This is a genomic window from Sphingomonas sp., assembly GCF_050725575.1.
Lineage (GTDB): Bacteria > Pseudomonadota > Alphaproteobacteria > Sphingomonadales > Sphingomonadaceae > Sphingomonas.
Genome location: NZ_JBOHHW010000014.1, coordinates 56,189 through 111,298 on the forward strand (window position 1 = coordinate 56,189; position 55,110 = coordinate 111,298).

The window sequence follows — 55,110 nt, forward strand, 5'->3', positions numbered from 1 at the left end:
CCGGTCAGCCTAGACGACGGGTTCGCTGAACCGGCGATGTCCGGCGGCATTATCGCGCGCCGGGCCGACGCGAACCGGCGGTGAACCGGCAGCGTCGGTGGCGTCGCTGTCGATTCCCGCGCGCGAATGGCGCTCGGGTAAGGACAAGTTACTGATTATTCTGGCGATGCAGGAACCGCGGGATGTCGAGCGGATCCTTGTCGGCTGGCTCTTCTTCCCGCGCAGCGCCGCGCGAGGCGCCGGACATGCGTTCGAACAGCGTTCCGCCCAGCTTGACGCGTGGTGCAGGCGGCGGTGCCGGCACATCCGCAACCGGCTCTTCGGCCTGCGGCGCACCAGGCGACAGCCAGCGGCGGCGTGCACCACCATCGCTCGCCGCGCCAACATCCTTGGCCGGCGCCGCATCGGCCGGAACGTCTTCGCCGAACACCGGCAGCGGCGCCGCTTCGCTCGTTTCGTCCAAAGCGGTCACTTCGGTCTCGCTGCCCAGCACCAGCTCATCGCTATCGGTTGTATCGCTATCGTCGGTTGCAAACGACTCGGCGACCGGCTCCTCGATCGGAGTTTCCGCCGCGAGAGGCGCGACGATGACGGGCTCTTCGGTCTTTTTCGGTGCCGAGAAAGTAAAGGCGCGCGATGCAGGGGCAGCGGCTTCGGCCGGGCGCGCGCTCGCTTCGATACCGGTCGCAACGACCGACACGCGGATCTTGCCTTCGAGCTCGGGATTGAACGCCGAACCCCAGATGATGTTGGCGTCTTCGTCGACCAGTTCGCGGATATGATTGGCCGCCTCATCGACCTCGAGCAAGCGCATATCGTCGCCGCCGGTGATCGATACAATGACGCCCTTGGCGCCCTTCATGCTGACGCCGTCGAGCAGCGGGTTGGCGATCGCCTTCGACGCCGCCTCGATCGCGCGATTGTCGCCCGACGCTTCGCCGGTGCCCATCATCGCCTTGCCCATTTCCTGCATCACCGAGCGCACATCGGCGAAGTCGAGGTTGATCAGGCCGGGCATGACCATCAGGTCGGTGATGCCGCGCACGCCCTGCTGCAGCACCTCGTCCGCCATCTGGAACGCTTCCTTGAAGGTGGTGTTCGCATTAGCAACCAGGAACAGGTTCTGGTTGGGAATGACGATCAGCGTATCGACATATTTCTGCAGTTCTTCGATGCCGGCTTCAGCCGCCTTGGCGCGCCGATTACCCTCGAACGCGAATGGCTTGGTAACCACACCGACAGTCAGGATGCCCATGTCGCGCGCCGCCTTGGCGATGACCGGGGCAGCACCGGTACCGGTGCCGCCGCCCATGCCGGCGGCGATGAAGCACATATGTGCGCCTTCCAGCGTCTTGACGAGCTGGTCGATCGTTTCTTCGGCCGCGGCACGGCCGATTTCCGGCCGGCTGCCCGCACCGAGACCCTGCGTGATCTTCGCGCCGAGCTGAATGCGATGTGGTGCTGTCGATTGCTTCAGCGCCTGCGAGTCGGTGTTCGCGACGAGAAAGTCGACGCCCTGCACCTCCGCACGCATCATGTTGGCAATCGCGTTGCCGCCTGCCCCGCCCACGCCGATCACGGCAATGCGCGGCGTCAGTTCGTCAACTTCGGGCGGAAGAAATTCGATGCTCATGCGCCTGTCTCCACTGCGCTTCAAAAACCCCGAAGCGCCATTTACTCTTGTCCGTTCTGCACCATCGCTTGCGGTGGTTCCAGCGCGAAAGATACCACGTGTCGTATTTCTTTAATAATTAGCCCGAGCCATCGCGATCAAGCGTCGAATCACCGCAAAACCCTTTGGCCGGTGAACCGTCGTTTGTCCGTTGGACAGTTCGCGCAGGTCGACCGGGTCGGACGCGGCATAGTAAGCCAGTCCTGCCAGAGTCGCGAATGCCGGACCGCTATGCGCCTCGGGCAAGGCGGTCAGCCCGCGTGGGCGGCCGATCCTGACCGAGCGCCCCAATGCCTGCTGCGCATAGTCGGCAATGCCCTTCAATTCCGCGCCGCCGCCAGTCAGCACGACCTGGCGCCCGACCGGTCCGGAGAATTTCAGGTCGACCAGCGCCTTCTGCACTTCGCCGATCAGATGGTCGAGACGCTGGCGGATCACCGCGATCAATTGCGCGCGGGTGATGCGGCTGCCTTCGCGCACATCGTCCTCGGCATTGAGCGGCGCAACCTCGATCATCTCGTGATTGTCGCGCGGTGACGCGTTGGCCGAACCGTAGAAGCACTTCATCCGCTCAGCCTGGGCCGGCGTCATGCCGAAGGTCGACGCGATGTCGCTGGTGATGTCCGACGCGCCGAACGGGATTGAGGTCAGCCCGACCAGCATTCCCCCGGCGTAGAGCGAGACATTGGTCACGCCCGCGCCCATTTCGACCAGCGCCACGCCAAGCTCGCGCTCATCGTCCGACAGGCAGGCCATGCCGGTCGCGACCGGCGACGCGATGATCGACTTCACCTCAAGATGCGCATTGGCGACGCAAAGGCCGAGATTGCGCACCGGCGATCCGTCGGCGGCAACGACATGGATATGCACGCCGAGCCGGTCGGCATGCAGGCCGAGCGGCTTCTTCACGCCGGTCAGCCCGTCCAGCGTGTAGAGCGCGGGCTGTGCATGGAGTACCATGCGGCCGGCCGGATCGATCGATTCCCGTCCCGCCTGCAGCAGCGCATCGATATCCGACTGCTCGACGCGGTGACCGCCCAGTTCGAACTCGATCGACGCGACGTCCGACACCAGTCCGCCGGCCGAGAAACTGACCCAGACATTCTGGATATTGACCCCGGCGATCCGTTCCGCCTGTTCGACCGCTTCGCGCACCGCCGCCTCGGTCGCGTCGGCGTCGGCGATATAGCCGCGCTTGACCCCGCGGCTTTCGCGCTGGCCGGTGCCGAGTACGATCAGCTCGCCGCCATCTCCCTTTTGCGCGATCATCGCCGACACTTTCGACGATCCGATGTCGAGTGCGGTGATCAACCCCTCCGGTGTTACTTTCGCCATGCCTGTTACCCCTGCCCCGTTACGCCAACTTGTTTCTTCGCTTCGATCACCGCCGGCTTCGGTGCCTTGCTCTTGTCACTCGGATCCGCATCACTCGGATCGGTGATCGCGCGGGCCGTTTCTTCCCCCGGCCGACGCGCGACCAGCTTGGCAGGGTCCCGCATGTCGAAGCGAAGCCAGCCCTTGTTGAGCAACGGCCGCACCCCATCCATTTCGGCGAACTTGACCAGCGCATGCGCGGCAGCGACATTGCCCTCCGGCAGCAACAGCGTCTCGCCACTCTCGAACGTCAGGTTCCAGCGGCGATTACCGACCCAGGTTGCCGCCTTAACCAGCGGCCGCAGTGCCGGCGCTGCATTAAGCAATTGCTGATACGCCGTTTCCTGCTCGTTGGCTCCCGGACCGATGACCAAAGGCAGGTCAGGCATTGCATCCGCCCTGACCGGCTCCAGCCACACGCCGTTCGCCGCGATCAGCGACAATTGCCCCTTGTCCTGCCACACCGCCGTCGGCTTGCGCTCGACGATATGCACCAGCAGCGTGTCGGGCAGACGCCGCGAGACATGCGCATCTTCGATCCAGCCATATTTCAACAGCTTGGCCCGGACATCCTCCAGGCTGACCAACGGCATGGCACGCGATTGCTGGTCGAGCGCGACGGCATAGACCGACATCCGGTCCATCCGGCTCAGCCCGGTGACCTCGATCTGTTGGACGCGGAAACCGGCCCGGCCGACCCCCTCCGCCACTGCGACACCGACTGCTCCGGGAATGCCCATCCACGCCGCAAACGTTACCAGCCCGGCGATCACCGCGCCGGTGATCGACCAGGTGGCGACCCGGTGCAGCGTCGCCTCGGAAATCGGCAGGGCCGCGATGATGCGATCGATGATCGATGTGCGCGGCTGCTTGCGCTTCTGGACCGGGCGACGCGCCGGCGCGCGCTTGAGAGTGGCGGCCATTACACGTCTCCCTCTACAAGCGCGTCATCGACAATCCTCTGTACCAGCTCCGCATAGCTCATGCCGATATGCCGTGCCTGTTCGGGCACCAGGCTGAGCGGCGTCATCCCAGGCTGCGTATTAACCTCGAGCAGGAACAGGCCATCGACACCGCGCTCATCGTCCCAGCGGAAGTCCGCCCGCGACACGCCCTTGCAACCGAGCAGCCGGTGCGATTCAAGCGCAATTGCCTTGCAGGCTTCAGTGATCTCATCGGGAATGTCAGCGGGATAGATATGCTCGGTCAGTCCCTCGGTGTATTTGGAATCATAGTCGTAAAAGCCGCTCTTCGGTTTCAATTCGGTCACACCGAGCGCCTCGCCGCCCAGCACCGCCGTGGTCAGTTCACGCCCGCGCACGAACGGTTCGGCGAGCAGTTCCTCGAATTCCTGCCACGGCCCCGCCACGCCGGGCGCGATAGGGTTGCCGTAATTGCCGCTGTCGGTGACGATCGCGACGCCCACCGACGATCCTTCATTGACCGGCTTCAGCACATAAGGCCGGGCTAGCGGGTCGCCTTCATACAGGCTGGCACTCTTGACGATGCGCCCGCCGGGCATCGGGATGCCATGCGGCACCAACGCCTGTTTGGTCAGCACCTTGTCGATCGCGATCACTGAGGTCACGAGACCCGAATGAGTATATTTCAGACCCATCAGGTCGAGCATACCCTGCACCGTGCCGTCCTCGCCGGGCGTCCCGTGCAATGCGTTGAATACGACGTCGGGTGCTGCTTCGGCCAGCTTGGCAGCGACATCGCGGCCCATATCGATCCGCGTCACGCGATGGCCGAGCGACTCCAGCGCGTCAGAGATGCCGGCGCCGGACGTCAGCGACACCTCGCGCTCGGCCGACCATCCGCCCATCAGCACTGCGACATGGAGCTTGCTCATTTCACCACCCCCACGCGCTGTATCTCCCATTCAAGTTCGATCCCGGACTCCGCCTTCACCTTCGCGCGGACTTCCTCACCCAGTGCCTCGATCTCCGCGCTGGTCGCCGAGCCGAGATTGAGCAGGAAATTGCAATGCTTCTCACTGACCTGCGCATCGCCGCGTGTCAGGCCGCGACATCCGGCAGCATCGATCAATGCCCAGGCCTTGTGACCATCCGGATTCTTGAAGGTCGACCCGCCGGTACGCGACCGCAGTGGCTGCGATGCCTCGCGTTCTGCCGCGATACGATCCATTTCCGCACCGATGACCTTGGGATCACCCGGCACACCTTCGAACAGGGCCTCGACCACCACCGCGCCATTGGGCAGGTCGGAATGGCGATAGGTATAGCCGAGCTTCGCCGCCGGCCAGACTTCAACCGAGCCGGCCCGCGTCACGATCGTCGCTTCGATCAGGATATCACTGGTATCGCGCCCATAGGCGCCAGCGTTCATCCGAACCGCGCCGCCGACCGTGCCGGGAATGCCGCGCAGGAATTCCAGTCCCGCAATACCCGAGTCGCGCGCGCCACTAGCGACCGAAATGCCCATCGCCGCGCCACCCGCCCGCACGCGGTTATCCGGCTCGACCGAAACTTTCGCCATCGCCTTGGGCAGCCGCACCACCACGCCAGGCACGCCACCATCGCGCACGATCAGGTTCGATCCGACTCCCACCGGCAAGACCGGGATGTCGGCATCCAGCCCGGCCATGAAGGCGGCAAGATCGTTTACGTCCTGGGGCCGCACCAGCCATTCCGCCGGTCCGCCGGTGCGGAACCAGATGAAATCGGCAAGACTGCCCTCATGCGTGGAAGTACCGCGCAAGGGAGGAAGGGCGTAGCAGACCGCGCTCACCGCTTCGCCTCAATCGCATCGGCCAGCCCGGCTGCCCATTTGGTGATATCGCCCGCCCCCAGGCATACGACCATGTCGCCCGGCTGGACCGCGCCCGCCAGCACCGTAGCCAGCGCATCGGCATCGGCAACCGTGGCGGCCGAGCGATGCCCGCGTCGCTTCAATCCCTCCACCAGCGCCGTCGCATCGACGCCTTCGACCGGCGCTTCGCCCGCGGCATAGACCGGCGCGACCAGCACCATGTCCGCATCGTTGAACGCCTGCTGAAACTCTTCCATCAAATCGCCAAGCCGCGAATAGCGGTGCGGCTGCACCACGGCGATGACGCGATTCTCCACCCCTTCGCGGGCGGCCGCCAGCACGGCGCGGATCTCGACCGGGTGATGGCCGTAATCGTCGATGATCGTCACGCCGCCACCCTCGACCGGCACTTCGCCGACCTTGGTGAAGCGCCGCTTCACCCCGCCGAACTTGGCGAAGCCGGTGCGGATCGTTTCGTCCGGGATCGCCATCTCCAGCGCCACGCCGATTGCGGCGAGCGCGTTCTGGACATTGTGGCGGCCGGGCATCGGCATTTCGATCCCCTCGATCGAGCGCACCGATCCGTCGCGGCTGCGCACCAGACATTCAAAGCGGTTGCCGCCGGGGATCGGCGTAATGTTGACCGCGCGCACATCGGCCTGCGCCGCAAAACCATAGGTCACGACGCGGCGGTCGCGGACGCGCGGGATGATCGCCTGCACTTCGGGATGGTCGAGGCACAGCAGGGCCGCGCCGTAAAAAGGCACATTCTCGATGAAGTCGACGAACGCATCCTTCACTGCATCGAACGAGCCATAATGGTCGAGATGTTCGGGGTCGATATTGGTGACCACCGCGATCGTGCCGTCGAGGCGCAGGAAGCTGCCGTCGCTTTCGTCGGCCTCGACCACCATCCAGTCGCTCGCGCCGAGCCGCGCGTTCGAACCATAGCTGTTGATGATCCCGCCATTGATCACGGTCGGATCGACCCCGCCGGCGTCGAGCAGCGCCGCGACCATCGACGTGGTCGTCGTCTTGCCATGCGTGCCCGCCACCGCGACGGTCGATTTCAACCGCATCAGCTCGGCAAGCATTTCCGCGCGGCGCACCACCGGGATGCGCCGTTCAAGCGCCGCATCGACCTCCGGATTGTCGCGCTTGATCGCGGTCGAGGTGACGACCACTGCGGCATCGCCGAGATTGTCGGCGCTATGACCGATATGCACGGGGATGCCCTTGTCGCGCAGGCCCTGCACGACATAGCCCTCGGCCACGTCCGATCCCTGCACGGCATAGCCGAGATTCTTCATCACCTCGGCAATGCCCGACATGCCGATGCCGCCAATGCCGACAAAATGGATTGTGCCGATATCTGTGGCGACACCCTTCATGCGAACGCCGCCTTGTCACCAAATTTCTTGGAACGCCCCTCACCAACCGGCATATCGCCGGGCGGCGCATCGAGACTCTCGACCAGATCCGCAAGATCACGCGCCGCATCGGGCCGCCCGCAGCTGCGGGCGCGACCGGCCGCATTTTGCAGCGCGGCGGGATCGAGCCCGAGCCGCTGCATCTGCTTGGCCAGTTCCTTGGGCGTGAAGCTGCGTTGATCGACCGTGCGTGCGCCGCCCGCCATGGTAATTTCGCGCGCATTGGCGGTCTGATGATCGTCGGTCGCCGAGGGCAAAGGCACGAGAATGGCGGGCCGGCCAGCGGCGGTCAGCTCGGCAATGGTTGACGCCCCGGCGCGCGCAATTACCAGATGCGCCCAGGCAAGCTGCTCGGGCATATCAGGCAAGTACGTGGCGAGATCCGCGGCAATCGACAATTCGGCATATTTGGCACGCGCCGCATCGATGTCCTCGATCCGCGCCTGATGCGTAACCTGCAGCCGGCGGCGGAAATTGATCGGCAGCAGCGACAGGCCGTCGGGCACGACCTGGCTCAGCACGCTCGCGCCCTGGCTGCCGCCGGTGACGAGTACGCGGAAGATCCCGTCCTCCTCAAGCAGCGGATAAGGCTGGCTGCGCAACGCAAGTACCGCATCGCGGACCGGGTTGCCGACCAGATGAGTCTTGCCGCGATGCGCGTCCTTCAGCCGCTCGACCTCGGCATAGGATGTGGCGATCGCACTGACCTTGCCCGCAACCAGCCGGTTGACCCGGCCGAGCACGGCATTCTGTTCATGCACGGCGGTCGGAATGCCCTGGTTGAACGCTGCGAGCAGTGCCGGGAGCGCAGGATAACCGCCAAAGCCGATCACTGCGGCGGGACGCTGATGGCGATAAAGTTCAATCGCCAGTGTCCGGCCCTTGAGCATCGCCGAAGCGGCCCTGGCCCAGCCGATCGGCCCGCCCTTCAACCGGCCGGCGGGCAGAATGTGAGTCTGGATCCCCTCGAACAGGCCGGGAAAGCGCACGCCACGTTCATCGCTGATCAGTGACACATGATGCCCGCGCCGCCCGAGTTCAGCGGCCAGCGACGCCGCCGGAACCATATGTCCGCCGGTGCCGCCTGCCGCGAGGACAAAATGCCGGGTTATACTCATTCGCCGCTCCACCGTGCGATATAGGGTGACCGCGATACGAACGGATTTCGGCGGGTAAAGGCAAGCAGCAATCCCATGCCGATCGACAAAGCGATCAGCGAGGATCCGCCATAGCTGATGAACGGCAACGTCATGCCTTTCGAAGGAGCAAGCCCGGTATTGACCGCCATGCTGATCAGCGCCTGTGCCCCGAATTGGGTCGCCAGGCCGGCGGCGGCGAACAAACGAAACTCGTCCTGCTCATCGAGCAGCTTGACGAACACTCGCACGACGATGGCGAGGAACAGGATCGCGATCACGGCGCAGGCGACCAGCCCGAACTCCTCGCCGACGACCGAGAAGATGTAATCGGTATGCCCTTCCGGCAGGCGGAACTTCATCGTCCCGCCGCCCGGGCCGGTGCCCCGCCAGCCACCCGCCGTGATCGCGTTGTGCGCGGCATTGGTCTGGAAATTGTCCGAGCCGCCTTCGGCGCCGGGGAACAGGAACGCATCGATCCGCACCCGCGCGGTATCGTAGAAGATATAGGCAGCGATCAGACCGGCGGGCACGCAACCGATCAAAGTCGCCATCACCTTGACCGGCGTGCCGGAGATCATCAGCAGCGCAAGCCACACCGCCGCGAACACCACGGTCTGGCCGAAATCGGGCTGCATCATCAGCAGCACCGCGACCAATGCGGTCAGCGCACCGGTGAGAGTCACGACCGGCAGATCGCTGTCCTGCGCGCGCAGCGACAACAGCCATGCTGTGGTGACAATGAAGAAGGGCTTCAGGAATTCCGACGGCTGGAGCAGCGACACGCCGAAATCGAGCCAGCGCGTCGCGCCGTTGCGCTCAATGCCGATGAACGGCACCAGCATCAGCAGCCCGAGGCAGACCACTGTGCCAAGCAGCGCCATGCGCCGCGCGAACGCGACCGGCAGCATCGATACGACAAACAGCACGGGTAGCGACACGCCGACCCAAGCCAGCTGCCACCAAAGATAGAAAAGCGGCGGAATATGATGCTTCTCGTCCGAATAGCGCTGCGCGGCCGACGGCGATGCCGCCCCCACCGCGACCAGGCCGATCGCAATCAGCAACAGCGTCAGCAACAGCAGGACGCGGTCGATATCCCAGAACCACAGGCCCAGCGGCGACCGGTCGCCACGCCCGCCGCGATCCTTCATCCGGCCCCAGACGCCTTTGGGCGGAGCAGTGCGCGTATCGGTCATGCCAGCGCCTCCACGGCCTTGCGGAACGCATCGCCACGATCCTCGAAATCGCGAAACTGGTCGAACGATGCGCAGGCCGGCGACAGCAGCACCGTCTCGCCCGAGACGGCATGACCCGCCGCACTGGTCACCGCAGCAGCGAGCGTGCCGCTCTGTTCGACCGGGAATGTATCGGCGAGCAGCGCCGCGAAGCGCGGCCCCGCCTCGCCAATGGTATAGGCCCGCACGACATGCCCGAAATGCGGCGCACAGGCATCGAGGTCATCCGACTTGGCCTGACCGCCAAGGATCCAGTGAATCCGCTCGAATGCAGCCAGTGCGGGCGCAGTCGAGTCCGGATTGGTCGCCTTGCTGTCGTTGACGAACGCCACACCGCCAAGCGACGCGACCAGTTCCATACGATGCGGCAGGCCCTTGAAGCTCGCCAGCCCGCGATCGATCATCGCCTCGCTCACGCCGAGCACCTGGCACGCCGCGATCGCAGCAAGCGCGTTCTGCGCATTGTGCGGTCCTTGCAGCGACGGCCAGCGCGACTGATCCATGCACACGCCCGGTGCGATCTTTGTCAGATACTCGCCCCGCGCCGACAGGTCGCGCGCAATCCCCGCCGAGGCTTCGTCGCCAATGCCGATGATCGCGGCACGATCGGCCGACTGCATCGCGAACAGCCGCGCCTTGGACGCGACATAGCCCGCAAACCCGTCATAGCGATCGAGATGGTCGGGAGTGATGTTGAGCAGGATCGCAACCTCGCAATCGAGACTGAGGGTCAGGTCGATCTGATAGCTCGACAGTTCGAGTACATAGACCCCGCCTTCGGGCAGCGGCTCTTCGCCGAGGATCGGCTTGCCGATATTGCCGCCGAGCCGCGCGGAAATGCCGGCGGTCTCGAGGATATGGTGGATCAGCGCCGTGGTGGTCGATTTGCCATTGGTGCCGGTAATGCCGACAACCTTGTGCGGCGGCAGATCGGCGCGCGCCTGGGCGAACAATTCGATGTCACCGATGATCGGCACACCTGCCACCCGCGCCTTCGCCGCGACGGGATGGCGGTTGATTGGGACGCCCGGCGATACGACCAGACCGTCGAAGCCGGCAAGGTCGATCACCTCGGGATCGGCGATCTCGACGCCGGATACGGCCGCCCGCGCCTCCGCCTTTGCGTCCCATGCCGTCACGTTCGCTCCGCTCGCGACCAGCGCGCGCACCGTCGCGATGCCGGAGCGTGCGAGCCCCAACACAGCGAAGCGTTTGCCGCGCCAGGCGGAGGTCGTGATCACCGAAGCTTCAGCGTCGACAGCCCGGCCAGCGCGAGCACCAGCGCAATGATCCAGAAGCGGATCACCACGGTGGGCTCGCTCCAGCCCAACTGCTCGAAATGATGATGGATCGGCGCCATCTTGAACACGCGTCGCCCAGTGCGCTTGTAGAAGAACACCTGGATGATAACGCTCAGCGCCTCGACCACGAACAGGCCGCCGATGATGCCGAGCACCAGTTCATGATGCGCGACAACCGCGATCGCCCCGAGTGCGCCGCCCAGAGCAAGGCTGCCGGTGTCACCCATGAACACCGCCGCGGGTGGCGCGTTGAACCATAGAAAGGCTAGTCCGCCGCCAACGATCGCGCCGCAGAAGATCGCCAGATCGCCCGCGCGCGGGACGTGCGGAATGCCGAGATAGGTGGCAAATTTGATGTTGCCGGCCAGATAGACGATGATCATGAACGCGACGGCGGCGATGATCACCGGCATGGTCGCGAGGCCATCGAGCCCGTCAGTCAAATTCACTGCATTGCCGAAGGCGACGATCGTGAACGCCGCGAAGGCGATATAGAAGTAGCCGAGATCGAGTGACACGCCGCTGAAGAACGGCACATAGAGATGCGTGCCATTCTCACCGATGATGATCCAGCTCGCGATACCGGCAATGGCGAATTCGCCGAGCAGGCGCATCCGGCTGGAGATGCCGGCGGCGCTCGCCTTCCGCACTTTGTCGTAATCGTCGAGGAAACCGATCGCACCGAAGCCGAGCGTGACGAACAGGCACGCCCAGACGAACGGGTTGGTCAGGTCCATCCACAACAGAATCGACAGCACCATCGAGGTCAGGATCATCAGCCCGCCCATCGTCGGCGTCCCGCGCTTGGCGAGATGCGTCTGCGGCCCGTCGCTGCGGATCGGCTGTCCCTTGCCCTGCCGGACACGCAGCCAGCCGATGAAGCGCGGCCCGATGACGAGACCGATCAGCAACGCCGTTGCCACCGCGCCACCGGAGCGGAACGACAGATAGCGGATAAGGTTGAGTGCCCCGGGGAAGCCCAGATACTCGGCGATGAAATAAAGCATTATGCTGTCCCGTTCGCGAGGCTGGCGACCAAGGCCGACAACCCCACTCCGTTCGATCCCTTGATGAGCACCGCGTCGCCCGGCGCCAATATTGTCATCAAGGTCGTACGGGCAGCAGCGGTGTCGGCCACATGGACGAATTGCACGCGTCCCTCAAGCGCGTTCGCGAGGGACACCATTTCCGGACCAACCAGTACGGCGTACGCCACGCCCGCTTCGTCGATCGGATCAGCCAGTGCGGCATGATAGGCGGCACTCGCCTCTCCGAGTTCGCGCATCTCGCCAAGCACCGCGATCTTGCGCTGCGCTGTCTCCGCACCCAGCACCGCCAGCGTCGCGCGCATTGACGACGGGTTGGCATTATAGCTCTCGTCGATCACCAGCGCCTCGCCCCCGGCAAGTTTTGCCATGAAGCGCGCGCCGCGCCCTTGCAGCCCGCCAAGTTCGGCCAGCGCCAGCCCGGCCAACGCCAGATCGCCGCCGACGGCCTCGACCGCCGCCAGCACGCCAAGGGCATTGGATACCCAGTGAAGACCGGGCTGCGACATGGTGAAGCTCAACTCGCGCGCGCCCAGCTGCGCGGTCACGAACGTTCCGCCCGCAGCGGTCCGCATCGTCTCGATCGCCCGCACATCGGCGCCGTCCTCGAGTCCGAAGGTCATGATCCGCTCGGCATAGGGCCGCGCCGCCGCCATCAACCGCTCGCGGTGCGGACTATCGAATGGAATGATTGCCGTGCCACCCGGCTGCAGTCCGGAGAAAATCTCGCCCTTGGCGTCGGCGATGGCGGATTCATCGGGAAAGAAGGCTGTGTGCGCCGGTGCAATCGCCGTCACGATGGCAACGTGAGGGCGCACCAGGGTGGTCAGATGCGCCAGCTCACCGGCATGGTTCATGCCCATCTCGAACACGCCGAAGCGCACATCGGCCGGCATCCGGGCGAGGCTCAGCGGCACGCCGGTATGATTGTTGTAGCTCTTGACCGAACGATGCGCAGCGCCGGGATTGCCCCGGTCGAGTGCCGCGAACAGCGCTTCCTTGGTGCTGGTTTTGCCGACCGACCCGGTCACGCCGATGATCTGCGCCTTGCTGCGCGCGCGAGATGCGGTGGCAAGCGCTTCCAGCGCGACCATCGTATCGGGGACGAGAACATGCGGGTGCGTCGTCGCTTGCGCGACGATCGCACCCGACGCTCCCCGCTCGGAGGCCTGATCGAGGAATTTATGGCCGTCGGTCGCTTCGCCCGACAACGCGATGAACAGATCGCCGGGGCCGACTTCGCGCGAATCGAAGGTGACGCCGGTCACGGTAAAGTCGATCGAAGCGACGCCACCGGTGGCAGCAGCGATCTCGGATGAGGTCCAGAGGTTCACGCCGCCATCTCCCGTGCGACGCTCACATCGTCGAACGGCAACACCATGTCGCCGACGATCTGGCCTTGCTCATGCCCCTTGCCTGCGATCAATACGATATCCTGCGGGCCGGCATCAGCGATCGCTACGCCGATCGCGTCGCGCCGCGACCCGATCTCGGTCGCGCCGGGCGCGCCCTGCATCACCATCGCGCGGATCGTCGCGGCACCTTCGGACCGCGGATTGTCATCGGTCACGATCACCTTGTCCGCCATCGCCGCAGCGATCGCACCCATCGCGGCGCGCTTGCCCTGATCACGGTCGCCGCCCGCACCGAACACCACGATCAGCCGTCCCGCCGCATGTGGCTTAAGCGCAGCGATCGCCGCTTCGAGCGCGTCCGGCGTGTGGGCGTAGTCGACATAGACCGGCGCCCCGGACCGCGCGATCACTGCGCGCTCGAGCCGGCCACGCACCGGCTGCAACCGCGACAGCGCCGCCAGCGTTGCCTTCACATCGCCACCGGTCGCGATCACCAGCCCAGCCGAGACCAGCGCATTGGCCACCTGATAAGCGCCGATCAGCGGCAGGTTGATCTTGTGGGTCTTGCCCTCCGCCTCGACCACCAACCCTTGCCCAAGCAGAGTCGGGTCGCGCGACACGAGCTTCAGCGCCTCGCCCTGCGTACCGACGCTGATGACGCGAATTCCGCGCGCTTGGGCAGCGTCGGCAACGCGCACTGAGCTCGAGTCGTCCGCCCAGATCACGGCGGCGCCACCGGCTTCCAGCACTTCAGTGAACAGCCTCAGCTTGGCGTCGAGATATGCCTCCATCGTGCCGTGATAATCGAGATGATCGCGGCTGAGATTGGTGAAGGCCGCCGCGCGCACCGGCAATCCCTCGGTGCGGTATTGCGACAAACCGTGGCTCGATGCCTCGAATGCGACATGGCTCACACCTTCTCGCGCCAGCCCTGCGACGTTGGACAGGAAGGTGACGATGTCGGGCGTGGTCAGTCCGGTCGAAACGCGGTCATCGGCGGTGGTCACGCCGAGCGTGCCAATCGACGCGGCGTGAAAGCCGGCCATGCGCCACAATTGCCGTACCATCTCGACGGTCGAAGTCTTGCCGTTGGTGCCGGTAACCGCAACCGTTGTTTCGGGGAACGGCGCGAAGAAGCGCGCGGCCAACTCGGCAAATTTGCGGCGCGGATTGGCGTCGGCGATATGCACTGCGCCCGTCACTTTCGCTTCGGGCCGCGCGACCACCGCGATCGCGCCCGAGGTCACCGCCGCGGGGATGAAATCCTCGCCATTGACCTTCGCGCCCTCGAACGCGCCGAAGATCGTCCCGGTCGCCACCTTGCGGTGATCGATCGCAAAGCCACTGACCGTGTCGGTCTCGCCGCCACCAGTCAGCGCGCCGAGTTTCATTCCGGATCCCCCGAATCGCCGCCGGGAGCATGCCAGAGCAACGGCATCAGATCGGACACATCGATATCGCGACCATTGTCTGGCATCACGCCGAGCATCGAGCCGGTGCGCGAGATGACCTTGCTCACCACCGGTGCGGCAGTGAAGGCAGCGGTGGTCAGGCCGAAGGACTGTGCATTGCCGATCGGTGAGTCGAGCATCGCCACCACGACATAGCGCGGTGCATCCATCGGGAAAGCCGCCGCGAAGGTCGAAACATTGGCTTTCTTCGAATAGCCGCCCGCGCCTGCCACTTCAGCGGTGCCGGTCTTGCCACCAACGCGGTAGCCCGGTGCTTCACCCTTGCGACCAGTGCCCTGCGTCACGATCAGCCGCAGCAATTGCCGCATCCGCGCGCTGGTCGCCTCGGACAGCACACGACGGCCCGTCGGCGCCTTGCCCGGCGCGACGCGGATCAAAGTGGTCGGACGCCAGATGCCGCCATTGACCAGCGTCGCATAGGCATTGGCCAGATGCAGCGGCGTAACCGCGATGCCATGGCCATAGCCAGTCGTCATCACAGTGGTCCGCGCCCAATATTTCGGCCAGATCGGCTTCTGCTTTTCGAGGATCTCGATGTCCGGCTTGGCGTCGAAGCCCATTTTGGCGAACATCCCCGCGAGCCGGTCCTTGCCGATTTCATCGGCGATCCGAGCGGTAACGATGTTCGACGAATGGATCAGCGTCTCGGGCACATTGAGGAAGCGCCGCTGCGCGTGATCGTCATGAATGGTGAACCCGCCGACATGCAGCGGCTGAGTTGCATCATAGCGCTTCGCCATCGACGTGACGACGCCGCTCTCGATTGCCGCCGCCATGGTGATGGGTTTGAAGGTCGACCCCAGCTCGTACACGCTCTGCGTCACATTGTTGCGCAGCGAATCGCGATTGGCCGCACCGACCTTGTTCGGGTTGAACACCGGCAGCGACACCATCGAGATGATTTCGCCAGTATGCACGTCGAGCACCACGCCGGTCGCGCCCCTGGCCTGGAACGCGGTCATCGCCGCGCCCAGTTCGCTCTCCATCGCCGCCTGCACGCGATAGTCGATCGACAGTGCCAGCGGCGTGCCGCGCTGCACCGGATCGGTCAGCCGTTCCTCGAAGGCGCGCTCGATCCCGCCCTGCCCTTCGATGATCCGCTTGTCGTTGCGGTTTTGGCCAAGAAAGCCGAGCACATGCGCGGCCAAAGTCGTCTGCGGGTAAAGCCGCTCGGCTTCCTTGTCGAACACCAGCGCCGGCTCGCCCAGCGCATGGACCTGCTCGACCAGCGACGGCGATGCATGATGTTCGAGAAAGGTGAAGTTCACCTCCATCGTCAGCCGCTGATAGAACCAGCCCGCGTCATGCGTCGGCATCAGCTCGGCGAGACGCGCGGAAAGCTCACGCTTGTCACCAAGCAACTTGCCAGGATGAACGCCGATTGCCCACGCCTCGATCGTGCGCGCCAGCGGTTCGCCGTTGCGATCGACGATATCGCCGCGCGCCCAGGCCGGCCCGATCTGCGCAAGACGTGGTGTGGATGCTTCGGCGAACAGGCCGAAAATGGCCAAACGGATCAGGATCACCGCGATCGCCGCGGTGAACAACAACATCAGGATCATCAGGCGCATATGCGCCGTCGCGACCAGCGCATGGCGCTGGCCGGTCAGGCGCCGTTGCGGCAAAGGTCGGGCGACAAGAACGCTCACCGCAACCGCTGCTCCCGCGACGCAGCACTGGCCAGATCACCCAGCATCGAATCGCTGAGCAACTGTCGATCGAGCATTGCCACGGTCTGCGGCTTCACGCGTTTGATCGGCATGGCCCGGACTTGAGCGACCGCGTTCGACAGGCGCGGCGCGGCGCTTGCCGTCACGACAGCGTTAGTCGCGACAATCTTGGTCGTGACTGCATTGGCATTATGCGCGGCAACCGTGGTTTCAGACGTCAGGACCGCAGGCGTAATCGTCTCGGCGCGCGATGGGACGATCGACGCCATCTGCACCTGCGCCTCGTCCGCCGCGGGACGGGTGAAATCGACCTGCGCCAGCGCCGCCTCATTGGGCATGAACTGCATCGACACCGGCGCGCCGAGCCGTAGCGTATCGCCGTTCCATTTTTCGAGTTGCGCGATATTGGCGCGCGTCTCGAACTCGGTCTCAAGCGCGCGGATATCGCGCTGCGCCTGGTTGATCTCGCTTACGGTCCGGTCAAGCTTCTTGCGTTCGGCCGCGACCTGCAAGGGGACCAGAAGGAACCCCAGGGTCACGGCAACGCTGCCGAGAAACCAGCCAAGACCTTTCCATGCAACTGCCAGCATCGTTACGCTCCTTTACTCGACTCGACGTTCGGCCAGGCAGCGGCGGAGGTCCGCCGCGCCGTCCGCAAAGTTGCCGAGCGCGCCCGCGGGTTGCGCGCGATCTCGGCCTCGCCGGCGCGCACCGCGCGGCCGACGGCTTCAAAACTCGGGGCCGCCTTGGCCTGCACTTCCGGCAAATGGCGGGAGCCCGAGGGCATTGATCCGCTGCGCTCGCGCAGGAAGCGCTTGACCAGCCGGTCCTCGCCGGAATGGAAAGTGATGACGGCCAGCGTCCCGCCCGGCTTCAGCACGCGCTCTGCCGCCGCCAGCCCGTCGGCCAGCTCGCCCAGCTCACGATTCACCTCGATGCGCAGCGCCTGGAAGGTCCGCGTCGCCGGATCCTTCTTGTCATGCGGCTTGTAGCCAAGCGCGCGGCGCACGACGTGCGCCAGCTCGCCCGTGCGCGTGATCGGTCGCGCCGCGACGATGGCACGCGCAACACGGCGCGCGCGTGGTTCGTCGCCATAATCGTGCAGCACATCGGCGATTTCGCTTTCGTCAGCAGTGTTGACGAAATCCGCCGCGCTTGCGCCTTCCTGGCTCATCCGCATGTCGAGCGGTCCGTCCATCTGGAACGAGAAGCCGCGCTCCGCCTGGTCGAGCTGCATCGACGACACGCCGATATCCATCGTCACGCCATCGACTGGCATCGCCTCGCGCGCGGCAAGTTCGGCCTCCATCGCGGAGAAGGTCGCCGGCACCAGCGTTAGAGCGCCCGCCGCCTCCGCCTCCAGTGCACGCCCCGCCGTGATCGCATCGGGATCGCGGTCGAAGCCATAGACGGACGCCCCGGCCGCCAGCATCGCGCGGGTATAACCACCCGCACCGAAGGTCGCATCGACATGGCGTTCACCGGGGGCAATGGCGAGCGCGTCGATGACTTCGGAGAGCAGGACGGGGACATGCGGCGCATCGGGGGCGGTCACAGCACGATCCCCTTCTGCTTGCAGTGAAAGCGAACGCACGACTTCATCACCTCGGCAACATTGGATTCGAGCAAGGTCTTGGGGTCCCAGATCTCGAAGCAATCGAACGTGCCGTAAAAAAAGGCGTTGGTGTCGATATTGGCGTGGAACTTGGGGAAGGCAGGCATGATGAAACGGCCGCTGCCGTCGAACGGCACCGGCTCACCCTGCGAGGCTTCACGGCGGAAATTGGGGTTATGCGCGCCGTGTTCAGCCATGTAGGCGGCCTCGCGCAGGGCGGCGCGATCCTTCAGAACGGTGCGATAACCCTCATCATAGGCGATCAGGCAGGGGCTGCTTTCGTGCACGCCGATGATGACGGTGCCGCCGTCCTTGCCATCAGCCCTGGGGCTGTTGGCGGCAAGCGCCGCCCGAAGCGACGAGGGGATCGCGACCCGGCACTTGTCATCGACAAGCCCGATACCGTCCCCTTGATAGTCGATCCGATCCACCAAAGCCTACCCCATATGAGGCAGACACAAACCTTCTTTCCGCGAAACCGACGTTAGCCGGTCCCGTGGCCCTGTCTCGCGCAGGCGAAAGAGTATGCCCCTCTAAGAAAAGAAGGTTACTTTGGGTGAGCCGGGGATTCAAGGGGAATTCGCGGGAAAACCGGGGGAATAGGCTATCCAGGCGGGATTTTGAGCGATTTTTCCTTAACCATAACCGTCTGTTCTCTCTGTGTTCGCGCACGGCGAGCCATCGAATCGGATTTTCTCTGGCCGCACCCGGCGCTGAGCCATGATTTCCCCGAAATACCCGGCGCGATCCCGCCCCGACCAAACCGGTTCCCGATCCTCCCCGAACTCATTGCCGTCGAAACGCTCATTGCTTGCCGGCAGACTTGCTTGCCGTCGCATTGGCGATCTCGGCGACATTGACCTCTTCGGTCGCGGTGCTCGGGGTCAGGCCCAGATCGGCCAGCGGTTCGCTGCCGTCGCCGACGCCCGCTGCTTCATTGTCGATGGTCAGATTGGCCACCACATCGGGATTGGCCCCGCCCAGCACGGCGCGCTCACGGCTCGCGGTGCTGAAGATCGCGGCGGCAAGCCCGATCAGCAGCAGAACGGCGGCAAGGCCGATCATGCCGACCTTCACGCGCTGCGTCGTTTGTCCTGGTTCTTGTGCGGCCATTTTCATTCTTTATTGGCCAAAACTATCGCATTGGCATCGCCTTGTCGATGCCAGGGCTCAATCCGCCGCGAGCCAAGGCAGGACCGGCAGGCCTTTCGATCTCAGCCATTCGGCATTGTAGAGTGTCGACAAATAGCGGAATCCGGTGTCGCACAGGATCGTCACGATGCGCTTGCCCGGCCCGAGTTGCTTCGCCAGCAGCACGGCACCGGCGACATTGATCCCCGACGACAGGCCAAGGCACAACCCCTCTTCGGCGAGCAGCCGGCGGACCCATTCCATCCCTTCCGCATCGGAAATGCGGAACTGGGTATCGACCGGCGCGCCTTCCAAATTGGCGGTGATCCGCCCCTGCCCGATCCCTTCAGCGACCGAAGACCCTTCGGACCGAAGCTCGCCATGCGCATAATAATCGTACAGCGACGCACCATGCGGGTCGCTCAGCGCAATGCACACCTTCTCATCCTTGGCCTTCAGCCCCAGCCCGACCCCGGCCAGCGTCCCGCCGGTCCCGGCTGCGCAGGTGAAACCGTCGATCCGGCCGTCCATCTGCGTCCAGATCTCCTCCGCCGTCCCGACGATATGCGCGCGGCGGTTGGCGATATTGTCGAACTGATTGGCCCAGATCGCATTGGGCGTTTCCTCCGCGATACGCCGGCTGGTGTGCACGAAATGCGCCGGGTTCGAATAAGGCGCGGCCGGCACCAACACCAATTCGGCGCCAAGCGCGCGCAAGGTGTCCATCTTCTCGCGGCTTTGCGTCTCGGGCATGACGATGATCGTCTTATAGCCCTTGGCATTGGCGACCAGCGCCAGCCCGATCCCGGTATTGCCCGCCGTCCCCTCGACGATCGTCCCGCCGGGCTGGATCAGCCCGCGCGCCTCGGCGTCCTCGACGATATAGAGCGCGGCACGATCCTTCACCGACGCGCCCGGATTGGCGAATTCGCACTTGCCGAAAATATCGCTGCCACTGGCCTCGCTCGGACCGTTGAGCCGAACGAGCGGGGTATTGCCGATAAGCGCGAGCGTATTGGGGACGATGGTCATGCGGCTAGATAGGGGCGACCATGGCCGATCGGCAAGCGCAGTGCTGCTAGGATCGTTGCAAGGGAAACCATCTCGGTCCTGCCCGAACCACGACGCTCCCTACAGAACGCCCTACCCTCCTGAGATCCCGTCTGGTCAAGCATGAAGGCTTGTCGATAGGATGCCAGGGATGAACGATGATCCGATCCAGTCCTTGCAAGCCACATTATCCCGCCGCGACCGGCCAGAAGCTGTCGCAGCCCTGATCCTTCCCTCCATTGCGTCGGATGAGCACACCGTCCTCGCCGATTTACGCAGGGTGATCGATGGATCGGTCGTCCGTCGCTACGGCTGGTCCTCGATGACCAACGTCTTTCGCGCGCCCGATCCGATGGATCGTCAGATCGCAAAAGCACGCGAACTGGCCGGGCTTTTCCTGGACGGCAAGTTGCCGCAATCCAACGACGCCGATGCACTGGATGCGTTTATCGCTGCCTTCAATGCGATGATCGGCAAGACACCGGGTCTGCGAAGCTTCAAGAATGATCGCCGCAACCGACAGGCTCGAGCCGAGGTCGATCTTACTCTCTCACGCCGTCGATACGGCAAGCTGTTCCGCATTGCGGCCCGGCTGGAACGACGTCTGGCGGCGTTGCGACGTGAAGAGGACCGGCACCGTCTGGTGCTGGTGGGCAAAGCGGCACTCGCGCCCGATCTGGTTGCCGACGATTTCGTCGGACATGTGCCGACCGCGGCGTTTGTCGCCTACTACACCGCACGGATGAAGCTGCGCAGCGAGTTCACCATCGCCGGTCAGCAACGCCCGTTCGACCACCTCGCTGCGGCACTGCTCAAACGCTGCGCCTCGGATCCGGAAACCCGCTGGTATGCGATCGCCCATGTGTTTCCGCGCGAAGATGTGCTCGCTCATTTGTCCGATCGGGAAAAGGGTCAGCTGCTTGGTCGCTGGTTCGACATTCTGAACGAGATTGCTGACCGCCTGGAGGCCGCGCATCACAAGACCGACATCGATCTCGATACGATGATCGTTAAACGCGGGAACGATTCTTCGACATGGAACCTGCTTGCGGGCGCCTGGAACCGCGCGCGAGATCACTGGCTGGCGCTGATTGTCGCGCTGAATCTGGATGATCTGTTTGACACGATGCTGCCTGGCAAAGTGATGCGGTTGATGGCGGCCGACGTCGCCTATTGGCATCGGAGTACAGGCGGCGGCATTCATCCCGATACCCAGGTCTGGCAGGCACTCCCCAAACCATGGGACGTCCTGCGCGGCGAGGCGATATGCACCCGCGACACGATCGAAACGGTCTGCAAGCGCCATGATGTCGATGCCGGCAAGAATGGCTGGACCGCACCGCGCCAACGTCGCACAGCAGCTGTATCGAAGCCGACACCCGAACTCGTCCACGGCGTGACGGTCAACAACCCTTATTTCGCGTCGATATTACGCGAAGCCCGCGCCTTCAGCGGCAAACAGCCGCGCCCGGGGGTTATCAAGCGGCTCATCGGCGATTGACAGCGCATGGCGCCCGGCGACAAAGTGTCACGCCGCCCGATAGCTCAGTGGCAGAGCGGTCGGCTCTTCACCCGACTGGACGCTGGTTCGAGCCCAGCTCGGGCGGCACTTCTGACGAGCGTCACCGAATAAGCCTCGAGGTCTCTCCACGCTGATTGACAATATGTCGCCAGGAACCGCACAGGCCTTATGTCGCCCGGTAGCTCAATGGCAGAGCGGTCGGCTCTGGTCCGACTGGACGCTGGTTCGAGCCCAGCCCGGGCGGCACTTCCTATCGGAACTCAGGCAATCCCCGCCGCGCGCAAATGCGGCCCGAGCCTGCCGCTCAGCCACAGGAAATACATCCGGTAATCGCTGTACAGCGACCAGAGCGGATAGGTGAAGGTCGCTGGCCGGTTCTTCTCGACCGTGAAATGCGCGACCCACGCAAAACCATAGCCGGCAATCGGCACCAGCAGCCACCACCACCCGCCCTTCAGCAGCGCGACGGCGAGAAACACAAAGGTTAGCGTGGTGCCGATATAATGCAGCTGCCGCGTTTCCATCTTGCCATGCTCGCGCAGGTAGAAAGGCCAGAAATCGGCATAGCGTGTGATCTTGTCAGCCATCGCCCGAAGCTAGCTCAGCTGTACCACGATGCAATCCCCAACAACCAAATCCAACGGCGCAAATTCAAACACCCCCTCATGTGATATGAAATCACTTGCCAGCCCAAAAACTCCGTGTCACAAATCAGGCCGAAATAAGGCTCAATTGTGGCGAGAGGATTTAGGGATGCTCTACAAGTCGCTTGTGTCGGTCGCGGTCTGCGCGATCATGGTGTCGGGTTGCTCCAAGCCCGGACAGCAATCCAACCAACCCTATCAAGACGTCTCGATGGCGGATGCTTCGGAACCGGGCGCCGTTGCCGCGACGGACGAAAACCGCGAAAAATATAAGGCCAATGAGATCTCACCCGTCCGCATGGTGGCCGACGCCCCCGTCTCGACCTTTGCGGTCGATGTCGACACCGGCGCCTATGCCAATGTCCGCCGCTTCCTGACGCAGGGCCAGTTGCCGCCAAAGGATGCGGTGCGGACCGAGGAGCTGGTCAATTATTTCCGCTATGATTACCCCCTGCCGACCGATCGGGCGCAGCCGTTCAGCGTCACCACCGACGTCGCGCAGACGCCGTGGAATTCGGACACTCGCCTGCTGCGCATCGGCCTGCGCGGTTACGATCTCAGCTATGCGCGACGCCCGGCCGCCAATCTCGTCTTCCTGATCGACGTGTCGGGATCGATGGAGGATGCCGACAAGCTGCCGCTGGTGAAGACCGCGCTCTCGATGCTTGCCGACAATCTCCAGCCGCAGGACAAGGTCGGCATCGTCGTCTATGCCGGTGCCGCCGGCGTGGTGCTCGACCCGACCAGCGACCCGTCCGAGATCAAGGCCGCGCTCAACCAGCTGAGCGCGGGCGGATCGACCGCCGGCGGCGAAGGCATCGAGCTCGCTTACGCCACCGCGCGCGCCAATTTCGTGAAGGACGGCGTCAACCGCATCATCATCGCCACCGATGGCGACTTCAATGTCGGCGTCACCGACCAGAAACAGCTCGAGGAGCTGATCACCAGCAACCGCGACGACGGCATCACGCTGACCACGCTCGGTTTCGGCCAGGGCAATTTCAACGATGCACTGATGGAATCGATGGCCGATCTCGGCAACGGCAATTACGCCTATATCGACAGTGCGATGGAGGCGAAGAAAGTCCTGTCGGAGGAATTGGCGTCGACCCTGTTCACCATCGCCAAGGATGTGAAGATCCAGGTCGAGTTCAACCCCGCCTATATCAGCCAGTACCGCCTGATCGGGTACGAGAACCGCGCGCTCGCCGAACAGGATTTCGACAATGACCGGGTCGATGCCGGGGAGATCGGCGCGGGGCATCAGGTCACCGCCCTGTACGAAGTGGTGCCGGCCGGATCGAAGGGCTGGTCGTCGGAGCGGCGCTATGCCGACAATAAGCGCGTCGCGAACGGCAAGCAGGATGGCGAACTGGCCTTTGTCCGGCTGCGCTACAAATTGCCCGATGGCGATACGTCGCGGCTGATCGAGCGCCCGGTCGCGGCAACCCTGCTGGCGGATGCCCCCGCTCCGCGCGGTGACATGGCCTTTGTCACAGCGGTCGCGGCTTTCGGACAGAAACTGCGCGGCGACACGCGGCTCGGCGAGACCAGCTTCGCCGATATCCGCCGCCTCGCCGGCAATCCGGACGGCTATTGGCGGCAGGAATTCGTCAAGCTGACCGAACTGGCGGAGACGAAGGCACCAATCAAGACCGCGCAACTGGTCGATTGAGATCGGATCCGGCGGGCTTATCGCCCGCCGGATTCCTGTCCGCTCAATCACAATAACCCGCATCGCGAATCAATCACAATAACCCGCATCGCGAATATCGGCGACCAGTCCGGGCCGGGTCGGCGCCCAGCCAAGCAGCGCCCGGGTTGCCGCACTCGACGCGGCCACGTCCATTCCGGCGAACATGGCGAACCAGCCGAAATGCGCCGCTGCCTCTTCAGGCGATCTGGCGACAACCGGCAGCTTCAGGCCGCGGCCGATCGCTTCGGCGATCTCCTTAAACGGCACGCCCTCTTCGGCAACGGCATGATAGCGGCCGGCGGTAGCACCCTGCTCAAGCGCGAGGCGGTAGACGCGAGCCGCATCGAAGCGGTGCACGGCGGGCCAGTGATTCAGCCCGTCGCCGATATAGGCGGCCGCGCCCTGCTCGCGTGCGATGTTGACCAGCGTCGGGACAAAGCCATGATCGCCGTCGCCATGGACCGACGGCGGAAGCCGCACCACCGACACGCGGACACCGCGTGCCGCGAGTTCAGCAGCCGCCGTTTCCGACGCGCGGGGATAGGTGGCGGAGACTGGCGGCGCCGCATCCTCTTCAGTGGCAAGCCGGCCCGGCGCGATATGCGCGAACCCGCTGGTGACAAGCAGGGGACGATCGGATCCTTCCAGCGCCGCGCCAAGCGTCTCGATCGCGCGCCGGTCGGCAGCGGAATTCTCCGCGAATTTCGAAAAGTCGTGGTTGAAGGCGGTATGGATCACGCCGTCCGCCGCAGCCGCACCGCTGCGTAGGGCATCGAGATCGTCAAGCGCCCCGCGCTGGACCCGAGCGCCGGCCGCGACCAGCGCGGCGGCCCCTGCATCGCTGCGGGCCAGGCCGGTGACCTCATGGCCCGCCTCGATCAATTCCTGAACCACGGCGGAGCCGACCCATCCGGTCGCGCCGGTGACGAAAACACGCATCTGATTTTTCCTTCGCTGTTTGGCGATCGGACCCTGTCTCCAGCGGTCCGGATCGATCAGGCAGATAGGAACTAGGCTGAGTACGATCTATGCGATAACGTTCGCATTATCTTTGCAATCGTTCAGGACGATCGATGGACCCGCTTTCCGACATCTTGTCGCTGCTCAAACCGCGCAGCTATGGCTGTGGCGGCTTCGACATGGGCGACGTCGCCATCCACTTCCCCCGGCATGAGGGCATCAAATGCTACGCCGTCATCTCCGGCCAGGCCTGGCTCCTGATGGATGGCGTGCCGGACCCGGTGCACCTGAAAACCGGTGACTGTTTCGTATTGCCGCGTGGACTCCCTTTCTGCCTGACCAGTGACCCGGCGCTGCCCCCGGTCGATTATCGCACCGCCATCGCCAACCGCCCGGCCGGCACGGTGGCGTCGATCAATGGCGGCGGGAAATGCCTGATTGTCGGCGGGCATTTCGCGCTTGATGGCCGGCATGCCGGCATCTTGCTCGGCGTCCTCTCTCCCATAGTTCATCTTGGCGTTGAATCGGACAAGGCGACTTTGCGCTGGTCGCTCGACCGGATGATGCAGGAATTGCGCGAGCCGCAGCCCGGTGGGCTGCTGGTGATCGAACATCTCGCGCAGATGGTGCTGGTCCAGGCGCTGCGGCTGCACATGGCGGCCGGCCAGGCCGGCAATGTCGGGTGGCTCTTTGCCCTGGCGGACAAGCAGATCGGCCCGACGATCGGCGCCATGCATGCCGACCCCGCGCTGCGCTGGACATTGCAGTCGCTGGCGGAGCGTGCGGCGATGTCACGCACCAGTTTCGCGCTCAGGTTCAAAGCGACAGTCGGCATGCCGCCGATGGAATATCTCACCCGCTGGCGCATGATGGTCGCCAGCGACCGGCTGGCGAATTCCCGCGATCCCATTTCCGCCATCGCCCGGTCGCTCGGCTATGAGTCCGAAAGCGCGTTCAGCACAGCGTTCAAACGAGTCATGGACTGCTCGCCGCGACAATATGGCCGTGGCCAGACGGTGCCGGCATTCACCCCCGTACAGCGCGAGACGGCGCGCGCGCCTGCTATGGCTTCTGGCTAGGAATCTCGATCATCGTCCATTGCGGATGGCCGTCAGGCGTCAGCACGATATCGGGCTGCATGACCGGATCGTCGCCGGTCTCGACCCAGCCGGCGCCAAGGCAATGGCCGCAGCTTGCCCGCTTGCAGCGGAAGCTGACCAGATCGATCTCAATATTCCATTGCCCATGCCCCTTGCACACCGGGCAGCGCGCATCGAGCGCGCCATTGCGTGGCTGAAGCGGCACGATATCAAAGGCATGCGGACTATCCGGACCCGCACAAAGAATGACATCACTGGGATGAGGCATGACGATACTCTTCTGGAATGCCGTGTAACGTGCCGGACTGATTTAGGGTCCAGACCCTAGGGTGCTCGGACCATCCCGGCCAGTATGCGCAGCATTGGTTGTAAATCCCATCGACGCCGCCCCGGCGCGGTCGTAAACCCCCGCCATGACCACATCGCTCTACGATCTCACCGTGCCCGTTTTCGATCGCGCACTGAAGTCCCTGGCCGGCGTCCTGACCAAGGGTGAAGCGTTCGCCACCGAAAAGGGCATCGACCCGGCGGTGCTGCTCACGGCCCGGCTTGCCCCCGACATGGCGCCGCTCACGGCACAGGTTCAGCGCGTCACGGATTCGGTGAAGGGCGTGCTGACCCGTGTCGGCGGGATCGAGAATGTCGTGTTCGAGGATAACGAAACCAGCTTCACCGAACTCCAGGCGCGTATCGCCCGGGCTCGCGCGCTGCTCGCCGACACGCCGCGCGAGGCGCTCGACGGCAAGGAGACGGCCGAGGTCATTTTCTCGACCCCGAACCGCACGCTCACTTTTACCGGGCAAAGCTATGTGCTGAGCTTCGCGCTGCCCAACATCTATTTCCACGTCACCACCGCCTATGCGATCCTGCGCCACAATGGCGTCCAGATCGGCAAGCTCGATTATCTCGGCGCCGCTTGATCGTTCGCGGCATCGCCCCGACTCCGCCCGCTATGCTGGCGCCGGAATGACCTTCATGCGACTTCGCGTCGGGCGGGTGTTCGCTGTTTTCGCAGCGCTCACCTTACTTACCGGCTGTGCGATCCCGTCGATCCCGACATTCAGTCAGTCGAGATTGAAGGCGATCAAAGCCGAATCCCAACTCCTGATGGCCACTCATCCGATTGAGCCGTCGAAGGGCTGGGCAGACATACCCAAAAACCAGTGGCCGCCTGTTATCGCCAGCCTTCAGCCGTTTGACGTGACCGTCTACAAATGGGGGGTCAATATCGGGATAAAGCCATATTTTGACGGTGGCTGGGGGTATCACATCGGTCGAAGCAAGCAGGAGCTGCCCATGCCCCCCGGCTGTTATTGGGAGCTGAGCCTAGGCGTCTTCTGGCATGGCCCCTGCTGACTAAAGCATCGCTTTTTGGGCAAAGCGAAAATAATGCGGAAGGCATGTCGAATTCGGGTGAAGCCGAGCGACAAGGGGCACTGACAACAGCAATGAAGGAGCCCGATCATGCGCTATGCCTGCCTCATCTATTATCACCCCAAGACACTGTTCGGCGGCTCGGACGAAGCCAACCAGGCGCTGTCCGAATGCCAGCATCATGACGAGGTGCTGCGCGACAGCGGGCATTTCGTCACTGCAGAAGCGCTGGTCTTCCCCGAAGAAGCGATCACCGTCAGGGTTCGTGACGGCAAGGTCTCGACGACAGACGGCCCGTTCATGGAAACCAAGGAAGTGCTTGGCGGCATCGTCGTGATCGACGCGGCCGACATGAACGAAGCGGTACGCGTCGCCAGCGGCCATCCGTTGGCCCGGATCGGATCGGTCGAGGTCCGGCCAGTGGTCGATTTCAGCCAGCCCCGGCCGGAACTCTGAGTCCGGCCCATACAATGACGATCGACGCACGCGCCGCGGTCGAGGCGGCCTATCGCACTGAAAAGCGGCGCGTGCTCGCGACCCTGATCCGCCTGCTCGGCGGGTTCGAGGCGGCGGAGGAAGCGCTTCACGACGCCTTCACCGCGGCGTCGGACCGCTGGCCGCGCGAGGGCGTGCCGGCCAATCCCTATGCCTGGCTGGTGTCGGCCGGGCGCTTCAAGACGATCGATCGCTGGCGCCGCCAGGCGCGGCTGGCCGGTGCGCTGCCCGATCTTGCCCTCATCACCGACCCGCTGGTCGATCCGGTCGTGCCGGAGAGCGTGCAGGACGACGAATTGCGGCTGATCTTGATTTGCTGCCATCCCGCCCTTGCGCCCGATGCGCGCATCGCGCTCACCCTGCGCGAGGTCGGCGGGCTGACCACTGAGGAGATCGCCCGCGCCTATCTCTCGCCGACCCCGACCATTGCGCAGCGCATCGTCCGCGCCAAGGCGAAGATCCGCGATGAGGCGATCCCCTATGAAGTCCCGCCACCGGCCGAGTTTCCCGCCCGGCTCGATAGCGTGTTGCGCGCGATCTATCTGATCTTCAACGAAGGCTATGCCGCGACCAGCGGCCCGAGCCTGACCCGGACCGATCTCAGCACCGAAGCGATCCGGCTCGGCCGGCTGGTGGTCGAGTTGCTCGAGGACAGCGAAGCGACAGGCTTGCTGGCCCTGATGCTGTTGCATGAGGCGCGGCGCACCACGCGCGTCGATGCCGCCGGCGATCTCGTCCTGCTCGAGCATCAGGACCGGGCGCAATGGGATCACGCGCGCATCGCCGAAGCCACCGCACTGATCGATCGCGCCATGGCCGCGCGGCGCATCGGCCCCTATCTCCTCCAGGCGGCAATCGCGGCGCTGCATGCCTATGCGCCGGACAGTGCAGCGACCGACTGGCCGCAGATCGCCGCGCTCTACGCCACGCTGCTGCGCATCGATCCCTCGCCGGTCGTGGCGCTCAACCATGCGGTCGCGCTCGGCATGCGCGACGGACCAGAGGCGGGGCTCACCGCAATCGATACCGTGCTCGGCCAGGGCAATCTCGGCCGCTATCACCTCGCCCATGCCGCGAAGGCTGACATGCTGCGCCGGCTCGATCGCGGAGAGGCTGCGCGTGCGTCCTATCAGACCGCCCTCGAACTGACCCAGCAACCGGCGGAGCGCCGGTTCCTCCTCTCGCGCCTCGCCCAACTGGCAGCGGCCCGATGACCATCAAGCGCAGCTTCCCGCCCGTCACCGATGCCCGGACCCGGCTGCTGATCCTCGGCAGCCTGCCCGGCGACCGCTCGCTCGCCGAGGCGCGCTATTATGCGCATCCGCAGAACCAGTTCTGGCCGCTGATCTCGGCGGTGATCGGTGCCGACCTGACCCGGCTCGACTATGACCAGCGCCTCGCTGCGCTGCGCGATACCCGGGTCGGCCTGTGGGATGTCGTCGCCAGCGCGCGGCGCAATGGCAGCATGGATGCGGCGATCATCGATCCCATCGCCAATGATCTCGCCGCACTGGTCCGCACCCTGCCCGATCTCCGCGCGATCGGCTTCAATGGCGCCACCGCCCATCGCCACGGGTTGAAGCAACTCGGCGCGCTGGCAGCGGACATCGCACTGGTCGCACTGCCCTCAAGCAGCGCGCTGCACACGATCGGCCTGGCCGCCAAACTGCCGGCCTGGACGGCGTTGCGCGAGTATCTGCGCCAGGGCTGACGCCTGCGCCTATGTTGGCGGCGCTGTGGCCATCCCCTGTTCAACATCAAGAAAGAGCGTGCCGGCATCGGCCCGGCAAGGAGGAGATGCCAGATCCTTTGTGATGGTTGAATCGCCATCGGTGACCGGGCCGCGGGGCAGGACCGGGACTGGCGGCGGGAGATATGGGACACCGGTGGTTGCATATCTCGGGCGGTCGTCGCGGTGAGATATGGGACACCGGTCATCGCATATCTCGGACGGCGGCCGTGGCGAGATATGGGACACCGGTCATCGCATATCTCGGGCGGCCGCCGTGGCGAGATATGGGACACTGGTCATCGTATATCTCGAGCGGCGGCCATGGCGAGATATGGGACACTGGTCATCGCATAACTCAGGCCGCCGCCGTGGCGAGAGGGTTGAGATATAGGACACCGGAATGTCCCATATCTCCCTTCCCGCCATCTCAATGGCACGTGATATAATATAATTATATCAGATAGTTAACTAGAATTTCCCTGGATAGACGTCTTAGTCATCTCCGCGAAGTCGGGATGACCAAGGAAGTTCAATCACGCTGAAGTTTGTCGCTCGGGGATATCGCGCGCAACGCCAACCCGGCGTCCCGGCATTCAATCCTTATGGAAGAACAGCTCGGAAATGCTTTCCGCGATCCGGGCCGGACGCAGCGTCTTGGCGTCGAGGCAGCACCAGCTCGACTGAACTTCAGCGAGCACTTCCTCGCCGCGCTTGATGATCGTCTGGTAGAAGGCCCGCGCGCCCTGCACCTTTTCGAGCAGGACGGTGGCGATCACCTCATCATTGAGGAAGGTCGGCCTGCGGTAGGTAATCTCGTGCTTCAGCGCGACCCACAGATGCGCCGTCACCGCCTCGGCCGGCGCGAAGCGCTGCCAGTGATTGACCACCGCGTCCTGCACCCATTTCAGGTAGGACGCGTTGTTCACATGTCCCATAAAGTCGATATCCGCCGGATCGATGCCGACGCTGTACTGATGGGGGATCGCGGTGCTCACCGACCCTATATAGGGACGAAAGCGTATCAACGCGATTAATATCGCGGCACGCCGCGTAAATTATCCGACGTTACGGCATTCTGTCCTATATCCGGATGTTCTGCTATTGTTCCGAGTCGTGCCCACCGACTCGCTCATTTTGCCCCCGCGGCCGCTGCGCTGGCTGTTCCTCGACCTGAACAGCTATTTCGCCAGCGTCGAACAGCAATTGAACCCGGCGCTGCGCGGCAAGCCGATCCTGGTCGCGCCGGTCGACAGCGATACGACCGTGGCGATCGCCGCGAGCGTCGAGGCGAAACGCTATGGCATCAAGACCGGCACCCCCGTCTGGGAGGCGAAGCGGCTGTGCCGCGACCTGATCGTCACGCCGGCGCGGCACGAGAAATATGTCGAATATCACGACGCGATCGTCGCCGAGATATGGAAGCATATCCCGGTCACCAAAGTCTGCTCGATCGACGAGGTCGCGTGCCGGTTGCTCGACAATGAGAATGGCCGCGACGCCGCGATCGCCCTCGCCCACCGCATCAAGGCCGGGATCCGCGCCAATATCGGCGAGTGCATGACCAGCTCTGTGGGCATCGCGCCCAACCGCCTGCTCGCCAAGCTCGCCTCCGACATGCAGAAACCCGACGGGCTGGTCATCCTCGATGCCGAGACCCTGCCCGAGCGGCTCTATGATCTCGCCCTGCGCGACATTGCCGGGATCGGCGCGAAGATGGAGCGGCGGCTGGCGCAGGACGGCATCAATGATATCCGCCAGCTGTGCGAACGCCGGCCACGCGATGCCGGCACGGCATGGGGCGGCACTAATGGCGACCGGCTGTGGTATCTGCTTCACGGCGTCGACCTGCCCGAAAAAGCAACGCAGAGCCGCTCGATCGGCCACAGCCATGTCCTGTCGCCCGGCAAGCGCGGCGTCGAAGCGGTTCGGCTCACCGCGCGCCGCCTCGCGCTCAAGGCAACGAGCCGGTTGCGCCGCAAATGTTATCGCAGCCGGCTGCTTGTCCTCCATGCCCGCTTCGAGGACGACAAATCGACCTGGCGCGCCAGCCGCAAGCTTTCCTCGACCCAGGACAGCTTCGCCGTGCTCGCCGCGCTCGAGACCTTGTTCCCGCAACTCTATGCGGCGGGGAAGGTCCGGCCGGGCGATTTCCAGATCCGCATGATCGGCGTGACGCTCGCGGAGATCGAGCCGGTGACCGGCGAACAGGCCTCCTTGTTCGGCCTGCTCGACCCCGACGATCCGCTCGCGCGCGAGACTCGGACGCTCTCGCTGAGCCGTGCGATGGACCGCATCAATGAGAAGTTCGGCCGCAACGCGGTCAGCCTCGGTCCGCAATCAGGCGGGCGGATCGATCGTGTCGGCACCAAGATCGCTTTTGGACGCATCCCCGATCTTGACGAATTTCATGAATGAATCCGGGTTAAATGTCTGTTTGTTAAGCGTATATAAATGACGCTTTTATTGCAGCGCAAAGGGCTCGTTTCGGCCTGAAAACTGGGGTCTTGACGAATTCTTTCGCGTGCGCGAAGCGTCGGCCCGACATGATGAACCGCACCCTCCCGCTCGTTGCCGTCGCGCTGCTCGCGCTGTCGGCCTGTAACAACAACAAGTCGCCTGAAGTGCTGACCAGCGTCGCACCCGATCCCCAGGCCGAGGCGATCGCCAACCGCGCGCCCGTCGAACTGCCGCCGGCGATGAAGGCGGAAGTCACATTCCGCTGCAAGGACAACAGCCTGGTCTATGTGACCTTCTTCCAGGGCGACAAGCAGGCACAGCTGAAGACCGACAAGACCGGTCCCACGACCGTGCTCAAGGCCGACGAAGCCGGCAAGCCGCTGATCGCCGAGGGTTACTCGCTGACCGGCACCCCGAAGAACATCACGCTGACCCAGCCGAAAAAGGGCTCGCTCACCTGCAAGGCCTGATCGCCCCAATTTTTCACTGAAAAACAAGCGGCCGGTGGAGCGATCCACCGGCCCTTTTTATGCCGGCGTGCCCCGGCTCCGCTTGCGTCACTTCCCGCGCTGCGGCACGATGCACTGCACAACAAGCCGGAGAACGCGCATGGCGACAATCGCGATCTACAGCCTGAAGGGTGGCGTCGGAAAAACCACGCTGGCGGTCAATCTTGCATGGTGTGCCGCAAGCCTGTCCGCGCGCCGCACCTTGCTGTGGGATCTCGATCCACAGGCCGCGAGCAGTTTCCTGCTGTCCGACAAATCGCCGAAAAAGCCGGCCCAGGATGTCTTTTCCAAGGATGTCGAGCCCGACAAACTGATCCACAAGACCGGGATCGAGCGGCTCGACCTGATCGCCGCCGACGCGTCGCTGCGCGGCCTGGACCTGTTGTTCCACGAACTCGACAAGAAGAAGCGGCTGCAGAAACTGCTGACCGGCCTGCGCAAATCCTATGACCGCATCCTGCTCGACTGCCCGCCCGGCCTGACCGAGACCAGCGACCAGGTGATGCGTGCCGCCGACCTGATCGTGGTGCCGGTCATTCCCTCCCCGCTGTCCGAGCGCGCCTATGCCGAAGTGGTCAAGCACCTTGGCGGGAAGTCCGAAGTCCTGCCGGTGCATTCGATGGTCGATCGCCGCCGCAAGCTCCATGCCGAGGCGCTGGCGCGCCATCCCGACTGGCCGGTCGTGCCGATGGCCAGCGTGGTGGAATCGATGGCGGTGCGCCGTGCCCCGGTCGGCAGCTTCGCCGGCCGATCCGCCGGCGGCCAAGCCTTTGCCCAGCTGTGGCAGGCGGTCGAACGGCGGCTGGTCAAGTGACCGGCACGCCGCCTGACGCGGCGTTCGATGTCGTGCCGCTCGACCCCAATCTGGTGCTTGGCGCCTATGCGGTCGGCGTCTTTCCGATGGCCGATGCGCGTGACGCCGACAGCGTCTATTGGGTCGAGCCGAAGGAGCGCGCGATCCTGCCGCTTGACGATTTCCATCTCTCGCATTCGCTGAAGAAGACGCTGGTCGCCGATCGTTACCGCGTCACCGCCGACACCGCCTTTGCCCGGATCATCGCGCTGTGCGCCGAATCCGCGCAGGACCGTCCCGATACCTGGATCAATACCCAGATCGAGCAGGTCTTCCTCAAGCTTCACGCCATGGGGTTCGCCCATTCGATAGAAGTGTGGGACCAGGACGAACTGGTCGGCGGCCTCTACGGCCTCGCGCTGGGCAAGGCGTTCTTCGGCGAGAGCATGGTCAGCCGCGCGCGCGACGCGTCGAAGGTCGCGATCGCCTGGCTGGTCGCGCGGCTGCGCGTCGGTGGCTTCACGCTGCTCGACTGCCAGTTCATGACCGATCACCTCGCCTCGCTCGGCGCGGTGGAGATCAGCCGCGCCGATTATGTCGGGTTGCTGACCGGCGCGATCGAAGGCGTGGTCGGGGTCGGCGAAGGCTCGGTCGCGGCCGGCGCATCCGGCGACTTCTTCTCGCTCGACCGGGGTGCCGCGCCCTTGTCGTCATCGGCGCCGGCCGCGACCGAGCCGGGGCCGCCTTCGGGGAAGGTCATCGCGCAGCTCTTGACCCACACATCATAGATCGGGTGCAGCACGACATTGAGCTGCGGCCGTTCCTTGTACAGCCAGCCCGAAAAGACCCGCTGCCAGCTCTTGTTGGGCTGCTCGATATCGACCTGCACGAACGCGCCGGTATAGGGCTGCTGCTCCCAGGGCGCAGTGCGTTCGCACGCGCGCAGGCGAATCACCACGCCGCCGACCCGAGTCGCCTGGCCCGGCTTCAGCGTCACGTCGCGCGCCACGCCATTGCGTTTGTTGAGCAGCCCGAGCACCGCGACGCGTTGCGCCATCGGCGTGGCGCCGAAATTGGGATCGACGCCGGACGAGACATCGATCGTCGTCACGTCGGTCGAGGGTATCTCTTCATCGAGCGCGGTACGCGGCGGCGCGATGCGCCCTTCGGGTGCCGCCGTGGTGGGACGATTCTGCCACCAGCCATAGCCGAACCAGCCGCCAACCCCCAGGACAAGGGCAAGCCCAGCCCCGAACAGCCAGCGGCGATCGATCACGCTTCAGGCGTCCAGGCTTCGTAATCGCCCGTCGCAGCAGCGCGGCGTCCGCCCTTTTCAAGCGCGCCGGGCGGGCGATAGGCCAGATTGGTCCCGGTCAGGTTCGGCAGCGCCGGCTTTTCCCACACGCGCGGCGCGGGCAATGAGCGATCGGGCAAATCGTCAACCTGATGATGCAGCCAGCTGAACCATTCGGGCGCGACGCGACTCGAATCATTGGCGCCGGCATAGATCACCCAGCGGCGCGGATTGCCGTTGGTGTCCTTGCCGCCTTCATAATAGACATTGCCCAGCGCGTCGTCTCCGACGCGGGTCTTGCCGCGCAGGCCGATCATGGTGCCCCAGCTGGCGCCGTTCCACCAGGTGAATGGATTGAGATTAATGCCCATGATCCGCGCTTAGCCGTCCAGCGGGCTGCCATCAACCGCGATCAGCCGACCTTTATTTCTTCCCGGTCCAGCTGACGGCGTCGCCTTCGACAATGCCGAGCTCCAGCGCGCGGCCGCCATTGATCTCCAGCACCGCCCCCACCGGCTCCCCCGACGGGACGGGCGCCTCCGAAAAGGGCACGGTATTTTCGGCGATATGCGCGATCGTCCCGTCGGCACGAATGAAGATGATGTCGAGCGGGCTCGGCGTGTTCTTCATCCAGAAGCTCGCTTCGCGCGGCGCGCCGCCATTGGGCGGATAGGGCGCGAACAGCATGCCGCCATCCTTGGGAATGCCGGTGCGGTACATCAGGCCCTTTTGCTGCTCCGCCTCGGTATCGGCGAGATCGACCTTGAAGACATGCGCGCCATTGCCGCTCTTGATCGTGACGACCGTCGCGGCCGCCGTCTCGCCGGAGGTCGATACCGCGTCGCCGCGCGTGCAGCCGCCGGCCAGCAGGACCGCGCCGAGCGCGACGGCCGCCATCCAGGATCGGACGATGGACATCAGCTTGCCTCTTCGACTGCCACCGCCAAAGGACCCTTGCGCCCTTCCACGATCCGGGCGCGCAACGGTTGATCGGGCTCAACCTCAATCAGGCCGGCACGGCGCAATGTTTCCATATGCACGAATATATCCGCCGAATCGGTCCCACGCACGAGAAAACCGTACCCCTTCAACCGGTTGAACCATTTGACCGTCACTGCCTCGAACGGCCCGGCGGAGTCGAGCAAGGCGGCCGGATCGACCCGCTCGCCCGCGGTGCGGGTGCGCGGCAGCGGCTCGACGGCATGAGTCAGGTCGATCGTGACGATCTCGGTCGCCTGCAGGCCGCGATCGCGCTGCACCGCATAGCATTCGATCCGCGCCCCTTCGGGCAGGCTGCGCCGGCCATGCGATTGCAGCACCGAGAAATGGATCAGGATGTCGCCGACCGACGGATCGTCGCCGACCACGAAACCAAAACCACGCGTCACGTCGAACCATTTCAACGTGCCGGCATGCAACGTCCCGTCGGACGCAGACTCGTCCCCTGCATCATCCAACGACGATATTCCCCCAAGCCGGTCCCATTCCACCGGCTGCGCTTCGATACGCATACGTAACTTCCCCCGCGAAACCGCCATAGCACGATCGTGGCGGCGGGAAAAAGCCCAAGCTTAACCCTATTACGGCCAGTCTCGGGACAATGTGTCGATATCCTCGCCCGGCGCCATGGTGGCAATCCGCCGTGACAGGGCGAAGTCATGTCCGCCGCGGATCATTGCCGCGATGTGCTTTTCACGCAACGGGCGATCCGCCTCTTCGGCGGCAAAGGGCCCAATGCGCTTCTTGCGCGCGAAAGTCAGCGCCGCGTCCAGCGCGCGTGCCTCGATCGCCGGCGCAAGCGCCTCGGCGTCCTCCGCGTCGATCCCGGCCTGGCGGAATGCGCCGGTAACGCGGCGCTTGCCCAGGCCGCGCCGGGCCATGGCGGAGGCACGCGCCTCGCCGAATGCGCGGTCGTCGATATAGCCCAAAGCGGCCATGCGCTCGGCAATCGCAACCGGATCGGCGCCATTGCCTTCCCACCCGCGCGTGCGGATTTTGCGCGTCAGATAGTCGGCAAGCCGCGCCCGGGTGGTCGAGAAACGCTCGACATAGCGCAGTGCAAGCCGCTCCAGCGCGCCCGTATCGAGCGGCGGCGCGACGCGGCGTTCGCGGTTCTGACGCTCTCGGGAAGGGCGATCTGTCGACATGCGCCATCATTGTGCCACAGTCGGACCCGATTTTGAACGCCAGCGCGGGGCAGAGGTGAACGCTTCTACAAGAGCGGCACATCAAGCGCCGCCACTAGGGCGCGAAATAGATGACGACCGATACACTGTCTCAGGATGGGCGACTGGCCGAGCGTAACGCTGCGCCGGCCCTCACCGCCACGCCGACCGACGATGGCCTGCCGCGGCGCTTTGCCGATTTCGAAACGCTGGGCGCGGCGCTCGATTATGCCGCGAGCGGATCGCGCGGGCTCAATTTCCACGATGCGCGCGGCACATTGTCGCGCCCCTATCCGTTCAGCGAGATGCGCGACGACGCGCTCGCCATGGCGCGCCGCCTGATCGCCGCCGGCGTCATGCCGGCGGATCGTATCGCGCTGGTCGCCGAAACGGGCCCGGAATTCGCCGCCATCTTCTTCGGCGTCATCTATGCCGGCGGCTGGCCGGTGCCGCTGCCGCTGCCGACGTCGTTCGGCGGCCGCGATTCCTATATCGAGCAGCTCCGTGTCCAGCTCTCGAGCTGCGACCCGACGATGCTGATCTATCCGCCCGAGCTCGCCCAGATGGCCGGCGAAGCCGCGAAGATCGCCGGGGTCGAGGGCATCGACTGGTCGGAATTCGAACAGCGCGAAGCGCCCGAGGCGACTCTGCCCCAGGCGCGCGGCAGCGACGTCGCCTATCTGCAATATTCCAGCGGCTCGACCCGCTTCCCGCATGGTGTCGCGATCACGCATCATGCACTGCTTAACAATCTCGCTGCGCACAGCCATGGCATGAACATCACCGACAGCGACCGCTGCGTCTCCTGGCTGCCCTGGTATCATGACATGGGCCTGGTCGGCTGCTTCCTGTCGGTGGTCGCCAACCAGGTCTCGACCGACTATCTGAAGACCGAGGATTTCGCGCGCCGTCCGCTCGCCTGGCTCGATCTGATCAGCCGCAACAAGGGCACCACCCTCTCCTATTCGCCCACCTTCGGCTACGACATCTGCTCACGCCGCATGTCGAGCCAGACCAAGGCAAGCGAGCGGTTCGACCTGTCGCGCTGGCGTGTCGCCGGCAACGGCGCCGACATGATCCGCCCCGACGTGATGCAGGCATTCGTCGATGCCTTTGCCGATGCCGGGTTCAAGGCAACCGCTTTCCTGCCCAGCTACGGCCTGGCCGAGGCGACGCTTGCGGTCACCATCATGCCGCCGGGCGAGGGCATCCGCGTCGAGCTGGTCGAGGAAACCCAATTGTCGGGCGTCCCGCACGGCCAGGATCGGCCGCAGCGGTTCCGCGCGATCGTCAATTGCGGCAAGCCGGTACGCGACATGAAGGTCGAGATCCGCGAGGAAGACGGCACGCCGCTCCCCGAGCGTGCGATCGGCAAGGTCTGGTGCTCGGGTCCGTCGCTGATGGTCGGCTATTTCCGCGACGAGGAATCGACCGAGGCGTGCATGGCCGATGGCTGGCTCGACACCGGCGACATGGGTTATATCTCGGACGGCTATATCTATATCGTCGGCCGCGCCAAGGACATGATCATCGTCAATGGCCGCAATCATTGGCCACAGGACATCGAATGGGCGGTCGAGCAGCTCCCCGGCTTCAAGGCCGGCGATATCGCCGCCTTCGCCATCACCACCCCGGGCGGTGAGGAAACCCCCGCCGTCCTCGTCCAGTGCCGCAGTTCCGACGATGCCGAGCGTGTCCGGTTGCGCGAAGAGATTCGCGAGCGAGTCCGCTCGGTCACCGGCATGAACTGCGTGATCGAACTGATCCCGCCGCGCACTTTGCCGCGGACCAGCTCGGGCAAGCTGAGTCGGGCGAAAGCGCGCAACCTCTATCTCAATGGCGACATCAAGCCGTACGACCTGGCGGCATAAGCTCCCTCCCCGTCCGGGGAGGGATTATTTTCGCAAAATAAGTGCCGGAACAGCCCTTCGTCTAACCTTCCGCTAACCAGCATCGCGTAATCATCGCGGTGTGAGCACCCAGCCATCCTCCCAATTCGCCCAGCCGCGCATCGATGCGCGAGCGCTTCTCGGTCTGTATGATCCGGCGGACACGACGGATTGGGCGCCGATCCGGGCCGCACAGCTCAACGCGGGCAGCCAGCTCGCGGTGTTCCTGTTCGGCGCGAATCTGGTCGGCGCGGCGCTCGTCTTCCTGATCCTCGCGCCGATCGCGCCGCTCTGGGCCCTGGCGAGCTGGGGCGCGGTCACCGCCGCGGTCGGCGCCGCCATCACCTTTCGCCGCCTCGCCTCGCGCGGCCGCACCGGCAACACCGCAACGCTGAGCGATGTGCGCGATACGGTGCTGGAGGGCATTGCGCTTGCCGCCGTGTGGTCGGTGCCGCCGCTTGCCTTCGGGGTGAAGGCCGACGCCAATGTCGCGCTCGGCCTGTGGATCGTGCTGTCGGTGCTGATGACCGCGTCCGCCGTGGCGATGGCCGCGCTCCCGCTTGCCACCCTGTCCTTCCTCGGCATCCTCGGCACCTCGATCGCGGTGATGCTGCTGATCCTGACCGGCCCGCTGCTCGCCGCCGCCGCTCTGCTCTTCACCGTGCTGCTGATGCTCGGCTGCTTCGTGCGCGGCAAGTCGCTGGTGGTGATCCGCGCCGGCGAAATCGCGCTCGCCGAACGCGACGAAACCGTCAGCCTGTTGCTGCGCGAGTTCGAGGAGAACAGCGCCGACTGGTTGTGGGAAACCGATGCGCAGCGCCGCATCGTGCGCGCCTCGCCGCGTTTTGCTCATTCGGTCGGGCTCGATCCGCTCGCGGTCAATGGCATGCCGTTCCTGCAGGTGCTGGCCGGGCCGACCTGGGAAGCCGGCAATTTCGCCGCCGGTCTGCGCACGCTGGCCGACAAGCTGAAGGGGCGCGAGGCGTTTCGCGACCTGCTGCTGCCGGTCCAGGTGCAGGGTGTCGAGCGCTGGTGGGAGATCGCCGCCTCGCCGCGATTCGATGAGCGCGGCGGGTTCATCGGCTTTCGCGGCGTCGGTTCAGACGTCACCGAACAGCGCGCATCGGCCGACAAGATCAACAAGATGGCGCGCTTCGACACGCTGACCGGCCTGCCCAACCGCCTGCTGATCAACGAAGCGCTGGCCCGAGCAATGGCGGAAGCCGATAAATGGGGCAGCCGCTGCGCCTTCATGATGATCGACCTCGATCGCTTCAAGGCGATCAACGACACGCTCGGCCATCCGATCGGTGACCGCCTGCTCGGCCGCGTGTCGGAGCGCCTCAATCAGCTGATCACCGACAATGAAACGATCGGACGCCTGGGCGGCGATGAATTCGCCGTGGTGATGCGCGACGCGAGCGATTCGGCCCGGGTCGAGAAGCTTGCCCAGTCGATCATTGCCACACTGTCCAAACCCTATGAACTCGACCAGCACACGCTCTATATCGGCGCCAGTATCGGCGTCGCCACCGGCCCGCGCGACGGCCGTACCGCGGAGATGCTGATCCGGTCCGCCGACCTCGCCTTGTACCGCTCGAAGGATGCCGGCGGCGGCACGTTCCACTGCTACGAGCCGCAGCTCCATGTGCAGGCGGAGGAGCGCCGCGTACTCGAAATGGCGCTGCGCAAGGCGCTGCACAATGACGAGATGCACCTCAATTACCAGCCGGTGGTCGCGGCAGACACCGGCGAATTGACCGGCTTCGAAGCGCTGTTGCGCTGGACTCACCCCGAATTCGGCAACATCTCGCCAGTCAAGTTCGTGCCGCTGGCCGAGGATGCCCGGCTGATCGCGCCGATCGGCGAATGGGTGCTGCGCACTGCGTGCGAGGAAGCCACGCGCTGGAACCATCCGGTGCGCGTGGCGGTCAACGTCTCGCCCGAACAGCTGCACAATCCGGCCTTTGTCGCGGTGGTCGCCTCCGCGCTTGCGCAGAGCGGGTTGCCCGCCGACCGGCTCGAGCTGGAAGTGACCGAAAGCGTGTTCATGAAAGAGGGTACCTGCGCGATCCAGGTGCTGGAAAAGATCCTCGACATGGGCGTCCGCCTCAGCCTCGACGATTTCGGCACTGGCTATTCCTCGCTCGGCTATCTCAGCCGCACGCGCTTTTCCTCGATCAAGATCGACCGCAGCTTTGTGCAGGGCGCGTCGCAGGGCGTGCCCGAGGCGATCGCGATCATCCGCGCGGTCGTCGCGCTCGCGCAGAGCCTGGGCATGGCCACCACGGCGGAAGGCGTCGAGACCGAGGCCGAGCATCTGATGGTGCAGGACCTGGGCTGCTCCAAGGTCCAGGGCTATTATTTCGGCCGCCCCTTGCCGGTCGAGGAAGCCCGCGCGATCGTCAATCGTGGACAAAGAGACGCAGCGGCCGCTTGAGGCGCTTGCCCCGGACGCCGGGGCTCGCTAAACGCCGCTACCGCACAGGGGTGTAGCTCAGTTGGTTAGAGCGTCGGTCTCCAAAACCGAAGGCCCACGGTTCGAGTCCGTGCTCCCCTGCCATTCTTCTCAGCCAATTGGCGATAAGCCAAACTAAGCGATGGTCGCTGCTATCGTTTCGCCGTAAATTCGAAAGTTGGTAGACCTCGGTCCATATCCGAGTTCCCACACCCCTCCTCGTCACCACCGGCATCGTTTCTGCGCGGCTCGTCGAGCGCGAGCGATGCTGCGTTCTCCGCATCATTGTTGAGCGTGGCGAGGATCCGGATCGTCCGGGCATCCAGGTTCATGAGCAACCCCCCGTTTTGATATTTTCCGCCAAGATTGCGGCATCGGGTCGGAAACGTGACAATTCGTCGATCGATCCATCCGAAATGGAGGCATTTTGTGTTAACCACCCGTCCCGTGCCTCACACGCGACCGGACGAATGCCATCGCTTGCTTTGCGGCGCCTGAATCGCTAGATGCAGCGACCATCCGATAGCGAGGATTGGGCGGCACCGGTTCGGTTGGAACCGGGCAGCGGCCCTTTGCCTCGTTTTTGGGCATTTTTTGAAAGCGGCACTTACGTGGCACGAACGACACCACTCGAATTCATCCGGCAGGTTCAGGCCGAGACCAAAAAGGTCGTCTGGCCGTCGCGTCGCGAGACGATCATGACCGGTGTGATGGTGATGATCATGACGACGTTGCTGGCGATCTTCTTCCTCGGCATCGATTCGGTGTTCGAGATGGTCGTCGCGTTCCTGCTGTCGCTGGCCAAGGGTTGAACGCATGTCGCGCTGGTACATCATTCACGCTTATTCCGGTTTCGAGGGCAAGGTCCGCGATTCGATCATGGCCGAGGCGACCCGCATGGGTCTCGAGCAGCTGGTCGAGCAGATCGAAGTCCCGACCGAGACGGTGACCGAAGCGCGCCGCGGCAAGAAGATCGCGGTCGAGCGCAAGTTCATGCCCGGCTATGTGCTGGCCAAGCTCAACATGAACGACGACGTCTATCACCTGGTCAAGAACACGCCGAAGGTGACCGGCTTCCTTGGATCGATGGGCAAGCCCCAGCCGATCAGCGAAGCCGAAGCCGCGCGGATGCTCAATTCGAAGGAAGAGGCGGCCGCCGCGCCCAAGGCCAAGATGAAAGTCGATTACGAGATCGGCGATTCCGTCAAGGTGCTCGACGGCCCGTTCGCGAGCTTCAACGGCATTGTCGAGGAACTCGATTTCGACCGCAGCCGCGTCAAGGTGTCGGTGTCGATCTTCGGCCGCGCCACCCCGGTCGAGCTCGAATTCGAGCAGGTCGAGCGCGCGAAGTAATCGCCGTCGCGATAGGAAAATTCAGTTTCGGGCCATTCGTCCCGGTGTCCCGCAAGGGCCGCGAAACGAACCAGTGAATGCGTACCCGCGGGAGGCCGTCAAACGCCGCTTGGACCGCTAAACTTGAAAGAGAGTGAGACATGGCAAAAAAGATTACCGGCTATATCAAGCTGCAGGTGCGGGCCGGCGCTGCAAACCCGTCACCGCCGATCGGCCCAGCTCTGGGTCAGCGCGGCGTGAACATCATGGAATTCTGCAAGGCGTTCAACGCGCAGACCGGTGACCAGGAAAAGGGCACGCCCCTTCCCACCGTCATCACCGTCTATGCCGATCGCAGCTTCTCGTTCGAAACGAAAATGCCGCCGGCGTCGTACCTGATCAAGAAGGCCGCCGGCCTGAAGTCGGGCTCGAAGGAGCCGGGCAAGGTTTCCGCCGGAAAGATCAAGCGCTCGGCGCTGAGCGAAATCGCTCAGACCAAGATGAAGGATCTGAACGCGAACGATATCGAAGCAGCAACGCGCATCATCGAGGGCTCGGCCCGCGCGATGGGCCTCGAAGTGGTGGAGGGCTGAGAACATGGCAAAGCTGACCAAGAAGGCGAAGACCCTCGCCACGACCGTCGATCGTGAAAAGCTCCACGGCATCGACGAAGCGATCGCGATCGCGCGCGCCAATGCAACCGCCAAGTTCGACGAGACGATCGAAGTCGCGCTGAACCTCGGCGTCGATCCGCGTCACGCCGACCAGATGGTTCGCGGCGTCGTCACCCTGCCCAAGGGCACCGGCAAGACGGTGCGCGTCGGCGTGTTCGCCAAGGGTGCGAAGGCTGACGAAGCCCGTGAAGCCGGCGCCGATGTCGTCGGTGCGGAAGACCTGATGGAAATCGTTCAGGGCGGCACGATCGATTTCGATCGCTGCATCGCGACCCCGGACATGATGGGCATCGTTGGCCGTCTCGGCAAGATCCTCGGGCCGAAGGGCATGATGCCCAACCCGAAGCTCGGCACCGTGACCATGAACGTCGGCGAAGCGGTCAAGGCGGCCAAGGGCGGCCAGATCGAATATCGCGTCGAAAAGGCCGGCATCATCCATTCGGGCATCGGCAAGGCGTCGTTCCCGGCGGAAGATCTGCGCGCGAACTTCGACGCGCTGGTTGATGCGGTGGTCAAGGCCAAGCCGTCGGGCGCCAAGGGCAAGTATGTCCGCAAGATCGCGGTCAGTTCGTCGATGGGCCCGGGCATCAAGGTCGACACGGCCGAGGTCGTCGCGGCGTAAGCCACACACCAGCGGCGTAGAAATGCGAAGGGCCGGAGGAAACTCCGGCCCTTTTGCTATGCCGGGTTCATGCGCGTCGGCGCGGGTCAGCCGATATCGGGTTGCGACGTCGCATCGGCCGCCAGTTTGCATTTCTGGACCACATCCTTGTCACCCGATTTGCGGTCGATCGGCGCCTCGGTCAGCGCCGCGCGATTGCCCTCGCTCCACCAGGCCAGACTCTTGCCCTCGGTCATCCCGGTCTCGCTCCGGTATTTCGATCCCGATGCTGCCGCGACAGCGGGCAATTCATAGGCCTCGCCGTTGATCAGTAGCGCGGCGCTATCCTCACCATAGGTCACGATCACGCTGGCGCCATTGTCGCAGGTGAAGCGCTCCGATCCGGCTGCGCTGTCGACATGCGCAACCTTTCGAACGGGTTCCGCATTGGCGATTGCGACATTTTCCGCTTCGGGGATGGCCGTCAGATTGGCCTCCAGAGGCGGGGCACTCCCGTTCTGATTGACCTTGCCCTGGTCGTCCTGATTGCAGCCAGCGAGCATCAGCAGCGCACCAAGGGCGAGTAATGGTCCAACACGCATCATGAAAATCCTTCCGCGCTCCGTCACGCACCGGGATCGCAGCTATGATCCGCGGGGAGTCGCCATACTGCAAGATGAGCGCGACACCGCACCCCGACAAGGTGTCTCATCACTTGATTGACTCTGGAGATGCGAATGACATCCTGCCAAAAGAGATGAGCGAACGTGCCGCCAACGCAACCGCCCTGCCGCGGACGGGTGTCCCGACCCGTGCAAGCGCCCTGGTCTTTTCGACCAAGGCGATGGTGCTACGCGCCCGTCGCCTGATGCGCGACATCACGCCGGGCACTGCGCTGCGCCGCCATCCGCGATCGGCGATGCTGAGCGATGCGCCGGTTATTGCCTCGATCACTTCGCCGCTGTGGACGGTCTCGGGCGGCGCGAAGGATCATGCGCTTAATGCCGGCAAGATTCAGAATCTTCGCGCCGCATTGCGCGGCATTAACGGGATTGAAGTGGCAGCGGGCGAGCTGTTCAGCTTCTGGCGCCATGTCGGCCGCCCGGTTCGCCGCCGCGGCTTTGTCGCCGGCCGCGAACTGCGCGAAGGATGCATGATCGCGACTATCGGCGGCGGTCTGTGCCAATTGTCCAACGCGCTTTACGAAGCCGGGCTGGACGCAGGGCTGGAGATTGTCGAGCGCCACGCGCACACCCGTATCGTCCCCGGATCGCGCGCCGCCGACGGGCGGGACGCAACCGTATTCTGGAACTATCTCGATCTGCGCATGCGCGCCAGACAGGCGTTTCGCATCGAGGCCCAGCTCACCACCGACACTCTCGAACTCAGGATCCGCGGCCATAAGGGGCCGAGCGATGATCCCGCGGCAAGCCTGATCGCCGGACTGACCGCGCATGATTGCCTGAGCTGCGGCCAGATCAGCTGCCATCGTCACAATCCCGACCGACCCAAGGCGGAGCGGCTGCCGATCGCGTGGCTGGTCGATGCGCCAACCCCGGAATTCGCGGCCTTGTATCGCGACGAGGCCGGCCCCGACGACCTGCTGCTGCTCCCGACCCGACGTTTTGGCGCGGGCGCAAGGGGGTGGCCACAGATCGGGCGCGACCGCACCGCGGATCTCGCCGCCCTGCATCGTTCCGCCACGCTTCGCCTTCGCGCCGGCGCTGTGCCGCTGGCCGCGCTGATGCTGGCAACGGATGCGCGCATCGCGGCGGCCCATGCACGCGGCCTCTCTGCCGCCCACACGCACCTGGTCATCGCCCAGACCCTATTGCCGCACCTCTGGCGATCGGGCGTATTGCAAGGGCGGCGCTTCGACGTGCTGCTCGACCGGCTGCCGATGCAGGCCTTGCAGGCCATTCTCGACGCGGCGCATGCACGTCATGCCGGGAGTCCGACATTGGGCGATTTTCGCGCACCCGAACCGATCGTGGCCGCGGAAAGTGCTGCGCTGGCGGCCGCCCAGCGCCTGATCACCCCGCACCGCGCGGTGGCCGAATGCTTCCCCGGCCGTATAGACCTGATCGACTGGGCACCAGCCACTCCCCTGCCCGCCCGCCGCGGTGGGCGTGCTTTTCTGTTCGCCGGTCCCGCCGTGGCGCGCAAGGGTATCCACGCCATGCGCGAAGCGATGGCCGGACTCGACATCGAGCTGCTGATTGAGCGCGGTGCGGTGGAGGAGCCGGGATTCTGGTCCGGCCTGAACGCCCGCCGCCTGTTCCGGGACGAACGGCCAGCCGAACTGGCGGGGGTGGTGCTCCCCGCCCTGATTGAACATCGCCCGCGTACCGTGTTGCGAGCTCTCGCGGCGGGTCTGCCGGTGATCGCGACAACGGCCTGTGGTTTGCCGCCGCAAGCAGACCTGATGCTGATCGAACCAGACAATGTTGGCCACTTGCGTGCAGCGTTGCTTGCCGCACTCTGAGGATCCACCAGCCGGCCTGGTCCCCTGCACCACCCCCCTCCTACCGCGCCGCAGCAATTTGCTGGCAATCGACCGGTCATTTCGGTAGCGTTCGTTACGGGCCGCTTAACCATAAGGCCGAGTGGGGAATGACGCGCAGGTGTTTTTCGGAATCGCCCTGTTGGCGGCGAGCGTCGACGGTGCCGTCAGTCCGCCCCCGACCGCCGTCATGGAATCGAAGTTTCCATCCGACGCAGGTGAACAGGCGATTGCCGTGTCGCGCACCATAGGCGGGATCATCAGCTACACGCGCTGGCCGGTGAACCCCCAGCAATTGCGGCTTTGTATCAGCGGCGCCACACAAGTCGCGCTCCGGCCGGCCGAGATCGACCGCAATGCGAACCGGTCGGTAGCGCTGCGCAAGATCGCCGCGGGCGGCACGACCAGCGACTGCGATATTCTCTATCTTGGAGCAATGGCGCCGGACCAGCAGCGCCAGATGATTTCCGGCATTCATGGCCGTGGCGTACTGTCGATCGCTGAATCCGACCCGCTCTGCCGCGGCGGCACCATGTTCTGCCTGCGCTTGCGGACCGGCTCGCTTGGGTTCCGGCTCAGCATTGACGCCATTTCGCGCGGGACGGTCCGGGTCGACCCCCGTGTCCTGCGCATCTCGTCCGCGAATGGGGGCCCGGCATGACGGATCCGGCCAAACCCCTGCCCACAAAACCCCTGCCCACCTTGCGCCAGGTGCTGACCCGGGTTCATTTCCGGGTGACGCTGTTCGCCGTCGGCATTGCCGGGCTGACCGTGCTGCTAACCGGTTTCACGGCGGTCGGGCTCTACGCCAAGCAGAATCTCAAGCTGATTGCCCAGACCGCCAGCTATAGCGTCGCACCTGCGATCATCTTCAACGATGCGGAAGCCGCGCAGCGCAGCATCGCGCCGCTCACCACCACCGACGGGATCGCCGAGATCACCGTATCGGCCCGTGGCGGCCGCATCCTGGCGCAATGGAAGTCACCGACCGGACCGGCGCCATTTCTGTCACTCAACCGGATCGTCGAGACGCTCTACTTTACCGACCCCACGGTCGCGCCGGTGGTCCATGAAGGCGCGACCATCGGCGAGGTCAGGGTTCGCGGACAGACCGGGATCATTGCCGGCTATATCGAGGCCGGGCTGCTCGGCACCCTCGCCTGCCTGATCGTGACGGGAGTCGCGACTTTCCTGCTTGCGCTTCACCTCCAGGGCGCGGTGATCGCGCCGCTGCGCGCGATCGCGGCCGTGGCGCACGCGGTGCGCGTCGATCGCGCCTTTGACCGCCGGGCGCCCAAGGCGACAATCCTTGAGGTCGATACGCTGCGCGACGATTTCAACGCACTGCTCGCCGAACTGGAACAATGGCAGCATCGGCTGCGCTATGAGAATGAAACGCTCAGCCACCGCGCCACGCACGACGCGCTGACCGGCCTCCCCAACCGCGCCCTGTTCGATCAGCAGCTCGCCGCTCTGCTCGATCAGGCGAAACGCGAGGGCACGAGTTTCGCCGTGCTCTATGCCGATGGCGATGGGTTCAAGCAGGTCAACGACCGGTTCGGCCATGCTGCCGGCGATGTCGTACTGGCCGAGATCGGCGTGAGGCTGCGCGCCAGCCTGCGCGCGCAGGATCTCGCCGCGCGGCTCGGCGGCGACGAGTTCGCGCTGTTGCTGGCGGCGCCCAGCGATCTGGAGGCGGTGATGCGAGTGCGCGAGAATATTGCCGCGGCAATGACTGCGCCGATCGAACTCCCCTCGGGCGAGCGGATTTCGGTCAGCCTCAGCATCGGTGCCGCCGTCTATCCGCAGGACGGCGCCGATGTGGCAGCATTGGTCCACCATGCGGACAGCGAGATGTTCGTGGCGAAACGGTCCACGCGATAAGGGCAAACAACAGGGACGATGATGATGGTGTTCGGACGTATATCGATCATTCTTGCCGCGATGATGGCGCTTCTGCTGGGCGGTTGCGCCACGCCGCCGCCCCCCAGCAAATGGTCGGTCGAGCAGCTTGCCATGCTGAAGGAAGAGAATTTCGTCCAGACGGCGCGCGGCTGGGAATTCACGGTCGACGACCGACTGTTGTTCGCCACCGACGAAAGCCAGCCTGATGCGAGTCAGACGGAGACGATCGTCCGGATTGCCACGCGATTGCTCACGGTCGGCATTCAACACGCCGAGGTCGAGGGCCATACCGACAAGACCGGCACCATCGAGTATAACGACCAACTGTCGAAGCGGCGCGCGGATGCGGTGGCCGGGTTGCTGACGGCCAATGGATTCGCTGCCGAGAATGTTCGGGCCACCGGCCTTGGCGAGCGTTTCCCGGTCGAGACCAACGCGTCCGCCACGGGACGCCGCGAAAATCGCCGGGTGGTGATCCTGATCACCGCCCCCTGATCGGCCCGATTAGCGCGGGCAATGGAAAAGGGCCGGGATCGCTCCCGGCCCTTTGCTTTTTGAGTCCCGCTTCAGAGCCCGACGATACCGCCATCGTCGCGCGTGATAACGATCGTCGCCGAGCGCGGTCGCGATCCGGTTGCCGGCGTACCCGACTGATTGGCCGGCCAGTTGCTGCTGATGCTCGCTGCATTGCCGCCTTCGCCGGGATGCTGGATGTTGACGAACAGCGACTTGCCGTCCGGCGTCGAGTGAATGCCGGTAATCTCGCATTCCTTCGGCCCGACCAGGAAGCGCTTGAGCGTTGTGCCGGGTACCTTGCCGATCCGCGTCGACTGGGTACCGCTCGCTCCGCCGATCGTGTTGGTCACGCTGCGCGTGCCGCCGTCGTTCACCGTCCCCGGGATCGCCGCCAGCAACATGCAGTTGGTTTGGTCAGTAAAGGCACCGTCATCGGTTTCAATCCACATGATCGGCGTATTTTGACCGGAGATGTTGCTCGGCAAGCCGAACCACAGACCGTCAGGCGACGAGAAGTCATTGGTCGCGTCCAGGCCCGAGAGATTGATATTGGTCGAGTCAAGATCGCTGCCCGCGCCGAAAGCGTAGATGTCCCAGGCGAAGCTCGTCGCCTCGGTGGTATCTCCGGCCTCGCGCAGCCGGACGATATGGCCGTTGGCATTGCCGTTGGTCTGCCCGCCGGTGCTCTTCGGGTCGGTATAGGCGCGCGGGTTGGCGGCATCGGTATTACCGGTGTTGCGCGTGCTGTTGTTAGTCAGCGTGCAATACATCTCCCCCGTCGCGGGGTTGACCGCGGTCCATTCCGGCCGGTCCATCCGCGTCGCACCGAGCGCGTCACCGGCAAGGCGCGCGTTGATCAGGACCTCAGCCTGGCTGGAAAAAGCATAAGCGGGATTGCCGGCGGTCAGCGGCCCGGTGCCAAATACCAAAGGCAGCCATTGGCCGCTGCCATCCGCGTTAAACTTGGCAACATAGAGCGTGCCCGCATCGAGATATTTGTCACCGATAGCCAGCCGGTCGGTCGCGGTGGCGTCAGCCGCCGACCACACGGCGGTGGAGACGAACTTGTAGATATATTCGTTGGTGGCATCGTCACCCATATAGAAAGCGGGGCGGACGCCCGCGACGGTACGGCCGATCTGGCAACCCTCATGGTTCATGCGGCCGAGCGCCGTGCGCTTGCGCGGCGTCGAGGCGGCGTCGAACGGATCGATCTCGACGATCCAGCCGAACTGGAACGCCTCGTTACGGAAATCGCCCGTGCCGTCGGCCGGCTGGCCGGCGCGTGCCGTGACGTTCCAGCGCGTATAAATGGTGCTGGCAGTATCTGCCGGTACAACCGTAGCCCAGCCATAATTGCCCGGACGGTTCTCGGGAATCCCGTAGCGTGCCAAGCTGACATTGGCCTTGGCCGAGGCGCCGCCGCGCGTCGCGACATCGCCGGTCTCACGCTTGAAATAGCCGGCCCAATTCTCCTCGGCGGTCAGATAGGTATTCCACGGCATGGTGCCATTGGCGCAATTGTTGATCGTGCCGCGCCCGCTCGTCCCATCGGTCGAGAACACCGTCTTCAGTGCGGCGTCACCACGCACCGGTCCATTGAAGCGCATCTGCGTCAGCGGCGTGACGCGGCGATTGAGCGACGAACTGGCGCTATAGGACCAGGCGGTACCGCCGCGGCTCACCTCGACCACGGAGACGCCATGGCATTCCATTTCCTTCAATGCTTCCGCTTCGGGGCGGACGCCGCCGGGCGAGGTCGGGCCGCCGACATGGAGATAGGCCGGAGTGATGTTCTCATGGTTCATCGCCAGCACGCCGCGGCTGCTATTGGTTGGATCGGGCGCGCTGCCCGATGCTGCAAGACCGAAATAGCTCATCCCGTCATGGTGATCGCCGGCACGGCGCGAGAACATGGTGTCGCTGCCGTCGTTCGCATAGGCGCCGGCGCCGGACAGGATCGGATCGCCAAGGCGGTACAGCACCGTGACGCTGTAACCGGTCGGCACGGCAACCATATCGGCCAGGCTCTTGGGCGTCGCGACGAAGCCGAGCTGTGCGGGGCTGACCGTGACGGTCGCGTCGGCAGTGGTCGAGACATTGCTCGCATTGGTGCCGGTGAAACGGAACACCAGAGGCGTGGCGACGGCGACGCTCGGCGCGACAAAGGTCGCGGTCCCGGCATTGACGACCGTCAGCGTGACCGGCGGGCCGCTGACCTGAGTCCAGCCGCTCGACAGCGCGGCCCCGGTGACGGTGCCGGTCAACGTGACCGTCTTGCCCGAAGTGGTGGCAATGCTGCCGCCGGCCGACACCGTCACCGGGGGTGCCGCATCCGCGGCGCTCGACCCGCATGCCGAAAGCATCACGCCGCCGAACACCGCGACGGTCGCGGCGGAGATACCGCCGAGTAGCGCCTGGCGGCGGGAATAGCGCGCATCGACCAGTTCGTTCAGGTGCGGCGAAGCGGTGCTGAAATTGGTATCGATATCGCCATCGCTATAGGCGGTCATCGTGTCGGTCATGGCTTCCCCCTTTGGAATCGCCTGTTGGCGTCGGGGCTGCTTTGTCGGTCTAACCTGTCATCTGCATTGCGGGAGCGGGTCACCACCAAGACTCTTCGATAACAGAATTACGACAGTCGTCCCGGGAGTCATGGCGAAGCCTCGGGTAATGATCATAATTCCGGACACTCGCATGATCACGGATGCCTGCCCTTCGCGTTGCGCTTGACCAGCGACAGCCCCGATTTTAGCGTCGGGCGATGCGATACTGGCTGATCCTCATGACTCCCCTCGCCCTTGGCGCGACCGCACCCGCGCCGGTCGTTGCGCCGATTTCGCTTGGCTTCGCGGTCAAGGAAGGCAGCGTGGCCAAGCATCCGGCACTTGAGCGCGTCGACCCGGATGGCCCATGCGGCCCGGTCGCCACTCTGCGCGTCACCGCCATTCCCGACTTCAAGCCTTCCGGACCGTTCACGACCAATCCGGCGGTCGAGCTGAACAGCAACGGGAAGATCGTGCGGCGCTGGCGCCTGCCGGCCGATTACACCGTCAGCGCGCTCGATGGCGATTGGATGCTCATTTCCTATGCCGGCAAGTCCAATCCCTTATGGATCAATGCCGAGGACAAGCTTGGTATGGCCACCAGCGAAGATGCCGATTTCGCGCTTGGCGGCAATGACGGCGTCATGGTGACCGAGGCCTGCCCCGCGGGCGCGACCATCCCTCCCGGCGCGCAATGCCTATCGGTTCGCGACCGCCCCGCCCAGATGCGCCGGATCATTGCGACGGCAGGGGTATGCAGCTAGGCATGCCCTGAGCCGGCCATTGTCGAAACCGGTGCCCGATGGCTCGGCACGCAATGCCGGCCGTGGCGTTGTGGATTGACTTTTCCCCGATCCCCGCTAACAGCGCCCCCTCTCCCGGCACGAGTCCGCTCGCGCCGGGATACCGTCCGAGACAGTAGGTGCCGGTTTCCGGCTTAATCTCCTACCGAGACGGGGAATGGAATTTACGCCGCCGGGTTCGCCCTGCGCCGGTTCGCCTGCCGCTCCTCAAGCGGCCGGTTCCCATGCCCCAATCGACGGACAACCCGGAGGCCCGGGTTAGTCGAGCCTCCGGTCTTAACCGGCCCGCATGTTTGCGCATGTGGGTCAGATACGTGGAGAATGGCATGGATCGCGCTCAAAAGACCGAGCTCGTCGCCGAGCTGAACCGCACCTTTTCCGAGGTTGGCGTGGTGGTTGTCACCCGCAATCTCGGCCTCACCGTCGCGCAATCGACGCAGCTGAGGAACAAGATGCGCGACGCCGGCGCGACCTATAAGGTCTCGAAGAACAAGCTTGCCAAGATCGCGCTCGATGGCACCGACTATCTCTCGCTGGGCGATCTGCTCACCGGGCCGGTAGGCCTTGCCACCTCGATCGACCCGGTCGCAGCCGCCAAGGTGGCTGTCGATTTCGCGAAGACGAACGACAAGTTCGAAATCGTCGGTGGGGCGATGGGTGCGACTGCCCTCAACGTCGACGGCGTGAAGGCGCTCGCAACGCTGCCCTCGCTGGATGAACTGCGTGCCAAGATCCTCGGTCTGCTTGTTGCCCCGGCAACCAAGCTGGCGACGATCACGCAGGCTCCCGCGGCGCAGATCGCGCGCGTTCTTTCCGCCTACGCGGAGAAGGAAGCGGCCTGAATTTCAGGCAATTTCGAGACTCAATTGTTGAACTGAACCGATGGGGCAGATGCCCCGAACTGGAGAATACACATGGCAGACCTGAACGCGCTGGTTGACCAGCTTAGTGCCCTGACCGTCCTCGAAGCAGCTGAACTGTCGAAGCTGCTCGAAGAGAAGTGGGGCGTTTCGGCCGCAGCAGCGGTTGCAGCAGCTCCGGCGGGTGCCGGCGGCGGCGCAGCAGCCCCGGCAGCTGAAGAGAAGACCGAATTCGACGTCATCCTGACCGGCGACGGCGGCAAGAAGATCAACGTCATCAAGGAAGTCCGTGCGATCACCGCGCTCGGCCTGACCGAAGCCAAGACGCTGGTCGAGTCGGCTCCCAAGGCCGTCAAGGAAGGCGTGTCGAAGGACGAAGCCGAAAAGATCAAGAAGCAGCTGGAAGAAGCCGGCGCGACTGTCGAGATCAAGTAAGCCGCAGCGGGAGAGGCGGTTTAGCGGCAACGCTAGATCGCACTCCCGCAAGGCCGACCGGCGGCCTCTCGGGGCCGAACGACAGGCATGGGCTTTGCTCATGCCGGCCAGCGACAGTAAAGGGCGGCCCCTGCCAAGGGGCCGCCCTTTTTCTATATGAGTGATACGCTGGCAGAAAGGTCGCGAACGGCAGCGCCTACGCTCCCGGCGCCTGGCGAGAACAAGACTCAGCGCTCGATGGTCAGGCTGTGTGGCCGCTGGCTCACACCATCGAACATGCGCGGTCCGGTATCGGCGCGGAACGGTCCCATCTTCGCATCCTCACCCCGGTCGATACCGATGACGAACGCGGTGGCGGTCTGGCCATTGCCGCCATGCGCTTCACCCGGCTCCCAATGATAGAGCGCATTGACCGACATCACGGGCACGAAGAACGCTTTGTCCTGCACGGTCAGGATACTGAGCGCTTCCTTTGGCATCATCGCCATGCCGCCGAGCGAGACATCGGCGCCCGGCTCAAGATCGAAGGGCGCAACCGGCGGCTTGTCGATCGGCGCGGCAAACAGCGCGGTCAGTACCGCATCCTGCTCCGCGCTCGCACTGAGCAGGCGGATATCGAGCCGGATGCCGCGCGCCGCTGCGTTCCCGGTGTTGCGGACACCGATCTCGTAATCGACTGCCGCGCTGGTCAGGTTAGTACCGGCGCGGCGCGTCCGTAATGCCAATTCGATCTGTGCACGTGGGCCGGCCGTGACCGGCGCCGGCTTGAGAAAGGACGGCGACCGCGGTGCTTCGGGCAGCGGTACCGGCTCAGGTGGAGGTGCAGGTGCAGGCGGCCGAACGGCCGGCTGAACCGGCTCCGGCTCCGGCTCCGGCATTGGCTCAGGCTGGGGCTGGGGCTGGGGCTGGGGCTGGGGCTGGGGCTGGCGTTGGGGTTGAGGTTCGGGGGCCGCGGTCGGCGGAAAGGCATGGGCTAGTTCGCCATTATCGTCGGCCGACACCCCGATCTCGATCTCGCGATCCTCGGGGATGTTGCGGCGCCGCAGGAAGAACAGGCCGGCCCATCCCAGTCCCGCGATCAAAACGACCGCGATACCGCCAATGATGAGCCAGCGCGCATTGCCGGCCGACGGCTCGGCATCAACCGTCGCGACCGGCGATGAAGTCACAATTGGTGTCGGCGTCGCTACCGGCACCGCCTCTGGCGCTGGCGTTGCCGGCGGTGGTGCAAGCTGCGGCGCGGCGCGGATGACCGGCGTCGGTGCGGTGACCGGTGCTTCGACACGCGGCGGCGGTGCCGCGGCAACCGGCGGCGTAATCGCGCGCGGCGTGGCGATCACCCTGGGTGTGGGAGCAGCTCGGGGCGTCGGCGTCGCGCGCGGGGTCGGTCGGGCCGCGGGGCGTGGCGGCGGCACCGTCCGCGCGACCGGCGGTGGCGCAGTACGCTGCGTCGGCGTGGGAGTTGGCCGCGGTGCGGGCCCGCGATCGCCGGGCAGGCGAAAATTTTCCAGCCCCGGAATGAGCGTTGGCGTGGGCGCCGGCGTCGGGCTGCTCTGTGCCTGGACGCCGGTTGCGGTCAAAA

At 64.6% G+C, this 55,110-nt stretch carries 55 protein-coding genes, 3 tRNA genes and 1 pseudogene (1 of these 59 running past the window's edge); 28 read left to right on the forward strand and 31 right to left on the reverse strand.

All coding sequences use genetic code 11. The annotated features are described in order from the left end of the window. Nucleotides 1–148: 148 nt before the first annotated feature. The 18 genes from ftsZ to ACRECS_RS11975 all read right to left on the reverse strand — a co-directional run bounded on the left by ftsZ (nt 149) and on the right by ACRECS_RS11975 (nt 20,247). Nucleotides 149–1,633, reverse strand: coding sequence for a cell division protein FtsZ (gene ftsZ, locus ACRECS_RS11890; RefSeq protein ID WP_431583177.1), 1,485 nt, complete (start codon nt 1,631–1,633; stop codon nt 149–151). 111 nt (nt 1,634–1,744) lie between these two features. Beyond that, nucleotides 1,745–3,007, reverse strand: coding sequence for a cell division protein FtsA (ftsA, locus tag ACRECS_RS11895; protein WP_431583178.1), 1,263 nt, complete (start codon nt 3,005–3,007; stop codon nt 1,745–1,747). Between the two features lie 5 nt (nt 3,008–3,012). Continuing rightward, entirely contained in the window at nt 3,013–3,969 is a 957-nt protein-coding gene (locus ACRECS_RS11900) for a cell division protein FtsQ/DivIB (RefSeq protein WP_431583179.1), read from the reverse strand. Next, on the reverse strand, nt 3,969–4,901 hold the full coding sequence (locus ACRECS_RS11905; protein WP_431583180.1) for a D-alanine--D-alanine ligase: 933 nt from the start codon (nt 4,899–4,901) through the stop codon (nt 3,969–3,971). Before ACRECS_RS11905 ends, ACRECS_RS11900 begins: the two co-directional genes overlap by 1 nt. After that, nucleotides 4,898–5,800: a UDP-N-acetylmuramate dehydrogenase gene (murB, locus tag ACRECS_RS11910; RefSeq protein WP_431583181.1), complete on the reverse strand. Its 903-nt coding sequence runs from the start codon at nt 5,798–5,800 to the stop codon at nt 4,898–4,900. Before murB ends, ACRECS_RS11905 begins: the two co-directional genes overlap by 4 nt. After that, entirely contained in the window at nt 5,797–7,212 is a 1,416-nt protein-coding gene (gene murC, locus ACRECS_RS11915; protein ID WP_431583182.1) for a UDP-N-acetylmuramate--L-alanine ligase, read from the reverse strand. Before murC ends, murB begins: the two co-directional genes overlap by 4 nt. Beyond that, complete coding sequence (gene murG / locus ACRECS_RS11920; RefSeq protein ID WP_431583183.1) at nt 7,209–8,369, reverse strand: undecaprenyldiphospho-muramoylpentapeptide beta-N-acetylglucosaminyltransferase; 1,161 nt, start codon at nt 8,367–8,369, stop codon at nt 7,209–7,211. Before murG ends, murC begins: the two co-directional genes overlap by 4 nt. Beyond that, nucleotides 8,366–9,586, reverse strand: coding sequence for an FtsW/RodA/SpoVE family cell cycle protein (locus ACRECS_RS11925; protein ID WP_431583184.1), 1,221 nt, complete (start codon nt 9,584–9,586; stop codon nt 8,366–8,368). The genes murG and ACRECS_RS11925 overlap by 4 nt, the downstream gene beginning before the upstream one ends. After that, a complete protein-coding gene (murD, locus tag ACRECS_RS11930) occupies nt 9,583–10,866 on the reverse strand; it encodes a UDP-N-acetylmuramoyl-L-alanine--D-glutamate ligase (RefSeq protein ID WP_431583185.1) in 1,284 nt (427 codons plus the stop codon). The genes ACRECS_RS11925 and murD overlap by 4 nt, the downstream gene beginning before the upstream one ends. Further along, the gene (gene mraY, locus ACRECS_RS11935) at nt 10,863–11,933 is read right to left on the reverse strand and encodes a phospho-N-acetylmuramoyl-pentapeptide-transferase (protein ID WP_187762813.1); all 1,071 of its coding nucleotides are present in this window, start codon (nt 11,931–11,933) and stop codon (nt 10,863–10,865) included. The genes murD and mraY overlap by 4 nt, the downstream gene beginning before the upstream one ends. Next, the gene (locus ACRECS_RS11940) at nt 11,933–13,306 is read right to left on the reverse strand and encodes a UDP-N-acetylmuramoyl-tripeptide--D-alanyl-D-alanine ligase (RefSeq protein WP_431583186.1); all 1,374 of its coding nucleotides are present in this window, start codon (nt 13,304–13,306) and stop codon (nt 11,933–11,935) included. The genes mraY and ACRECS_RS11940 overlap by 1 nt, the downstream gene beginning before the upstream one ends. Continuing rightward, on the reverse strand, nt 13,303–14,718 hold the full coding sequence (locus tag ACRECS_RS11945) for a UDP-N-acetylmuramoyl-L-alanyl-D-glutamate--2,6-diaminopimelate ligase (protein WP_431583187.1): 1,416 nt from the start codon (nt 14,716–14,718) through the stop codon (nt 13,303–13,305). Before ACRECS_RS11945 ends, ACRECS_RS11940 begins: the two co-directional genes overlap by 4 nt. Further along, complete coding sequence (locus tag ACRECS_RS11950; protein WP_431583188.1) at nt 14,715–16,448, reverse strand: peptidoglycan D,D-transpeptidase FtsI family protein; 1,734 nt, start codon at nt 16,446–16,448, stop codon at nt 14,715–14,717. The genes ACRECS_RS11945 and ACRECS_RS11950 overlap by 4 nt, the downstream gene beginning before the upstream one ends. After that, nucleotides 16,445–17,059 carry a hypothetical protein gene (locus ACRECS_RS11955; RefSeq protein WP_431583189.1) on the reverse strand — a complete coding sequence of 205 codons (615 nt, stop codon included), beginning with the start codon at nt 17,057–17,059 and terminating at the stop codon, nt 16,445–16,447. The genes ACRECS_RS11950 and ACRECS_RS11955 overlap by 4 nt, the downstream gene beginning before the upstream one ends. Before the next feature lie 2 nt (nt 17,060–17,061). Then, the gene (gene rsmH, locus ACRECS_RS11960; RefSeq protein WP_431583190.1) at nt 17,062–18,024 is read right to left on the reverse strand and encodes a 16S rRNA (cytosine(1402)-N(4))-methyltransferase RsmH; all 963 of its coding nucleotides are present in this window, start codon (nt 18,022–18,024) and stop codon (nt 17,062–17,064) included. Then, nucleotides 18,021–18,515 carry a division/cell wall cluster transcriptional repressor MraZ gene (locus ACRECS_RS11965; RefSeq protein WP_431583191.1) on the reverse strand — a complete coding sequence of 165 codons (495 nt, stop codon included), beginning with the start codon at nt 18,513–18,515 and terminating at the stop codon, nt 18,021–18,023. The genes rsmH and ACRECS_RS11965 overlap by 4 nt, the downstream gene beginning before the upstream one ends. Before the next feature lie 373 nt (nt 18,516–18,888). After that, entirely contained in the window at nt 18,889–19,197 is a 309-nt protein-coding gene (locus ACRECS_RS11970; protein ID WP_431583192.1) for a hypothetical protein, read from the reverse strand. A gap of 57 nt (nt 19,198–19,254) precedes the next feature. After that, nucleotides 19,255–20,247 (reverse strand): cysteine synthase A, encoded by a 993-nt coding sequence (locus ACRECS_RS11975; protein WP_431583193.1) that lies wholly within the window; start codon nt 20,245–20,247, stop codon nt 19,255–19,257. A gap of 169 nt (nt 20,248–20,416) precedes the next feature. Between ACRECS_RS11975 and ACRECS_RS11980 the strand changes: the two genes are divergently transcribed. The 3 genes from ACRECS_RS11980 (at nt 20,417) to ACRECS_RS11990 (ending at nt 22,031) form a co-directional block, all read left to right on the forward strand. Further along, entirely contained in the window at nt 20,417–21,766 is a 1,350-nt protein-coding gene (locus tag ACRECS_RS11980) for a hypothetical protein (protein WP_431583194.1), read from the forward strand. A gap of 33 nt (nt 21,767–21,799) precedes the next feature. Beyond that, nucleotides 21,800–21,872 (forward strand) — tRNA-Lys (locus ACRECS_RS11985). An 87-nt stretch (nt 21,873–21,959) separates the two neighbouring features. Further along, nucleotides 21,960–22,031, forward strand: a tRNA-Gln gene (locus tag ACRECS_RS11990). A gap of 16 nt (nt 22,032–22,047) precedes the next feature. On the opposite strand, the gene ACRECS_RS11995 is transcribed toward ACRECS_RS11990, so the two are convergent. Next, nucleotides 22,048–22,374, reverse strand: coding sequence for an Mpo1-like protein (locus tag ACRECS_RS11995; RefSeq protein WP_431583195.1), 327 nt, complete (start codon nt 22,372–22,374; stop codon nt 22,048–22,050). Nucleotides 22,375–22,540: 166 nt separating this feature from the next. On the opposite strand from ACRECS_RS11995, the gene ACRECS_RS12000 reads away from it, so the two are divergent. Continuing rightward, the gene (locus ACRECS_RS12000; RefSeq protein ID WP_431583196.1) at nt 22,541–24,106 is read left to right on the forward strand and encodes a vWA domain-containing protein; all 1,566 of its coding nucleotides are present in this window, start codon (nt 22,541–22,543) and stop codon (nt 24,104–24,106) included. A 69-nt stretch (nt 24,107–24,175) separates the two neighbouring features. Here ACRECS_RS12000 and ACRECS_RS12005 read toward each other — a convergent pair whose 3' ends face one another. Then, nucleotides 24,176–25,066: an SDR family oxidoreductase gene (locus ACRECS_RS12005; protein WP_431583197.1), complete on the reverse strand. Its 891-nt coding sequence runs from the start codon at nt 25,064–25,066 to the stop codon at nt 24,176–24,178. A gap of 134 nt (nt 25,067–25,200) precedes the next feature. Between ACRECS_RS12005 and ACRECS_RS12010 the strand changes: the two genes are divergently transcribed. Beyond that, nucleotides 25,201–26,166 carry an AraC family transcriptional regulator gene (locus ACRECS_RS12010; protein ID WP_431583198.1) on the forward strand — a complete coding sequence of 322 codons (966 nt, stop codon included), beginning with the start codon at nt 25,201–25,203 and terminating at the stop codon, nt 26,164–26,166. Here the strand turns inward: ACRECS_RS12010 and ACRECS_RS12015 are convergent. Then, a complete protein-coding gene (locus tag ACRECS_RS12015) occupies nt 26,150–26,455 on the reverse strand; it encodes a hypothetical protein (protein WP_431583199.1) in 306 nt (101 codons plus the stop codon). The genes ACRECS_RS12010 and ACRECS_RS12015 overlap by 17 nt on opposite strands. 145 nt (nt 26,456–26,600) lie before the next feature. On the opposite strand from ACRECS_RS12015, the gene ACRECS_RS12020 reads away from it, so the two are divergent. From ACRECS_RS12020 to ACRECS_RS12040, 5 genes are all read left to right on the forward strand, one after another. Beyond that, entirely contained in the window at nt 26,601–27,107 is a 507-nt protein-coding gene (locus tag ACRECS_RS12020) for a DUF1993 domain-containing protein (protein WP_431583200.1), read from the forward strand. Between the two features lie 46 nt (nt 27,108–27,153). Further along, nucleotides 27,154–27,543, forward strand: coding sequence for a hypothetical protein (locus ACRECS_RS12025; protein WP_431583201.1), 390 nt, complete (start codon nt 27,154–27,156; stop codon nt 27,541–27,543). Nucleotides 27,544–27,651: 108 nt separating this feature from the next. Then, nucleotides 27,652–28,017: a YciI family protein gene (locus ACRECS_RS12030; protein WP_431583202.1), complete on the forward strand. Its 366-nt coding sequence runs from the start codon at nt 27,652–27,654 to the stop codon at nt 28,015–28,017. A gap of 14 nt (nt 28,018–28,031) precedes the next feature. Continuing rightward, complete coding sequence (locus tag ACRECS_RS12035; protein ID WP_431583203.1) at nt 28,032–29,270, forward strand: RNA polymerase sigma factor; 1,239 nt, start codon at nt 28,032–28,034, stop codon at nt 29,268–29,270. Beyond that, nucleotides 29,267–29,767: a DNA-deoxyinosine glycosylase gene (locus ACRECS_RS12040; RefSeq protein WP_431583204.1), complete on the forward strand. Its 501-nt coding sequence runs from the start codon at nt 29,267–29,269 to the stop codon at nt 29,765–29,767. Before ACRECS_RS12035 ends, ACRECS_RS12040 begins: the two co-directional genes overlap by 4 nt. A 614-nt stretch (nt 29,768–30,381) precedes the next feature. On the opposite strand, the gene ACRECS_RS12045 is transcribed toward ACRECS_RS12040, so the two are convergent. Beyond that, on the reverse strand, nt 30,382–30,783 hold the full coding sequence (locus ACRECS_RS12045) for an acyl-CoA thioesterase (protein ID WP_431583205.1): 402 nt from the start codon (nt 30,781–30,783) through the stop codon (nt 30,382–30,384). 106 nt (nt 30,784–30,889) lie between these two features. Here ACRECS_RS12045 and ACRECS_RS12050 point away from each other — a divergent pair, with 106 nt between their 5' ends. From ACRECS_RS12050 to aat, 4 genes are all read left to right on the forward strand, one after another. Further along, nucleotides 30,890–32,203: a type VI secretion protein ImpB gene (locus tag ACRECS_RS12050; RefSeq protein ID WP_431583206.1), complete on the forward strand. Its 1,314-nt coding sequence runs from the start codon at nt 30,890–30,892 to the stop codon at nt 32,201–32,203. A gap of 128 nt (nt 32,204–32,331) precedes the next feature. Then, nucleotides 32,332–32,715, forward strand: coding sequence for a hypothetical protein (locus ACRECS_RS12055; RefSeq protein WP_431583207.1), 384 nt, complete (start codon nt 32,332–32,334; stop codon nt 32,713–32,715). A gap of 139 nt (nt 32,716–32,854) precedes the next feature. Then, the gene (locus ACRECS_RS12060) at nt 32,855–33,568 is read left to right on the forward strand and encodes a ParA family protein (protein WP_431583208.1); all 714 of its coding nucleotides are present in this window, start codon (nt 32,855–32,857) and stop codon (nt 33,566–33,568) included. Beyond that, complete coding sequence (gene aat / locus ACRECS_RS12065; RefSeq protein ID WP_431583209.1) at nt 33,565–34,335, forward strand: leucyl/phenylalanyl-tRNA--protein transferase; 771 nt, start codon at nt 33,565–33,567, stop codon at nt 34,333–34,335. Before ACRECS_RS12060 ends, aat begins: the two co-directional genes overlap by 4 nt. 35 nt (nt 34,336–34,370) lie before the next feature. Here aat and ACRECS_RS12070 read toward each other — a convergent pair. From ACRECS_RS12070 to ACRECS_RS12090, 5 genes and pseudogenes are all read right to left on the reverse strand, one after another. Further along, nucleotides 34,371–34,604 (reverse strand): annotated as a pseudogene (locus ACRECS_RS12070) (DUF2155 domain-containing protein); the annotation flags it as partial. A 215-nt stretch (nt 34,605–34,819) separates the two neighbouring features. Next, the gene (locus ACRECS_RS12075) at nt 34,820–35,212 is read right to left on the reverse strand and encodes an NADH:ubiquinone oxidoreductase subunit NDUFA12 (protein ID WP_431583210.1); all 393 of its coding nucleotides are present in this window, start codon (nt 35,210–35,212) and stop codon (nt 34,820–34,822) included. 52 nt (nt 35,213–35,264) lie between these two features. Then, nucleotides 35,265–35,759 (reverse strand): DUF192 domain-containing protein, encoded by a 495-nt coding sequence (locus ACRECS_RS12080; RefSeq protein WP_431583211.1) that lies wholly within the window; start codon nt 35,757–35,759, stop codon nt 35,265–35,267. Next, nucleotides 35,759–36,352, reverse strand: a complete 594-nt coding sequence (locus ACRECS_RS12085; RefSeq protein ID WP_431583212.1) for a cold-shock protein — start codon at nt 36,350–36,352, stop codon at nt 35,759–35,761. Before ACRECS_RS12085 ends, ACRECS_RS12080 begins: the two co-directional genes overlap by 1 nt. Before the next feature lie 69 nt (nt 36,353–36,421). Beyond that, nucleotides 36,422–36,988: a regulatory protein RecX gene (locus ACRECS_RS12090; RefSeq protein ID WP_431583213.1), complete on the reverse strand. Its 567-nt coding sequence runs from the start codon at nt 36,986–36,988 to the stop codon at nt 36,422–36,424. Nucleotides 36,989–37,098: 110 nt separating this feature from the next. Between ACRECS_RS12090 and ACRECS_RS12095 the strand changes: the two genes are divergently transcribed. From ACRECS_RS12095 to ACRECS_RS12105, 3 genes are all read left to right on the forward strand, one after another. After that, on the forward strand, nt 37,099–38,877 hold the full coding sequence (locus tag ACRECS_RS12095) for a fatty acyl-AMP ligase (protein ID WP_431583214.1): 1,779 nt from the start codon (nt 37,099–37,101) through the stop codon (nt 38,875–38,877). Nucleotides 38,878–38,977: 100 nt separating this feature from the next. Beyond that, complete coding sequence (locus ACRECS_RS12100; RefSeq protein ID WP_431583215.1) at nt 38,978–41,335, forward strand: putative bifunctional diguanylate cyclase/phosphodiesterase; 2,358 nt, start codon at nt 38,978–38,980, stop codon at nt 41,333–41,335. Between the two features lie 46 nt (nt 41,336–41,381). Further along, nucleotides 41,382–41,458, forward strand: a tRNA-Trp gene (locus ACRECS_RS12105). 47 nt (nt 41,459–41,505) lie between these two features. Here ACRECS_RS12105 and ACRECS_RS12110 read toward each other — a convergent pair. Next, nucleotides 41,506–41,685: a hypothetical protein gene (locus tag ACRECS_RS12110; protein WP_431583216.1), complete on the reverse strand. Its 180-nt coding sequence runs from the start codon at nt 41,683–41,685 to the stop codon at nt 41,506–41,508. A 279-nt stretch (nt 41,686–41,964) separates the two neighbouring features. Here ACRECS_RS12110 and secE point away from each other — a divergent pair, with 279 nt between their 5' ends. The 4 genes from secE to rplA all read left to right on the forward strand — a co-directional run bounded on the left by secE (nt 41,965) and on the right by rplA (nt 43,981). Next, the gene (secE, locus tag ACRECS_RS12115) at nt 41,965–42,165 is read left to right on the forward strand and encodes a preprotein translocase subunit SecE (RefSeq protein ID WP_187762790.1); all 201 of its coding nucleotides are present in this window, start codon (nt 41,965–41,967) and stop codon (nt 42,163–42,165) included. 4 nt (nt 42,166–42,169) lie between these two features. After that, nucleotides 42,170–42,706 carry a transcription termination/antitermination protein NusG gene (gene nusG, locus ACRECS_RS12120; RefSeq protein ID WP_034156737.1) on the forward strand — a complete coding sequence of 179 codons (537 nt, stop codon included), beginning with the start codon at nt 42,170–42,172 and terminating at the stop codon, nt 42,704–42,706. Nucleotides 42,707–42,846: 140 nt separating this feature from the next. After that, nucleotides 42,847–43,278 (forward strand): 50S ribosomal protein L11, encoded by a 432-nt coding sequence (gene rplK / locus ACRECS_RS12125; protein WP_431583217.1) that lies wholly within the window; start codon nt 42,847–42,849, stop codon nt 43,276–43,278. 4 nt (nt 43,279–43,282) lie between these two features. Continuing rightward, on the forward strand, nt 43,283–43,981 hold the full coding sequence (rplA, locus tag ACRECS_RS12130; protein ID WP_431583218.1) for a 50S ribosomal protein L1: 699 nt from the start codon (nt 43,283–43,285) through the stop codon (nt 43,979–43,981). 86 nt (nt 43,982–44,067) lie between these two features. On the opposite strand, the gene ACRECS_RS12135 is transcribed toward rplA, so the two are convergent. After that, nucleotides 44,068–44,562 (reverse strand): MliC family protein, encoded by a 495-nt coding sequence (locus ACRECS_RS12135; RefSeq protein WP_431583219.1) that lies wholly within the window; start codon nt 44,560–44,562, stop codon nt 44,068–44,070. Between the two features lie 155 nt (nt 44,563–44,717). Between ACRECS_RS12135 and ACRECS_RS12140 the strand changes: the two genes are divergently transcribed. From ACRECS_RS12140 to ACRECS_RS12155, 4 genes are all read left to right on the forward strand, one after another. Further along, nucleotides 44,718–46,445, forward strand: a complete 1,728-nt coding sequence (locus ACRECS_RS12140) for a VanW family protein (RefSeq protein ID WP_431583220.1) — start codon at nt 44,718–44,720, stop codon at nt 46,443–46,445. Nucleotides 46,446–46,698: 253 nt separating this feature from the next. After that, a complete protein-coding gene (locus ACRECS_RS12145; RefSeq protein ID WP_431583221.1) occupies nt 46,699–47,124 on the forward strand; it encodes a YfiR family protein in 426 nt (141 codons plus the stop codon). Continuing rightward, the gene (locus ACRECS_RS12150) at nt 47,121–48,347 is read left to right on the forward strand and encodes a diguanylate cyclase domain-containing protein (protein WP_431583222.1); all 1,227 of its coding nucleotides are present in this window, start codon (nt 47,121–47,123) and stop codon (nt 48,345–48,347) included. The genes ACRECS_RS12145 and ACRECS_RS12150 overlap by 4 nt, the downstream gene beginning before the upstream one ends. A 24-nt stretch (nt 48,348–48,371) precedes the next feature. Beyond that, complete coding sequence (locus ACRECS_RS12155; protein WP_431583223.1) at nt 48,372–48,863, forward strand: OmpA family protein; 492 nt, start codon at nt 48,372–48,374, stop codon at nt 48,861–48,863. Nucleotides 48,864–48,934: 71 nt separating this feature from the next. Here ACRECS_RS12155 and ACRECS_RS12160 read toward each other — a convergent pair whose 3' ends face one another. After that, on the reverse strand, nt 48,935–51,409 hold the full coding sequence (locus tag ACRECS_RS12160; RefSeq protein ID WP_431583224.1) for an alkaline phosphatase PhoX: 2,475 nt from the start codon (nt 51,407–51,409) through the stop codon (nt 48,935–48,937). Nucleotides 51,410–51,669: 260 nt separating this feature from the next. On the opposite strand from ACRECS_RS12160, the gene ACRECS_RS12165 reads away from it, so the two are divergent. The 3 genes from ACRECS_RS12165 (at nt 51,670) to rplL (ending at nt 53,528) form a co-directional block, all read left to right on the forward strand. Next, complete coding sequence (locus tag ACRECS_RS12165) at nt 51,670–52,194, forward strand: hypothetical protein (protein WP_431583225.1); 525 nt, start codon at nt 51,670–51,672, stop codon at nt 52,192–52,194. A gap of 365 nt (nt 52,195–52,559) precedes the next feature. Further along, the gene (gene rplJ, locus ACRECS_RS12170) at nt 52,560–53,075 is read left to right on the forward strand and encodes a 50S ribosomal protein L10 (RefSeq protein ID WP_431583226.1); all 516 of its coding nucleotides are present in this window, start codon (nt 52,560–52,562) and stop codon (nt 53,073–53,075) included. Nucleotides 53,076–53,147: 72 nt separating this feature from the next. Beyond that, a complete protein-coding gene (gene rplL, locus ACRECS_RS12175) occupies nt 53,148–53,528 on the forward strand; it encodes a 50S ribosomal protein L7/L12 (RefSeq protein WP_431583227.1) in 381 nt (126 codons plus the stop codon). Nucleotides 53,529–53,755: 227 nt separating this feature from the next. Here the strand turns inward: rplL and ACRECS_RS12180 are convergent, their stop codons facing one another. Beyond that, nucleotides 53,756–55,110, reverse strand: the 3' portion of a protein-coding gene (locus ACRECS_RS12180; protein ID WP_431583228.1) for a hypothetical protein. Its footprint extends 49 nt past the window's final position; 1,355 of the gene's 1,404 nt are visible here — the last part of the coding sequence; its start codon lies off the right edge, out of view; its stop codon occupies nt 53,756–53,758.

What these genes read in the sequence shown, in the direction of transcription:
- ACRECS_RS12090 (WP_431583213.1), bottom strand. Translation starts at nt 36,988, where the DNA reads ATGTCGACAGATCGCCCTTCCCGAGAGCGTCAGAACCGCGAACGCCGC.
- ACRECS_RS12165 (WP_431583225.1), top strand. Translation starts at nt 51,670, where the DNA reads ATGACTCCCCTCGCCCTTGGCGCGACCGCACCCGCGCCGGTCGTTGCG.
- ACRECS_RS12080 (WP_431583211.1), bottom strand. Translation starts at nt 35,759, where the DNA reads ATGTCCATCGTCCGATCCTGGATGGCGGCCGTCGCGCTCGGCGCGGTC.
- ACRECS_RS12110 (WP_431583216.1), bottom strand. Translation starts at nt 41,685, where the DNA reads ATGAACCTGGATGCCCGGACGATCCGGATCCTCGCCACGCTCAACAAT.
- ftsA (WP_431583178.1), bottom strand. Translation starts at nt 3,007, where the DNA reads ATGGCGAAAGTAACACCGGAGGGGTTGATCACCGCACTCGACATCGGA.
- mraY (WP_187762813.1), bottom strand. Translation starts at nt 11,933, where the DNA reads ATGCTTTATTTCATCGCCGAGTATCTGGGCTTCCCCGGGGCACTCAAC.
- ACRECS_RS12005 (WP_431583197.1), bottom strand. Translation starts at nt 25,066, where the DNA reads ATGCGTGTTTTCGTCACCGGCGCGACCGGATGGGTCGGCTCCGCCGTG.
- ACRECS_RS12010 (WP_431583198.1), top strand. Translation starts at nt 25,201, where the DNA reads ATGGACCCGCTTTCCGACATCTTGTCGCTGCTCAAACCGCGCAGCTAT.
- ACRECS_RS12095 (WP_431583214.1), top strand. Translation starts at nt 37,099, where the DNA reads ATGACGACCGATACACTGTCTCAGGATGGGCGACTGGCCGAGCGTAAC.
- ACRECS_RS11900 (WP_431583179.1), bottom strand. Translation starts at nt 3,969, where the DNA reads ATGGCCGCCACTCTCAAGCGCGCGCCGGCGCGTCGCCCGGTCCAGAAG.
- ACRECS_RS12060 (WP_431583208.1), top strand. Translation starts at nt 32,855, where the DNA reads ATGGCGACAATCGCGATCTACAGCCTGAAGGGTGGCGTCGGAAAAACC.
- ftsZ (WP_431583177.1), bottom strand. Translation starts at nt 1,633, where the DNA reads ATGAGCATCGAATTTCTTCCGCCCGAAGTTGACGAACTGACGCCGCGC.
- ACRECS_RS12030 (WP_431583202.1), top strand. Translation starts at nt 27,652, where the DNA reads ATGCGCTATGCCTGCCTCATCTATTATCACCCCAAGACACTGTTCGGC.
- ACRECS_RS12055 (WP_431583207.1), top strand. Translation starts at nt 32,332, where the DNA reads ATGATGAACCGCACCCTCCCGCTCGTTGCCGTCGCGCTGCTCGCGCTG.
- ACRECS_RS11970 (WP_431583192.1), bottom strand. Translation starts at nt 19,197, where the DNA reads ATGGCCGCACAAGAACCAGGACAAACGACGCAGCGCGTGAAGGTCGGC.
- ACRECS_RS12020 (WP_431583200.1), top strand. Translation starts at nt 26,601, where the DNA reads ATGACCACATCGCTCTACGATCTCACCGTGCCCGTTTTCGATCGCGCA.
- rplL (WP_431583227.1), top strand. Translation starts at nt 53,148, where the DNA reads ATGGCAGACCTGAACGCGCTGGTTGACCAGCTTAGTGCCCTGACCGTC.
- ACRECS_RS12150 (WP_431583222.1), top strand. Translation starts at nt 47,121, where the DNA reads ATGACGGATCCGGCCAAACCCCTGCCCACAAAACCCCTGCCCACCTTG.
- ACRECS_RS12035 (WP_431583203.1), top strand. Translation starts at nt 28,032, where the DNA reads ATGACGATCGACGCACGCGCCGCGGTCGAGGCGGCCTATCGCACTGAA.
- ACRECS_RS12040 (WP_431583204.1), top strand. Translation starts at nt 29,267, where the DNA reads ATGACCATCAAGCGCAGCTTCCCGCCCGTCACCGATGCCCGGACCCGG.
- murG (WP_431583183.1), bottom strand. Translation starts at nt 8,369, where the DNA reads ATGAGTATAACCCGGCATTTTGTCCTCGCGGCAGGCGGCACCGGCGGA.
- ACRECS_RS11905 (WP_431583180.1), bottom strand. Translation starts at nt 4,901, where the DNA reads ATGAGCAAGCTCCATGTCGCAGTGCTGATGGGCGGATGGTCGGCCGAG.
- ACRECS_RS11925 (WP_431583184.1), bottom strand. Translation starts at nt 9,586, where the DNA reads ATGACCGATACGCGCACTGCTCCGCCCAAAGGCGTCTGGGGCCGGATG.
- ACRECS_RS12075 (WP_431583210.1), bottom strand. Translation starts at nt 35,212, where the DNA reads ATGGGCATTAATCTCAATCCATTCACCTGGTGGAACGGCGCCAGCTGG.
- ACRECS_RS12140 (WP_431583220.1), top strand. Translation starts at nt 44,718, where the DNA reads ATGAGCGAACGTGCCGCCAACGCAACCGCCCTGCCGCGGACGGGTGTC.
- ACRECS_RS11955 (WP_431583189.1), bottom strand. Translation starts at nt 17,059, where the DNA reads ATGCTGGCAGTTGCATGGAAAGGTCTTGGCTGGTTTCTCGGCAGCGTT.
- rplK (WP_431583217.1), top strand. Translation starts at nt 42,847, where the DNA reads ATGGCAAAAAAGATTACCGGCTATATCAAGCTGCAGGTGCGGGCCGGC.
- rplJ (WP_431583226.1), top strand. Translation starts at nt 52,560, where the DNA reads ATGGATCGCGCTCAAAAGACCGAGCTCGTCGCCGAGCTGAACCGCACC.
- nusG (WP_034156737.1), top strand. Translation starts at nt 42,170, where the DNA reads ATGTCGCGCTGGTACATCATTCACGCTTATTCCGGTTTCGAGGGCAAG.
- ACRECS_RS12160 (WP_431583224.1), bottom strand. Translation starts at nt 51,409, where the DNA reads ATGACCGACACGATGACCGCCTATAGCGATGGCGATATCGATACCAAT.
- ACRECS_RS12015 (WP_431583199.1), bottom strand. Translation starts at nt 26,455, where the DNA reads ATGCCTCATCCCAGTGATGTCATTCTTTGTGCGGGTCCGGATAGTCCG.
- ACRECS_RS11995 (WP_431583195.1), bottom strand. Translation starts at nt 22,374, where the DNA reads ATGGCTGACAAGATCACACGCTATGCCGATTTCTGGCCTTTCTACCTG.
- ACRECS_RS11980 (WP_431583194.1), top strand. Translation starts at nt 20,417, where the DNA reads ATGAACGATGATCCGATCCAGTCCTTGCAAGCCACATTATCCCGCCGC.
- ACRECS_RS12155 (WP_431583223.1), top strand. Translation starts at nt 48,372, where the DNA reads ATGGTGTTCGGACGTATATCGATCATTCTTGCCGCGATGATGGCGCTT.
- rplA (WP_431583218.1), top strand. Translation starts at nt 43,283, where the DNA reads ATGGCAAAGCTGACCAAGAAGGCGAAGACCCTCGCCACGACCGTCGAT.
- murC (WP_431583182.1), bottom strand. Translation starts at nt 7,212, where the DNA reads ATGAAGGGTGTCGCCACAGATATCGGCACAATCCATTTTGTCGGCATT.
- ACRECS_RS12000 (WP_431583196.1), top strand. Translation starts at nt 22,541, where the DNA reads ATGCTCTACAAGTCGCTTGTGTCGGTCGCGGTCTGCGCGATCATGGTG.
- ACRECS_RS11945 (WP_431583187.1), bottom strand. Translation starts at nt 14,718, where the DNA reads ATGAAACTCGGCGCGCTGACTGGTGGCGGCGAGACCGACACGGTCAGT.
- ACRECS_RS12085 (WP_431583212.1), bottom strand. Translation starts at nt 36,352, where the DNA reads ATGCGTATCGAAGCGCAGCCGGTGGAATGGGACCGGCTTGGGGGAATA.
- ACRECS_RS11975 (WP_431583193.1), bottom strand. Translation starts at nt 20,247, where the DNA reads ATGACCATCGTCCCCAATACGCTCGCGCTTATCGGCAATACCCCGCTC.
- ACRECS_RS12025 (WP_431583201.1), top strand. Translation starts at nt 27,154, where the DNA reads ATGACCTTCATGCGACTTCGCGTCGGGCGGGTGTTCGCTGTTTTCGCA.
- ACRECS_RS12135 (WP_431583219.1), bottom strand. Translation starts at nt 44,562, where the DNA reads ATGCGTGTTGGACCATTACTCGCCCTTGGTGCGCTGCTGATGCTCGCT.